This window comes from Pseudomonas sp. NFACC14, from assembly GCF_900106885.1.
In the GTDB taxonomy this organism is placed as follows: Bacteria; Pseudomonadota; Gammaproteobacteria; order Pseudomonadales; family Pseudomonadaceae; genus Aquipseudomonas; species Aquipseudomonas fluorescens_AA.
Genome location: NZ_FNOA01000036.1, coordinates 1 through 42,084, shown reverse-complemented (window position 1 = coordinate 42,084; position 42,084 = coordinate 1). Strand labels below are relative to the sequence as shown.

Genomic DNA, 42,084 nt, shown 5'->3' with positions numbered 1-42,084 from the left:
TTACGCATAACCAAAAACACCTCAGATTTGGGCGCCATCATAGCGCCCGATTGAAGTGTCCAAAATCATTAGGCCAGTTCAGCTTGCTCGCGATGGCGATCAATCAGTCAACCGTCCTATCAAGCCGACAACATCCGCCGCAACTCAACGCAATCGCGCGCATGCCAGTCCGTCAGCTCCGGCCATGGATTGTCCGGCAGGTTCACCAACACCGTCCGCGCCCCAGCCGCCCGGCCACAGTCCAGGTCGAAGCGGTAGTCCCCCACCATCACCAGTGTGTCCGGCGCCACGTTCCAGGCCTCGGCCAGTTTCAACAGGCCACCGGGATGTGGCTTGGGCGGTGCCTCGTCGCGGCCCAGCACATCCTCCACGGCGAAACAGTCCGCCAGGCCAATGGCCTCTAGGGTCACGTGGGCCAGTTCGCGGGCGTTGCGGGTCAGGATCCCCAGGCGATAGCCGCGCCCGGCCAGCTCTCGCACCAACTCGACCGCGCCAGGCGCAGGCTTGGAGCCCAGCGCCAGGTCCCGTTCGTGTTCCAGCAACCACGCATGCTTGGCCGCCGCTTCCTCAGCGGGCAACCCTGCCAGATGCGTGAGGATGTCGTCTTCGGCCGGGATCGCCAGGGCCACGCGGATTGCCGCGAAGTCATGCACGGCGATGGTCAGCGTGCCATCCATGTCGAACACCCAGTGACGAACCTCGGACAGGCTCATGCCCAGTCCTTGCGGTGGCGAATCAGGCCTTCCTGGGTGACCGAGGCCACCAGTTGCCCGGCGCGGTTGAACACGCTGCCCCGGGAGAACCCACGGGAATTGCCGGCCCACGGGCTGTCCATGGCGTAGAGCAACCAGTCATCGGCGCGCAGGTCGGCATGGAACCACAAGGCGTGATCGAGGCTGGCGACCTGCATATCCTTGTGCCACACCGATTTGCCATGGGGCAGCAGCGAAGTGGTCAGCAGGCCAAAGTCCGACGCGTAGGCCAGCAGATATTTGTGCAAGGCCGGCGAGTCCGCCAGGGCGCCATCGGCACGGAACCACACGTATTTCACCGGGTCGGCCGGTTGCGGGTTGTAAGGGTCTTTTTCGGTGACCGGACGCACCTCGATCGGCTTGGGGCACAGCAGTTTTTCGCGCATGTGCTCGGGCAGCAGGTGCGCGCGCTGCTGGGTCAGTTCCAGCTCGGACGGCAGGTTTTCCGGGCCGACGACTTGCGGCATGGTGCTCTGGTGTTCAAAGCCCTGTTCGTCGTACTGGAACGACGCACTGCAGGTGAAAATCGGGTTGCCCTTCTGGATCGCCGTCACCCGGCGGGTGCTGAAGCTACCCCCGTCGCGCACCCGGTCCACTTGGTAGACCACCGGCAGCGCGGCATCGCCCGGACGCAGGAAATAACCGTGCATCGAATGCACATGGCGCGCCTCTTCCACGGTCTGGCTGGCCGCCGACAACGACTGGCCCAGGACCTGGCCGCCGAACAACTGGCGAAACCCCAGATCCTGGCTGCGACCGCGAAACAGGTTCTCTTCGATCGGTTCCAGGGTCAGCAGGTCGACCAGATCTTCCAACACGTGGCTCATTCAGACTTTCCTCACACAGCGCAATGACCGCGCAGTCTACGCTGCGGCGGTGGATCGATTGTTGGCCCGGGCCATTTGGGCGGGCATTGTAAACGTCCGTGTCGGCTAACCGTGCAGGGTCTGCAACCACTGCTCACGATTGATGCGATAGAGCACATGGTGACGCAATGGATGACCGACGGCGAGTGTCGGGTGCTCGAAGTCGTCCGCCGGGTCGTGATGCATGCCAATGGCCTGCATGACCTTTTGCGAGGGCAGGTTATCGACGGCGGTGAACGCCACCACTTCGTCCAGCGTCAACTGGTCGAAGGCACAACGCAGGGCGGTCCACGCCGCTTCGCTGGCATACCCCAGGCCCCAGTGCTCCCGGGCCAGGCGCCAGCCGATTTCGATGGCCGGCGTGAACGGCGCGTCGAACCCGACCACACCGAGCCCGGTAAAGCCGATGAAGTCCCCGGTGTCCTTGCGCTCCAGCGCCCACAGACCAAAACCATGCTCGGCGAAATGCCCCCGCACGCGGCCGATCAGGGCGGCGCTTTCCAGGCGGCTCAGGCGCGCCGGGAAATAACGCATCACCTGCGGGTCGGCGCACATGGCGGCAAATTCCGGCAAGTCATCGTCGCGCCACTGCCGCAAGAGCAACCGTGCGCTTTCCAGTTCCAGTATCGGCTCCATCTTCACTCCCTTTCCATGCTCCAGAGTCTACATCGCTGGTAGGATCCGTCACTCAATCACTACTGAAAACACCATGCCACTGCCGCTGATCTATCACGAAGACTACAGCCCCGAATTCCCGGCTGAACACCGTTTCCCCATGGACAAGTTTCGCCTGCTGCGCGATCACCTGGTGGACAGTGGCCTGACCCGCGACGCGGACCTGTTGCGCCCGTCGCTGTGTCCACCGGACATCCTCGCCCTGGCCCACGACCGTGCCTATATCGAACGCTACATGGGCGGCGAGTTGTCCCGCGAAGACCAACGGCGACTTGGCCTGCCCTGGAGCGAGGCCCTGGCCCGCCGAACGGTGCGCGCCGTGGGCGGTTCGCTGCTGGCCGCCGAACAGGCCCTTGAACACGGACTGGCCTGTCACTTGGCCGGCGGCACCCATCACGCCCACTACGACCACCCGGCCGGGTTCTGCATTTTCAACGACCTGGCGGTGATCAGCCGCTATTTCCTGGCCAGCGGTCGGGTCTCGCGGGTGCTGATTTTCGATTGCGATGTGCATCAGGGCGACGGCACCGCCCGAATACTCCATGACACCCCGGACGCCGTGACAGCTTCCTTGCACTGCGAAAAGAATTTTCCCGCACGCAAGGCGCACAGCGATTGGGACATTCCCCTGCCGATGGGCATGGAGGACGCCGCCTACCTGAAGGTGGTGGACGACGCCCTCAACTACCTGCTGCCGCTCTACCAGCCGGACCTGGTGCTGTATGACGCCGGCGTCGACGTACACAAGGACGACGCCCTCGGTTACCTGAAACTGACCGACGAAGGCCTAGCCGCCCGGGACGAGAGCGTCATGCGCCATTGCCTGGGCCGCGACATCCCGGTGGTCGGCGTGATCGGCGGTGGCTACAGCAAGGACCGCCAGGCCCTGGCTCGCCGCCACGGGATCCTGCACCACAGCGCACAAAGGGTCTGGACGTCATCAGGTTGTCACTGAAACCTGGGCGTTACCCACAATGCCTGTGGAGCGGCCTGTGGATAACCTGAGCGAAACGACCTACAGGCCAGGTTGCCTATAGCCTGCAGGGGCTTGACTGTTTTTTGATCAGAGTTCTCAACAACACCTACCGACCCAATTGTGAACAAGCTTGCTCGCGATAGCGAAGGGTCAGCTACATCAATGCCGCTGACACACCGCTATCGCGAGCAAGCTCGCTCCCACAGGGATCTGTGCTGGTAGAATGCCCCGCCTACCCCAGCCTCCACAGTTCAAATCATGACCTCGACCGCCAAGCCGTCCCCCTCAAACATCGCCATCATCGGCGGCGGCCCCGCAGGCCTGATGGCGGCCGAGGTGTTGAGCCAGGCCGGCCTGCGAGTCGACCTGTACGACGGCATGCCATCGGTGGGCAGGAAATTCCTGCTGGCCGGCGTGGGCGGCATGAACATCACCCACTCCGAAGCCTTTCCGGCTTTCCTGTCCCGCTACGCCGAACGCGCGCCAGACCTCGCGCCGCTGTTGCGGGCATTCGGGGCGGATGAATTATGCACATGGATCCACGGGCTGGGCATCGACACCTTTGTCGGCAGCTCCGGGCGGGTATTTCCTACCGACATGAAGGCCGCACCGCTGTTGCGCGCCTGGCTCAAGCGCCTGCGCGATGCTGGCGTGGTGATCCACACGCGTCATCGCTGGCTCGGCTGGAACCCGGACGGCAGCTTGCGCATCGCCTCCCCGGAAGGCGATAAAACCCTGCACCCCAAGGCCACCTTGCTGGCGTTGGGCGGCGGCAGTTGGTCGCGCCTGGGCTCCGACGGCGCCTGGATGCTAGCGCTGGAACAACGCGGCGTAGCCCTGGCGCCACTGCAACCCAGCAACTGCGGGTTCGAGGTAGCGGCCTGGAGCGACCTGATGATCAGCAAATTCGCCGGGGCCCCGCTCAAGAACATTGCCATGGGCCTGAACGACGATGTACCGCGCCTCGGCGAATGCGTGCTCACCGCCACCGGCCTCGAAGGCAGCCTGGTCTATGCCCTGTCGGCAGCGATTCGCGAAGCGATCAACCAACATGGCAGCGCGACCATTCACCTGGACCTGCTGCCCGGCCGGCCTGTGGACAAAATCCGGCAAGCCCTGGGCAAGCCTCGCGGTTCACGCTCGATGGCCAGGCATTTACATGGCCAGCTGGGGCTGGATGGCGTCAAGGCCGCGCTGCTGCGCGAACTCACCCCTGCCGACGCCTTCGCCGACCCGGCGCGACTGGCCCAGGCGATCAAGGCCCTGCCCATCACCCTGGTCAAGCCCCGCCCGCTGGATGAAGCCATCAGCAGTGCAGGCGGCGTGGTGTTCAGCGGCCTCGACGAAAACCTTATGCTGAGATCCGTTCCAGGGGTTTTTGTTGCAGGAGAAATGATCGATTGGGAAGCACCTACCGGGGGATATCTTCTCACCGCGTGCTTCGCTACCGGCTATCGTGCGGGGCTGGGCGCGTTGGATTGGCTCAGGAAAGGCGCGCTGTCCTGAGCCGAACGCCCACCCGGCAGGCCCGATATCCCAGCCTAGCCGACTGAAACAGCCTCGAGCAGCGCGGTCATTGCCGTTCGGCTTTGCACCGCATCGAAGTTGTCCTTTATATATTGCGCCCCACTCTGCCCCATCTTGTTGCGCAGAGACTCGTTGCGCAGCAGTTCGGCAATGATGACCGAAAGTCGATGGCCATCGTTCGGTTGAAACACCAGCCCGGCTTTCGCGTCCTTGACTATCTCGGCAGCCTCCCCCTCGACACCGCACAACACTGGCCTGCCGCAAGCCATGTAATCGAGCAGCTTCGTAGGGATGGCGCCCCTGAACAACGGGATGTCCTTCAAGGTGACGAGGCATAGGTCGGCAGCGTTGATGAACCCCCGTCCCTCGTGCTTGGATACCGGCGGAAGAATCAGTACGTTGTCGATCTTCAGTTCTGCAATCCGCTGCTCGAGGTAGGGCCGTTTCATGCCGTCGCCGATCAACAGGAACAGCGTATTTTCATCCTGGCACTGCACGGCGGCGTCAATGACCACGTCCAGGTTATTGGCTTCGCCCATGGCGCCGAAGTACAGGATGATATTGCGTCCCTCCCAACCGAAGTTGCGACGAACCACGCGCCCGGCCTCGGCGTCCGGATAGAGCATTTGAGTGTCGACGCCACACGTAATGACTTCCAGCTTGCTCACAGGCCAGCCACGCGCATGGATATCGTTGCGGATTCCCTGGGTCAGGGTGACGATGCGTTTCGCCTTGTCATAGAGCAACCGCTCCATCCAGGACATGATGGAAATCAGCAACCGATTGCGCAGGATCCCCATCTGCACGGCGGACTCCGGCCACAGGTCCCGGACCTCGAACACCAACGGGATACCTCGCAGCTTGCAAACCACCCATACTGGAAGCATCGGGAAGATAGGGGGCGAAGAAGCCAGCACGACATCCGGTTTTTCGGCTCGCAGAAGACCAAGGGGCGCCGTCACGGAGAATGAAAGAAAACTGATCAAGCGCCCCAGGTAACTGCGATGCAGTTCACTGTAGGTGTAGGTACGAATGATCTTAACCAGGCCTTCTCTTTCCTTGAGAATCAGCCGCCTGTACCAAGGGAGTACCGGCTTATCACGCTGCATGTAACCGGTTTGCCCGGACACCACCGTCACGCTATGGCCCTCAGCCGCCAAATGCTGGGTGAGTTCGTACATCAGCGAATGCCCCGGAGACGAGTGCCCCTGATAGTACTGGTAAACCACTGCGACTTTCATTTGAACGCCTTATACAGTTCTTTCAGCCGTTCGCCTTCCTGCTGCCAACTAAGCTCCTGGCGAACCACCGAAAGCCGCTCGCGCCAGTGTTGCAGTCTTTGCTCATCGGCAAAAAAAGCGGTGACCCTATCGGCGATCGCTCGGGGCGTCGCAAGGTCGCCAACACAGCCAATCCGGTTCCCCTCCACCAGGCGACGAAGTTCGGGCAGGTCGCTGGCCAGAATCGGAAGTCCCGCCGCAATAAACTCGAATAATTTATTCGGCGTGCAGTAATAGTTATTCAAACAGATCGCCTGGTAGGGGATGACGCCCGCATCAGCCGCTGCCGTTATTCCAAGCAACTGCGATTGGGCAACCGCCGGATGCAGATGCACCCGCGATGTCAGTCCCTTGCGCTCAACCAGACGCTGCAGGGCCGAGGCGAGCTGACCGTCGCCAAGCAGGACCAGATGGATGCCGGCATTGGACAGTAACCCCATGGCTTCCACCAGTTCAGGCAAGTTGCGTCCGGCAGAAAAACCGCCTTGGAACAGCAGCACCCGGTGCTCGCGGGGAATGCCGAAGCGCTCGTGCAAATACCAGGAACGCTCGGTTTGTGCCTGGATACGCTCCGCATTGTGGATAACCGCCACTTCAGCCACACCATAACGCGCCTCAAGCTCGCGGGCGATGGAAGGGTTGACGGTAATCACCCGATCACAGGCCTGTATATGCCGACGCTCCACCTGGGCCCAACTGGAGCGCTGTCCACGAGAGAATTCTTGCTCGCTGTAGAGCTCATGGCTGTCGTAGACCAGATGAGCATCGAACTCTTCGGACAACGTGCGTCCCACCGCAAGCATTGGCAGATCGTGAGCCACCACCACCTCCGCTTTGTGTTGACGCCCGTCAGCCAGGAACAGGTTCAGGTAGAAACGCTCATGATCGACCAGGAAACGCCAGGCCAGGGACTTCATTGCACGCATCAGGCGACCGTTCATCGGTAAATGCCGACGCATGAGGCCATAGGCCTCAAGCACGCGATTCTCCTTGCGTGCAATCGATTCGGTCTGGGTACCGATGCGCCGTACACGCCGGTCATCCGTACCCACGAGTTCGTCCGCCGGCATGGCCAGGATCGTGACGTCCCAACCGTCCTCTTCCAGGCTGTCGGCCTGGAGCAGGATTCTCCGGTCAATCTGCCTGTCGTTACAGAGCATCAAGACCCGCGGGGCATGCTGCATGATTTCAGATACCACCCGGTTGCAGGTCTCCATCGATAAAGTTGCGGTGCCAGAGCTCCATGCACAGCAATCCCCAGACGACCCGACCGAACTCGCTTTCGCTGTTCAATGCCTTCTCGACGGACTGCACGTTGTACAACCCGCGCGCACGGGCTCGCTCGGACAACAGCGTATCGCGGACGAAATCGCGGGCGACTCCCTTGGTCCATTGCGTCAACGGTGTCGGGAAACCCATCTTGTCCTTGCGTTCGAAGATGCTCTGCGGCACCGCGTTGCGCACGGACTCCTTGAACAGATGCTTCATCCGTCCGCCGGCGAACTTGATGTTCGGTGGAATGGTGGCCATGAACTCCACGATACGGTGATCCAGCAGCGGCACACGCGACTCGATGGAAGCCGCCATGCTCGTGCGATCTTCTACATGGAGCAATGCCGGCAAGGAGCCCTTGAGGTCGAAGTAGGTCATCTGATTGACCAGGGAATGCAAGCCTTCGCGATTGAAGATTTGTTGATAGGACTCGAACGGCGAGTAGCCCTTGTCGAAGGCATCCGGGTTGAACAGATGAGACATACCTTCACTGCGATCGATCAGGCGGAAATAGCGCTGGTCGGTCGATGCGAACAAACCTTCGCGCCACAGCCCCTGCAGCATTGGCTGATAAGTCTTGAGCAACGACAGATTGGGGATGATCGATTCCAGCGAAACCGCATAGCGATGCTGGTTTGCCGTTTCATTGATCGCCCCGGACAAGCACTTCTCCAGGTAGGCTGCCATGTAGCGGGCATACCCGACGAACAGCTCGTCACCGCCCTGCCCCCCCAGTACGACCTTGACCTGCTCGCCAGCCAGGCGCGAAACGTAATACTGTGGAATCAGGCCTGGACCGGCGAGCGGCTCATCCATGAAGTGCATCAATTTGGGTAGCAGATCGGCCAGCTCACTGCCCGGGATGTACACCTCGTTATAGTCGGTACCGGCGAACGCCGATACGGCCTTGGCGTGCCCCGTCTCATCGAATTGCGGACCTTCATGGAAGGCCCCGGTGAAGGTCTTGAGTTGTTCACCCCCCAACATCCTTGAAGCCAGGCAGACGACTGCGCTGGAATCCAGGCCGCCGGACAAGTGCGCACCCAGCGGCACATCGGAGCGCAGGTGCATGCGCACCGAGTCCTCTATCAGAGCGGCGAGATTATCGACGAAATAACGCTCGTCATGGCGCTCGTCGATGTTGTATTGCAGATCCCAGTACTGGTAGGTCTTGATCTTGAGCTGACTGCCCTCATACCAGGCGCTGAGGTGATAACCCGGCTCGAGCTTCTGGACCCCTTTGAACAGTGTCTTTTCGTTCAGGCAAAACTGAAACGTCAGGTAATCCTGCAGACCGTCCGAATTCGACTCCGCCTTCAGGGAGCCGTCGGCGAAGAGTGCCTTGATCTCTGAGGCAAATCCGAGTTTCTGGCCATCGAAGTGGTAGTAGAACGGCTTGATGCCAATACGATCTCGAGCGCAGAAAAGTCGTTGTTCGAGGCGGTCCCAGATGGCAAAGGCAAACATGCCTATCAGGCGATCGACACAGCGCTCACCCCACTCGCGGAAGGCGTGCAGCAGCACTTCCGTATCCGAATAGTGGTGCAATGGATGGCCTCGACCGATGAGTTCGCGGCGCAATTCCAGGTAGTTGTAGATGGCTCCGTTGAAAACGATCGTGTAGCGATCGTCCTCGGTGGTCATCGGCTGCTTGCCGTGTTCCGGGTCAATAATTGCCAGGCGCCGATGGCCCAACGCTACAGGCCGAGCAGGATCAAGCCAGGTGCCCTCACCATCGGGGCCACGGTGACGAATGGCGTCCATCATCTTCATGACGGAGCCACGCATCGACTCTGGCGTTCCTGAAACCGCTACGATCCCTGCAATCCCACACATAAAAAACCATCCTGCCTTAAACAAACAATAACTGACGCGTCGTTCAAAATTCCGAAGAACTCAGCCCGTGACGCGTTGATAGATATTCAGCAACTTTTCACCTTCCACGTCCCAATTGATCGCTTCACGGGCTTTCTTCGCCCCGTCTTTCAGCGAAGCCATCTTCGCCGAATCGCCGAACAACTGGTTGACCGCACTTGCAATGGCCTCGGCAGAATTCAAATCCGCCAACAAGCCGTTGCCATAAGTACCGACGATATCGTGCAGGAATGGCAAGTCGTTACTGATGAAAGGCAACTCAGCGACCGCGAACTCGAACAGTTTGTTGGGGCTGCAGAAATAATTATTCTCGTCGACGCCATGGTAAGGGATGATTCCCAGGTCGGCGTCGCAGGTCAGCTCGTGCAGATCGTCGGATGGCACCCCACCATAAAAGAACACCCGGTGCCCGAGGTTTCGCTCGATGACCAGGTTCTTCAAGGTGTCCTCGAATGCACCGTACCCCACAAGCACCAGATAGGTATTGGCGGCAAAGTTGGCTGCCGCTTCGACAATGCGCTCGATTCCCCGATTATCGGAAATCCAGCCCTGGTACAGCAGAATGTTGTCATCGGGAGCAAGACCGAAGCGCTCACGCAGCAATGACGTCGACGCCACCGGTACCTTGGGCGCCGCGTTCATGATGACGTGCGGAGTCGTAACGGCATAACGTTCTGCCATCAGCTTGGCAATGTACGGGTTCACTGTAATCGCCGCGTCCACTTGCTTGATCAGCCGCGATTCTTTTTTCTTGTATTTCCTCTGGGTGGCCTCGGGTAGCTGTACCTGGGCGTAATACAGCTCATGGGCGTCGTAGATCAGCGGAACGTTTCGAAGCTTCGCCAGTTCGACGGCCGGCGCCAGCATGGGAAAGTCATGCACGTGCAGCACGTCAACCTGGTATTCCGTCATCCGGTCGAGAATGAACTGCTCGAAGCTGTTCAAGCGCGCCACACGATTGGCCCAGGCCCTGAACAAACGCCAGGCCCGATTATAGGTGGTCGAGCCTGGCAGCAAGTTATAGCGACGTGCCAGGGCTGAAAACCGCGAATCCCCCCAATCGAACATGAATCGCTCGATCTTTATACCGTTGTGCGAGTAGGACTCCCGTTGCGGACATTCGAAGCCCGCCAGCAACGTCACCTGGTGACCCTGCTCAACCAACGTCTGGGCTTCCTGCAGAATCCGCCGATCAATCATCAAATGATCGGCTGTCGTCATCAAAATATTCATGCGCCGTTGCAATCCCGATTCACTGACACTGGCTCAAGTCCAACTTGCTGGTCAAGTTGCCGGCATTGTAATTGGCAACGCCAATTTGCCCGCCCTGTTCGACACCATGGCCTTCAATACCGTTGTAATAGACTGTCGGCGAGTCAGCCTCTTCGAAGAAGTACATGCCGTACTTCAAGCCATCCCACGCTTTCCCGGTATTGTCCTTGAACGTGAACACCGGCTCCTTGCTCGCCGCTACCAGTTTGTCCGAAGCGTTGAAGCAATAGGCATCCCAACTATTCGGGGTTTCCACAAGGAGCACCGGCTTGTCATTGACATGGACTACGCCCAATGTGTAGATCCCAGTGTCCGGGCTCAGCACCACGGTGCTCGATCCCACACCGCCATCGGCTTTCAGTTCGGCCGCCTTGATCGTGTTGTTCCCATTGACTGCGGAGGTGTAGAGAATCCTGTCACGACCATTGTGCTTGAACACAACCGGGTCAAGGGCACTGTCGCTCAACAGTTTCTTCGGCGTTTCCCAACGCAAGCCGTTGGTACTGGTGGAACGATAGATCGCCGAATAAGAGGCCGAACCATCTTCGGTTACGGAAAAGAACAGCTCATAGCCGGTTACACCCTTTACCAGGTTCTTCCTGACAAAGGGGAAGGCGTACGCGCCTTTGAATGGCAACAGCTTTTCGTCGAAGATGTTGCCCTGCTTGATGTAGTCGGTGTCGTTCTGCGCGGTGGCCAACTTGATCCTCCAGCGATGATCGTCACCGTACCCGGAGTACAGCATGGCGTTGGCATCGCCGACTTTGAAGACCGAAGGGTATTCGACATGCAGGGAGTCTTCCGATGCCGGCTGGATACGAACGACCGGTTCACTGCCCCAATCAAAGACATCACCGAACAGTAAGTTGTTTTTCCATGCATACCCCAAGCCGGCTACTGCCACGACAGCAACCGAGGCAAGTATCACGGTACGGCTCTTAGAGTTACTCACTTGCACATCCTTAAAATAAACGACGAATAAAGGAGATTCGGTACAGCAACCAGGCTGCGGCAAAGGCACAGCAGGTTGTCAGTACGAATGTCAATGGCACTTCTATCAATGGCCTCATCAACGCAGGAGAGACCTTGGCGTATTGCGAACGGAACAACTCCATGAAAATCGGATGCAGGATGTAGACCAGCAGCGTCAGCGGAGCCAAGCGCTTGAGCCCAGGGATCCGGACTTTCTTCGCGACTTGCAGGCTCAAACCCCAGACACCGATGGACATGGCAAAAACCGTTGGGCTGAAGTAGCTGAAGAAGTACAACTTCCATGTGTAGGCACTGCCGAAACCATAGGCCAGCGCGAAGGTCCCGATGACCGTGACCAGGTACCCCACCAACGTAATCATCCCGTAGGGCAGGTTGGGTCGAAACTTGTACAGGTAATAACCCAGCAGGAAATAACTGATGTACGACCAGGAAAAACTACCGCCATTGGGCGTGTATGTCCGGGAAAACGTACTCCAGGCGAATGTCACCATGGTCAGGATACACGTGGCGATGACCGCATTGCGCAGGTCTTTCTCTTCCATATTGACCACGGCCTGCGACAGCGGCGGCGCTATCAGATAGAGCCCGATGATCAGGTAGAAAAAGTGCAAATGGTAATACGGTTGCCCCAAGACAATGGCTTTCAGGAAAGTGGTCCAGACAAAGGCCTGCTGGAAGTACTTCATCCATAAGGCGTAGATCACCGAAGAGATGAACAGCACGGCCAGCATGCGTGGCACACGGGAGGTCAGGATATGGCGATAGGTTGTCTTGATGTTACCGAGGATCAGCACTGCACTGAGCATCACGAACACCGGCACGCACCAGTGGGTCAACGAGCTGACGGCGTCGCCCACGAGCCAGGCCCACATGCTCAATTCACCCTGCATATAGATCGGCCGTGCGGAAACGTGCAACAACACCACGGCCAGGCACGCGACCACCCGCACAAAATCCAAGCTCGAATCATGCACCCGCACGGGCGAACCTGTTATGACTTGATTCATTGAACGAAAGCATCCCTGTTGAGTTATTTGTGAGTCAGCACGCTGATGGGTATCTAACGCTTGCGGTTTTCCATCGAGGCCGAATACACGCTCACGATCTCCTGGGCAATGCTGGCGCTGGAGAATTTCAATTCGGTCACCTTGCGAATGACCCGGCTGTTGAAGGCTTCACGTTGGCGGGCCATCGTCAACATCCCTTGGGTCAACTCCTCCACGCTCATCCCCACGACCTGACCCAACTGTGGATGTGAAACGATCTCGGCAGGGCCGCCGCAGCGAGTGGTGAGCACCGGCCGTCCACAGCTCATGGCTTCGATCGCCACCACGCCAAATGTCTCGCTTTCACTGGAAATCACCAGGAAATCGCATTCACGGTAGTAATCGACCAGTTGCGCGCGGCTGGCACGCCCGGAGAACTCCACCACATGCGCAATCCCCAGGCTGTCGACCAAGGCCCGGGCCTGGTCAAGACCTTCACCGCTGCCGGCCAGCCGCAGACGCAGGCGCGGCTCCAACTGGAACGCGGCGGCGAATGCCTCGAGCAATACAGGCACTCGCTTGACTGGAACGAAGTGGCCGACCCACAACAAATGGATCAACTCGTCACGCGTCACCGCTTGTTCGCCAAACATGTCGGTATCGACCAGGTTGGCGATCACTTGCGTATCGACACCTTCCTTGAGCTTGACCTGCTGGCGTATGTCCGAGAGCAGTGCCGAACTGACCGCGATTACTTTATCGGCCGCATTCAGGGCCTTTTGTGTCATGCGGCGCAAGTAGCGCGTACGGGTCAAGGTCGTGAAAGGCCCGGTGTGCTCGGTAATGACCAAGGGGATTTTCAGCTTGCTGGCCAGGCGGCGACCTGCGGTGCCATCGGTATAGGCGGTGTGAGCATGGATCAGCTCGAAATCGAAGTCTGTGCGCAGCCACTCGGCCTGGCGCAACAAACCATGGGAGTAGGTTGTGGCATGGGCCTGGAAAGGCAGCAATGAGCTCACGATGTACGGGAAGCGGATCAACGGAACGCCTTCATGCTCTTCCCAGCCACGGATCTCCTGGGCCCGGTAGATGTTCAGCGCACGCCTGATCGCCTTGGGGTTGATGGTATTGATCCAGAATGGCTCGCCACTGACCACTCTTGCATCGATCCCCTGTGCCCTCAGCGCCTTGACCTGCTCATGGACAAAAATCCCGCCGACCATGTTGTATTCGCGAGGATACATATGCGACAGCACCAGGACCTTGCGTGGCGGGTTCGCTTCCCTGTGCGCCCCTTCCCCCAGGCGAATATGCAATGCATCGACCAACATCTGGTATTCGGTTTTTTCCTCCACCAGGCCGTTGATGGTCATGCCCAGGCTCTTGACCTTGGCCTCCAGCGCTTCACGCTGGCTTTCCAGGCGCTCGGACAAGTCATTCAAATGCTGCGCAACACGGTGTTTTTCCGCCAATTCGTCAGAACGCGCCGAAACTTCCATGCTCAGACTTTCCAACTCCAGGCCCAAGGTGGTCTTTTCCAACTCCAGAACTTCAAGCCGTTCCACGGCGTTCTGGTATTCAAGTGCGACGATCTGAGCCTGATTGACTTGCGACTCAAGCGCTTCGAGCATCATGACCAGATCATGTTGCTTGAGTTCGAGTTCGCCGTTTTTTTCAATCCAATGTTCTTTTTGCAGCAGCGCTGAGTCGTACAGGCCCTGCAGGCTCTTCAATTGCTGATCGCGCGACTGAAGCTCACGCTCGAGGGCATCTCGCCGAGCCTCGAGTTCATTGGCAAGGTGACCCAGTTGTTCAAGCTTGAGCGTCAGTTGATGAATCTCGTACCGATAAGCTTCACCGTGGTGCCGCGTACCATCGAGTTCTGCCTGAAGGGTCGCTATTTGTGAGGAGAGCTGCTCGTTCTCGCTCGACAGCGCCTCGACACGAGCCTCGCCGTTGCTGATCAGTATTTCCTGGGCCGAGGCCCTTTCGCTGAGTTGGGTATAACGGTCTTCCAACTCGGCGCGCTTGTCCTCGAGTTCGTTCGCCAGGGTGTTGACCCTGGCCATCGCCTGGGTCTGCTCAGACAACGCGCGCTCTTTTTCCTGAAGCTTGTTCTCGAGGGCCGAGCGCGTAGTCTCCAATTGCTCGGTCAACGCTGAGAACTTGCTGGCCTCCTCGCGCATCTGAGCGACGCTAGGATCATCGCCCAGGCAACAGGCAATGATCTTACGCTGGTCGGCCTCTTCGAAAGTCATCTGCACCTGCAAGTCATCGCTGGGATGAAACATGCGCAGGATGCAGCCATGGGGACCGAACGGAACCGGGGCCAGATGATAGGCACCGGTATCATTGTCCCGAGGGCAATTGACGTAGTGCCCGCGAACGTGATCGTAGACCTCGACCGACCCCAGTTCACCTACGTCCACCTGTACCGACCGTGGGCGCCGGGGAACCGTGACGATACCGTAATCGGAATCGCTCTGGATGCGGTAGACGCTGCGGGGATAATTGAACGGATTATCCCGTAGCGCCAGGCGGGACAGTGCGAACGTCGATTCATTGAAGGACGCCGTACTGGCAGGCGTGGTCCAATGGCTTGTCGGCGCAGCACCACGCTCGAACAGTACCAGGATCTCACTGATGTCAGGCATCCTGCGCAAGCCTTCCGCCGACTGCATCGCCTGCAGGGCCTCGAAACGTCGCTGTACCATCAGTGCAGACGCCGGTCGCTCCACAGGTCCGCGGCGCATGGAGCAGTTGGGGCAAATGCCGTCCTCGAATGGGTAATCAAGGCCCGACAAGGCACGCGACGCTTCGACTATCTTGGGGTCTTCAAACGTCCACGATTCACCGGAAAACCGCACGTCCACTGCCGAAAATGCCGGGGCGAACAGCGAGATCGCGTCCTCCAGCGTGTAGCTGCGCTGATGCAAATGGGCGTGATAACGCGTGCCACACCCCGGGCAGGTGATTTCAGCCGCCTCGAGCAGTTCGCGGTAGGGAACAGCCACCAGGATATAGCGCGCCGACACCCGGGCAATCTCGGCCAGGGCCTCGGCATAGATGGAGTCGGGCAAATGCTCGATCACATCGCTGGAAAGCGTCAGGTCAAAGCTTCGGTCGCCAAACGGGATCGCACATAAATCGGCCACCAGGGCTGGCGCCTGCACACGCTTGACTGCGGCTTCGCTGATATCGCAGCCCACCACATCCCAGCGTGGCACCAGGCGGTTGGTCACGGTGCCGTTGCCGCAACCGGCGTCGAGAATGGTGTTCACCGAGTCGGGGATCAGTTCGATCAGATCCTCGGCGACGGCAACCTGCTCGGAGACTGCATTGCGGCTCCACAGGTCGGCCTGGGCAAAATAACTGATCTCGGAGCGCTTACTCATTCAACGGATTCCAGATTGACCCATTCCACCGGGTGCACGACCAACCCACGCTCCATACGCACATCCAGGGGTGCCGTCACACGGATGCGGTATTGACGATCATGGACATCCAGCGGATGTTCCCCACTCGATTGGCTTTCGGTCATGCCATCGAAAATGCCCACGGAGATCACATAATCCCCCACGCCAACCATCAACGGATCGAACTGCGCCTTGACCAGCCCCGTGCGACGGTCCCGCGTGGACGAAATGAACGGCGATACGACCTGCGCCACACAGCGCCCGTCCATGCCATAGATGCAAATGATGAAAGACATGCAGGGGATGTCGACTTTGGCGCCCCATTTCACATGGACGTAAAGTGGTTCGCCAAAGGAGAACACGCGCCGCGACTCCTGATGCCGATCGAGGAAATCGACGCCGTCGATCCAGGCACTGCCTTCGCCATATTCAAAATCAGACCGTTCGGCCACGGCCGGTGCATTGTCGGTCGCTGAAGGCACGAAGGAACTGAGGGCAAAACGCTGGCTGATCATCTGCCCATTCTCGGCAGCCGGCTCCAACGTGCCGATGGTGATGTACTCCAAACCGTCGAATATCTGGCAGTAGACCGTTTCGCCCACGCCAGTGCCCGTGTGCCGGATGGTCACGAAAAACTCGCTCAAGTCTCCCAGCCCCAACGGGACCTTGATGCTGACCGGGGCGTGCTTGTATTGCCCGCCACAGTCCTTGAACTCCCGATAGCTGATCCCTTCGGGGGTCCTTCTCGGAGCCCCCCAGTTCATGTAGCCATGGGAGGTCAACAGGTGCAGCCGCTGGTTACGGTCATCGTCCAGGGCCTCCCCCACCAACACGTTGTCGATCACTTCACCTTTCTGTTCGAGCGTCATCTCGAACACGGCCAGGGGAGTCGTCGGCGCATCGTCGGAGGCGGAGATGAAACGCAGTACCGACACCCGGTCAACCTCGGTGTCGGTCAGCAATTCACTGACGTCCCCACGGCTGAGCTTCAGGTTGATCGCCCTCAGGCGCAGCTCCTCCTGCTTGCGGATGGATGCCGCATAGGAGCGGCCGATCTCGATCGGATCACCATCGGCGACAATCCTGCCGCGCTCGACCCAGATGGCGCGGTCGCAGATCATCTGCACAGCCGACATGTCATGGGAAACGAACAACACGGTCGAGCCTTCTGCCGTCAAGGTGCGCATCCGCTTGGCGGATTTACCGGCAAAATACGAGTCACCGGCGCCAAGGATCTCATCGATGATAAGGATTTCCGGACGTATGGCAGTCGCTGCCGCAAAGGCCAGTCGCGAATACATGCCTGACGAATAAGTCTTTACCGGCTTATCGATGAACTCTTCGAGTTCAGCGAACTCCAGCACATCATCGAGCAACTTCCTGGCGCGAGCGCCCGTCACACCCTGATAGGCGAAGGACGACATGACGTTGGTACGACCGGTGAACTCGGGATGAAACCCGGTCCCCAGCTCCATCAACGCCTGGACTTTCCCACGGACCTTGACCGTGCCCTCAGTCGGCTGGATGAGCCCGGCAATCAGCTTGAGCATCGTACTCTTGCCGGCACCGTTACGCCCAACCAACCCCACGCGCTCCCCGGGCTTGATCGTCAACGACAGGTTGCGCACAGCCCAGAACTCATCGTAGGTCGACCGGGCAACGGGAAAACCCAGCGCCTCAACCATACGGTGGCGTGGCGAGCGGAAAATCCGGTACATCTTGGCGATGGAGGCTAGTTCAATGATCGGCTCAGACATAATCGGCAAATAATGGCTTCAATCGCGAAAAGACAAATCCACCCAGGAAGAAAGTGGAGAACGAAATGACGGTAAAAATAGCCAGCAATCCAGGCTTGATGACCCCGATGAACGCTGCATCCCGATACAGCATGATCAGGTAGTACAGCGGGTTGGGGTACATGAAGGGAATGAGTTCCTTGGGGATCATTTCCTGCGTATAGGCGATGGGCGATACCAGCATCAGGAACAGGATGAGCACAGCAACCATCTGACTCAGGTCTGGTACGAACACGTTGATCGCCGAGAGTATCCAGATCAGGCCGACCGTGAAGATGATCTGCAGCACCAGTATCAAGGGGATTGCCAGCTGTGTGGAGTGGACGATGCCGCGACTCCACAACACCATCAGCAACATCACCAGCCCCACCAGCATCGTCACGCTGCTGGCCAGGACCGTCTTGACGGGAATCAGGTCGATCGGGAACAAGGTGTTCTTGATCAGCCCCTTGTTGCCCAGCACCGATCCCACTCCGCTGCCCAGCGCCTCGGAAAAACCAAGGAAAGGCACCAATCCACAAAATATCAGCAGCACGTAGTCGAAGGTGCCGAACTCTGCGACCCGTACGCGATAAATCATCGTGTAGACCACGGCATACAAACCGAGGAACAGCAGTGGATAGAGGAAAATCCATGCGACACCGAAAATCGTGCCGATGAACCGGCTGCGTATATCGGTCAATGTGGTCGCCCACAGGACGTGAATGTGACGCCAGATGATTGAAATCGGGTTCATGGCCGGGTGTTTTCCAGGATAGCGACGATTCGTGCGGCGGCGGTACCGTCGCCGTAGACATCTACCTGGCCTTCAGGGATCGACCGGTTTTCCATCGCCGTGTTAATGGCATTCCGACTGGCGCCCACCAACTGGTTGAAGCCCAGCTCGACGGTTTCGACCCACTCCGTTTCATCGCGCAGGGTGATGCACGGTACCCTGTAGAAATACGCCTCTTTTTGCACCCCGCCCGAATCGGTCAGGATAACGTTGGCCGCCTGTTCAAGGGCAACCATGTCTAGGAATGGCAGCGGATCCACCACCCTGATGGCGTTCAGATAATGTTCCAGCCCGTGAGTCTTGAGCAGGTTGCGCGTGCGTGGATGCAACGGCAGGACGACGGGCATCTGCACGGCAACGTCAGCCAGACCGGCCATGATTTCCCCCAGGCGCTGGGGATCGTCGGTATTTTCAGCACGGTGGCATGTCGCCAGTGCAAAAGCCCCCTCCTTCAAGTCCAACTGCGCCAGGACCTGGCTCTGCGCCTTGGCGCGCTCGCGATAGAACAGCGCCACGTCGTACATGACATCACCGACGTTGTGCACCCCTTCGCTGAGCCCTTCCCTGGCCAGGTTATCGACGGCCAGGGCCGTGGGGCAAAGCAGCAGCGTCGAAACGCGGTCGGACAGGATACGGTTGACCTCTTCCGGCATGCGCATGTTGAACGAACGCAGCCCTGCCTCGACATGGGCGACGGGGATGTGCAGCTTCGCTGCCGCCAGCGCGCCCGCCAATGTGGAGTTGGTATCGCCGTAGATCAGTACCCAATCCGGCTTTTCCTCGAGGAGTATCTGCTCGATACCTTCGAGCATCCGCCCCGTCATCGCGCCATGGGTCCCCCCCGACACCTCAAGGTTGTACTTGGGCGCAGGGATCTCCAGTTCGTCGAAGAAAACCTGGGACATGTTCGGGTCGTAGTGTTGCCCTGTATGCACCATGACTTCCACCAGGCGCCCCGGATGCTTCAGAATTTCCCGGGAAACCGCCGCAGCCTTGATGAACTGTGGACGAGCGCCAACGATGGTTACGATCTTGCGGGTCATACGCGAAGGCTCTCTTTCAAAGTGTCGACAATAAGGCGCTGGGAAGGCTCATCGAGGTAAGGGTGCATGGGCAGGCTCATGACACGGGCGGCGATCGCATCGCCGACCGGCAGTTGCGCCTGCTCGTCCTTGACCGCAGGTTGGCGGTTCAGGGGGATCGGATAATGCACGGCCGTAGGGATGCCGGCACTTGCCAAGTGTTTCTGTACAGCATCACGCGATGCCACTTGCACCGTGTACTGGGCCCAAGCGCTCTGGCTTGCCGTCGCCACGAAAGGCGCGGCGATATCTGCCTGCTCCAGCAATAGGGCATAACGTTGCGCGACTTCCTGACGCTGACGCAGCTCAGTCTCGAACATATCCAGCTTGGGCAGCATTATCGCCGCCTGCAGCGTATCCAGCCGACTGTTCACGCCCACACGAACATGATGGTAGCGACGATCCTGGCCATGCCGGGCAATCTGCCGGAGTACCTTGGCCAGGTTTTCATCATTGGTGAACATCGCACCGCCATCGCCGTAGCAGCCCAATGGCTTGCTCGGGAAGAAACTGGTGCAGGCAATGGTGCTCAGGTTGCAGGAGCGCTTTCCTTTATAAAGCCCCCCGAAACTCTGCGCGGCATCCTCGATCACTGGTATGCCATGCCGTGCTGCGATGGCATTGATCGCATCGAAGTCAGCGCACTGGCCGTATAGCGAGACCGGGATAATCGCTTTCGTCTTCGGCGTAATGGCCGCTTCCAGCAACGCGGGGTCCAGGTTGTAGGTCTTGGCGTCGACATCGACGTAGACCGGCTTCGCCCCGAGCAGGGCAACGGTTTCCGCCGTGGCGATATAGGAAAACCCAGGGGTGATGACCTCATCGCCCGGGCCGATCCCGAGCGCCATCTGCGCGATTTGCAGGGCATCGGTCCCGTTGGCGACGCTAATACAGTACTTGGCCCCCGTAAAGGCTGCCAGGCGCTCTTCAAGCTCATTCACTTCAGGGCCAAGGATATATTGCCCATGGGCCAGGACGCGCTGGATAGCCGCGTCGATCTCCACCTTGATCAGCGCCTGCTGAGCCTTGAGGTCAATGAACTCGATCACTGCTTGTTCTCCTTTTTAAGCACATTCCCGCTGAGTACATACGTGGCACCGGAATGAACGCACGGCGCACAGCCTTCTCCGCTCAACGGCAGGTCCAACTGCTCGCCGAACTCACTCATCCAGCCAATCTGCCGGGCAGGGACACCGACCATCAGGGCATAGGCCGGCACATTGCGATTGACCACCGCACCGGCCCCTACGAAGGCGTAATCACCAATGGTCACACCGCAGACAATCGTGCAGTTGGCTCCGAGCGTCGCGCCCTTCCTGACCAGCGTGTCGCGGTATTCGCTTTTTCGCTCGATGAGCGAGCGGGGGTTATAAACGTTGGTGAACACCATGCTCGGGCCACAAAAAACGCCCTCTTCAAGGGTGACGTTATCGTAGACGGAAACATTGTTCTGGATCTTGCAGTGGTCGCCGATCACCACCTTGTTTCCGACAAAAACGTTCTGGCCAAGCGAAACGCCACGACCGATGCGTGCGCCGCCGCAGACGTGGACAAAATGCCAGATGCGGGATTCATCACCGATCTGGGCGCCATCATCGATGATCGCACTGGGATGCTGATAGTAGTTCAAGTTTGAGTCCTGATGTACGTCACGGTACGCATATACAAAAACAGCGGGTCACCGCAATGCCGGCAACCTGCCATTTATGATGCACCATGTTCCTTGGGCTTACTTCAGCCCTGCCACGAACGGGTGACCTTCGCCATCTGCGGCACGAGTCGGCGTCAAGGTGCGAATGGTTTCCACCGTTTCAACACAGTGCCGAGCATCTTCGATGCCATAGCCCTTGCCATCCAGTACCGCTTGGTAGCTGACTGTGTGCAGGTCGGTGAAGCCTTCGGAGAACTCGATCTCCTCGCCATCACACGTAATGGAACGGAACGTCGGCTTCTTGCCCTTTACAGACGCCGGCAGGTCATCGGCGTCGATGGAAAGGAACCAACGCACACGGGCGTTCTCATATTCCAGGTAACCGGCAGCCTTGAAATCGTTGGCATAGTGGACAACGTTTCGCTGCAATTTGCCGAAGATGAAATGCAGCATGTCGTAAAAGTGCACGCCAATGTTGGTGGCAACGCCGAAAGACTTGCGAGGATCACCTTTCCAGCTTTCCATGTACCACCTGCCCCGGCTGGTGATATAGGTCAGGTCGACCTCATGCTTGTGGGCACGCTTTTCGACCTGGACACGATTTTTCAGGTCGATGATTGCCTGGTGATGACGCAACTGGAGAATGTTCCAGAGACGCTTGCCCGTCTCCCGCTCGGTCAAGCTCAAGTCATCCAGCATGGCGGTGGTAGGCACCAACGGCTTTTCGCAGATCACGTCACAGCCAAGGCGCAGTCCCGCAGTGATATGCGGGTGGTGCAGGTAGTTGGGGGAGCAGATCGAAACGAAATCCAGCGCGGTGGCCGGGTCACGCTTGAGTCTCCAGGCGTAGTCATAGAAGCGCTCGAACTCGGTGAAGAACTCGCTTTGTGGTGACAGGCTATCGATGATCCCGACCGAATCATTAATGTCATAGGCACAGACCAGTTCATGGCCGGTGTCCTTGATGGCGCGCATATGGCGCGGGGCGATATAGCCGGCGGCGCCGATAAGAGCAAAACGTTTCATGGAAAGACCTCAGAAAAGGGGTATTTGCCTCGAAGCGGGACCTTCAGGAAGGGCAAGCGCAAGCCCCCGCTCCTGCTGGCCCCCCCTGTAGACAGGCTGTCAGGCCTTGATGATGTGCGCCGCAGGCGTACGGTACTTGCCACGGCTGTCGACGATCAGGCGAGCCGAGCCCTTGATCAGCTCGTAATCGAACTTCTCATGGTCTGTGGCAAGAATCACCGCGTCGAACGACGCAAGGTTGTCCGCCGTGAGCGACTCACTCGACAGCGTGAAATGGTGTTCACGCATCTTGGGGAATACCGGGACATGCGGGTCGCTGTACGCGACAACGGCGCCCTTGGCTTCGAGCAACTCCATGATTTCGACCGATGGGGATTCACGCATGTCATCGACATTCTTCTTGTAGGCAATCCCCAGGATCAGCACCCGGCTGCCTTTGAGTGCCTTGCCTTCATTGTTCAAGCCGTCCATCAACTTGCCGACCACATACTCCGGCATGGCCTGGTTGACTTCGCCGGAAAGCTCGATGAAGCGCGTATGGAGGCCGTACTCGCGAGCCTTCCACGTCAGGTAGAACGGATCGATCGGGATGCAATGGCCGCCCAGCCCGGGCCCAGGGTAATACGCGGTAAAGCCGAAGGGCTTGGTAGCCGCTGCATCAACCACTTCGAAGATGTCGATGCCCATGCGGTCGGCCACGACCTTCATCTCGTTAACCAGACCGATGTTCACCGCGCGATGGATATTTTCCAGCAGCTTGGTCATCTCGGCGGCCTTGGTCGAACTGACCGTCACGACCTGATCGATGGCCTGCTCGTAAAGTGCAATGCCAACCTGCAGACAATTGGGGGTATGACCACCGATGACCTTGGGAATGGTCCGGGTTTCGAAGTCGGGATTGCCCGGGTCTTCGCGCTCAGGGGAGTAGACCAGGAAAATGTCTTCGCCGGTGACAAGACCGCCCTCCTCGACACGAGGCAAGAGCTCTTCCTCGGTAGTTCCCGGGTAGGTGGTACTTTCCAGCGAAACCACCTGGCCGGCGCGCAGATAAGGCTTGATGGCGTCGGTGGTGTTGATCACGAAGCTCATGTCCGGCTCGCGATATTTGTTCAGCGGCGTCGGTACACACAGAATGAGCGCATCACATTCGCTGACCTTGCTGAAGTCGCTCGTTGCCAGGAAGCCCGTCGCCCGCGCATTGGCGATATGGCTGCTGGCAATGTGCTCAATGTAGCTTTGGCCCGCATTGAGCTTGGCCACCTTGTCGGTATCGATATCAATACCCAAGACACGGAAACCGATAGCGTTGTAGCGAAGCATCAACGGCAACCCGACGTAACCAAGGCCTACAATCCCGATTACCGCATCCTTACTCTTCAATTTCGCAATACTTGCTTCGACCACACCCATCAACCCAACCACTCCCAACGAAATGAAGAACTCCATATGTAAGACATGTTACCAAGACGTGGCAGCTTGCTCATAGGACAAATCCCCGTCTTTGCAAAAGATGGAAAAATTCCTACACCCTGGTCACACACGAACAGCGCCGCGGCCCGCCCCTCCAGACACCGGTGAGTGGCGGTCGAATCAACGCCCCCGGCGCGACGAACGGTACGAAGGGAATGTCATTTCTTGAGTACTTGCGCGGCTGGACGCAGGTTGCTCGCCGATTACTTTTTCTTACGCGGCCCGGTATTGAACACCGGCACCTTGCGCACCGGCTTGACCGAAGGCTCCACCGGCGCCGCATCGCCGCTGTCCACCCACTTGCCCAGGTTGCGCTTGCCGCCCCCCCCGGAGGCTTTCGGTTTCTTCGGCTTTTTCGGCTTCTTGATCACCTGGCCGCTGGCATCGGTGTCCGGCACGCGGTGCTCAGGCTCGAAGTCTTGTTCCATCTGGCGAGGCAACGTCTGACGGGTCAACATCTCGATAGCTGACAGCAAATTCACTTCATCGGCGCAGACCAGGGAAATCGCCTGTCCTGTAGCGCCCGCCCGGCCGGTGCGGCCGATACGGTGGATGTAGTCCTCGGCCACGATCGGCAGGTCGAAGTTCACCACCAACGGCAAATCCTCGATGTCCAAGCCACGGGCGGCGACATCGGTGGCGACCAGGATCTGCACTTCGCTGGCCTTGAAACGGTCCAGCGCACGCTGGCGGGTGGCCTGGGGTTTGTCACCGTGGATACCGTCGGCGTTGACCCCCAGGCCCTGGAGTTTTTCCACCAGCGCATCGACGCCGTTGCGGGTCTTGGCGAATACCAGCACCTGCTTCCACTTGTGCTTGCGCATCAGGTGCACGAACAATTCCGCCTTGCGCTTCTTGTCCACCGTCACCACCCATTGCTTGACGGTGTTGGCAGCCACGTTGCGCGGGCTCACTTCAATGCTTAGCGGATCGTTGAGCATCTGCCCGGCCAGCAAACGGATCGCATCGGAAAAGGTCGCCGAGAACAGCAGGGTCTGGCGCTTCTTCGGCAGGGCCTTGTAGATATTCGCCAGCTCCTCGGAGAAGCCCAGGTCGAGCATGCGGTCGGCTTCGTCCAGCACCAACGTCTGCAGTTGATTGAACTTCAGCGCATTCTGGCGGAACAGATCGAGCAAGCGACCCGGCGTGGCGACCAGCAGGTCGACGCCCTTGCGCAACTTCATCATCTGCGGGTTGATGCTGACACCGCCGTACACCGCGTAGGTGCTCAGCGGCAGGTTTTGCGCATACTGACGCACGCTTTCATGGACCTGCTCCGCCAACTCACGGGTCGGCACCAGGATCAGCGCCCGCACCGAGTTGGCCGCGACCTTCGGCCCTTCGGTGGTCAGCAACTGCAACAGCGGCACCGCAAAACCGGCGGTCTTGCCAGTACCGGTCTGGGCCGCGGCCATCAGGTCGCGACCGGCGAGCACTGCCGGCATGGCTTGGGCCTGAACCGGAGTCGGGGTCTGGTAGCCGAGCGTCTCGAGGGCGCGCAGCAAGGGTTCGATCAGGCCAAGGGTGGCGAAAGTCATGGAAATACCGTAGGAAAAATCAGCGCAAGATGTGCAATGCGCGGCAGTTTACCCTAAATCAGGAGACGGCCGGCGCAGGCTTGGGTTTGCGCCACTGCGGCAAACCGATCAACACCACCGCACTGATGATCACCAGCATCGCCAAGGCCTCCTCGATGCCGATGGTTTCACCGGCGAATACGATGCCCAGCAGCACCGCCACGGCCGGGTTGACGTAGGCATAGCTGGTGGCCGCCGCCGGACGCACATGCTTGAGCAGGTACATGTAGGCGTTGAAAGCGATGATCGAACCGAAGAAGGTCAGGTACGCCAGCGCGAACCAGCCTTCCAGCGGCGGCATGCTGTCCAGGTGTTCACCGCTGGCCACGCTGCCGATCAACAGCACCACACCGCCCACCAGCATTTCCACGGCGCTGGCCATCGCCCCGGCCGGCAACGGCAGGTGTTTGCTGAGCACCGAGCCGAAGGCCCAGGAGGCCGCCGCGAACACCAGCAACGTCGCCCCCAACGGGCTGGATTGCAGATTGGAACCGAGGTTGAGCATGGCGATGCCGATCAACCCCAGCACAATCCCCGCCCATTCCAGACGGGTATTACGCGCGCCCCAGAAATATCCGCACAGCAAGGTAAACAAAGGCACCGTCGCCACCGCCAACGCCGCGACCCCGGACGCCACACCTGTGTGCTCGGCCACACTGACCGCACCGTTACCGAAACTGAGCAACAGCACGCCAATGATGGCCCCGGCCTTCCATTGCGCCCAGGTCGGCGCCGGCGCCCCGCGCCAGCGCAGGAAGCCGTACATCAGCGAACCGGCCAGCACAAAACGAATCCCGGCCAGCAACAGCGGCGGCCAATGCTCCACACCGATACGAATCACCAGGTAGGTCGAACCCCAGATGACGTACAAGGCAAAGAAGGCAGCGATCAATGGCAGGGGAAAACGGCGAGGGCCAGGCATGTTCAGCTCGAAGTCAGGACAATGAGAGACGCTATTCTAGAAAGGCGACAGGCGGAAATTAAGCTACAAAACCTGTTTATCCAGGCCATACACTTTTCAAAACACGGCGATCAGCGCTATAAAGCGCGCTTTCGAAAGTCGCGCCGACAGGAAGCCAAACCGTGGATAAATACGACCGCATGTTGCTCAGCGCTCTGTTGGAAAACGGTCGTGCGTCCTACGCCGAACTGGCCCGCAAAGTGAACCTGTCAGCCCCCGCCGTGGCCGAACGGGTCAGCAAACTGGAAGCCAGCGGTGTCATCACCGGTTATCAAGCCAAAGTCGACATGGCGAAGATCGGTCTGCCGGTGCAGTGCGTCATCGAACTGCGAATGAACCAGCACGGCAACCAGAAGACCTACGACGAACTGTACAAGATCCCACAACTGACCGAATGCCACCGGGTCACCGGGGACCCGTGCGTGATCATGCAAGCGGCGGTTGGCTCGATGCCCGAGCTGGAAGAGCTGATCAACCGCATTGCCAAGTTCGGTTTCAGCAAGACGTCGATCGTGCTGTCCAGCGCCATTGAAAAGCGCGTGCCGTTGGGGCAGTTGGAAGGCAATGGGAGATGACACTGATCAACTGTGGGAGCGAGCTTGCTCGCGATGGTGGAGTGTCAGTCACAGAGCGGCTGACTGATCCGACACTATCGCGAGCAAGCTCGCTCCCACAGTTGTCCGGCGGTGTGTTTAGAAACCGCGATGGCGCTTGAGATGCTCGTTGATCTTCGCCGCCGGCACTTTCTGCAAACTGCACAGCAAATCATGGGACAACTCCCGCAACCCATGTTTTTGCCGCAGTTGCGAAGCCAGGTGCGCGGTGAGGTTGGCGGCCATTTCGGCGTCGGCCATGGCCCGGTGGGCCTGGCCGGTGTGGGGCAAGCCGGCGAACGCGTTGAGCGTGCCGAGCTTGTGGTTCGGCGCCGCCGGCATCAGGCGCCGGGCCAGCAACAGTGAGCAGGCAAAATTCTGCAAGCGGGTGCGTTTGATACGTCCCAGCTCGAAATCCCAGAACTTCTGGTCGAACGCGGCGTTGTGGGCCAACAGTGGCGTGATGCCGACGAACTCGTTGACCTCGTTCATGACCCTCTCCGCCGAGGGTGCGCTGCGCAGCATGGCGTTGCTGATGCCGGTCAGTTGCTCGATAAACGCAGGGACGCGCACACCGGCATTCATCAGGCTCTGGTAGCGGTCGACGATCCGGCCTTGTTCGAGCATCACCACCGCGATCTCAGTGGCCCGGCAACTGCTGCTCGGAGTGATCCCGGTGGTTTCAAAGTCGATGACTGCGATGCGTTCCAAACCTTTTGAACTCCGTGAAAATCAATTCTTGAGCAGCAACGCGCCTTCGATGGGCACATAGCGACTGGCGGCGCGGATCAGCGAGTTGGCGGTCAACCCCGGCACGCCATAAGCCACGGCTTGCACACCGTGCTTCTGGATGATGCGTTCGAGCAACATGTCGAAATCGCCATCGCCGGAGGCCAGTACCACTTCATCGACATGGTCGGCGGCGTCCATGATGTCCAGCGTGATGCCCACGTCCCAGTCGCCCTTGGCCGAGCCGTCGCTGCGCTGGATGTAGGGCTTGAGCTTCACGACGAAACCCAGGTTGCGCAGGATCTGCTGGAATTGTTGCTGCTTGCTGTCACCGCGATCGATCGCATAGGCGTAGGCCTCGACGATCTGCCCCTGTTTGCTGACATCGGCCCACAGCGCGGCGTAGTTGAAATGGCAACCGTAAGCCTGGCGCACGGTGTAATAGAGGTTCTGGACATCGGCGAACACTGCAATTTTTTTCACCGCGTTTCCTCTTGGATGCACACGTACGCAGCCCACCAGGGCCGAAAAGTCGCCCAGTATGCCAGCCCGAAGGATTGTTCCGCGAATAATCGGCGCGAGGCGCCAGGGCGCCCCGGACGAATGGCAGGTCAGACGAAGGAGTCGTCGTCGCCGAAGAAAGATGAATCGTCACTGTAGTCCGCGTCGCTGAACCCGCCCTGGTCGCTGCCGTAGGCGTCGTTGTCGGCCACGCGCGGGTCATCGCCCCAGCCGTTGCCTGCGGTGTCGTTGACCGGTTGCGCCGGTTCTTCCTTGATGACCTCGACGATCTCCTGCGGTTGCTGACTGCTGTGGAACAGGCTGCTGATGCCTTGGGCCAGCATCACGCCGCCCGCCACGCCCGCGGCGGTTTTCAGGGCGCCGCCGAGGAAGCTGCCCGCTGCCGGGGCCTGTTGCTGCGGTGCGCCATAATTGCCGGGCGGCGCGCCGAAGCCCTGTTGGGCAGGGGCATTGAAGGACGGTTGCGCCGGTTCGCGCCAACCGCCACCGCTGGCGGCCGGCGCGCTCGCCGGGCGCGAATCCCGCGGGCTGCCGCCGAAAATACTCGAGAGGAAACCACCGCCACCGCTGGGTGCCGGCGCTTGCTTGCGCGCTTGTTGCAGTTCAGCCTGCAATTGCTCGACCTGCTGGGCGAGTTGCCTGTTCTGCTCATCGAGGCGCTTGATCGCGGCCTCCTGCACCAGGATCGCCTGGGCCATGAAATAGCCCGCCGCTGGCTGGCTCGCCAGGTGTTCCTTGATCCGCGCCTCGGCCTGGGCGTCGCGCGGGGCTGAATCCTTTTCGGCCTGTTGCAGCCGTGAAAACAGTCCATCGATCAGGGTTTGTTCTTCGCTGTTCATGGCGACCTCATTCGATTGCCGGGTAGAAACCATTCCGATCCCGAAGACCGGTGCCCATCAGTAATGGGGTTCGCCGGAAAGCTTTCAATGGTCTTTACCTGATGTTTACGTTTGCTTGTGCGGGCGCCTGATCGGTTAAAGTGTCGGACCGCTTTTTCAACTGCGATACCGACTCATGAATCCGTTTGACGTGCTGCGCGACTCTTTGTATTTCTTCAAGCGCCATCTGGGCCGGATCGCCCAGTTGTGCCTGCCGCTGGTCATACTCGAGGCATTGCTGCAGCAAGGCGTGGACAGCGCCCTCGACCCCGACGGCTTTCCCGGCTACAGCGTGATCGTCGGGCTGCTGGTGTACCCCTTGTACACCGCCGCGCTGATCCTGTTTCTCGACGCCCGCAGCCGCGGTGAAGCACCACGCACCCGGGACCTGCTCGCAACGGCCCTCACGCTGTGGCCACGCTTTGCCTTGCTGACGGCCCTCAACACGTTGTTGATCCTGGTGGGACTGTCGTTGTACTTCCTGCCGGGCCTGTGGCTGATGGTGACCCTGGCCTTCGGCGAATACCTGTTGGTGCTCAGGGGCCTGCCTCCCCTGGCGGCGATGAAGGAAAGCCTGAACCTGTCCCGCGGCAACTTCTGGCGGATCCTGCTGTGCATTCTCGCGGTGATGGGCCCGCTGTGGCTGCTCAAGGGCGCCAGCGTCTCGGTGTATCCGTCGCCACAGAACCCCGCGGTCAGCTTGCTGATCGAAAGCGTCCACAGCTTCCTGCAACTGTTCACCACCGTGGTGCTGTTTCGCCTGTTCATGCTGATCGAAGCCAAGCCCGAGCGCCGCTGATCGCACTCGGCGATAGCCCTGGGCTTGGGCTTGAGAACCGCTCTCGGTTATGCTCGGGAGCACTTTTGCGTTTCGCCCATAAGCCGAGCCATGACCCGTCTACTGCGCCACACCTTGCTGGGCCTGCTGTTGATCCTCAGCCTGGCCGCCCTGTCGATCTACGGCCTGACCTGGCGGCCAGAGCCCCGGGAAAGCGTGCCGGTCAGTTGCACCGCCAATGCGGCAGCGCTGGCACCCGGCCAAGCCTTGAAGGTGATGACCTGGAACGTCCAGTTCCTCGCCGGCAAGCGCTACGTGTTCTGGCACGACCTGGCCCAGGGCGACGATGAAAGCCCGACCCTGGAAGACATGGCCTTCAGTCTCGACGAAGTGGCCCGGGTCATCCGCGACGAGCAACCGGACATCGTGTTGCTCCAGGAACTGGACAAGGGCGCCAAGGCCAGCGATTACCAGGACCAGCTCAAGCTGTTGCAGGAACGCCTCGCCGACCTCTATCCGTGCGGCACCAGCGCCTTCGACTGGAAAGCCGACTTCATCCCCGACCCGCACATCTTCGGCAGCGTCGGCCGGCAACTGGCGACCCTGAGCCGCTACCGCATCGACCATGCCGAACGGGTGCAACTGCCGGTGGCCGACACCAACGTCATCAGCCGTCAGTTCCAGCCGAAAAATGCCTTGTTGGTGAGCTATCTGTCGCTGAGCGACGGCAGCCAGCTGGCGGTGCTCAACACGCACCTGGAACGGGCCACTGAACCGGACGAAACCCTGCCCAGACAAATCACCGCCGTGACCCAGGCACTGGACAAATTCGAATCCGCAGGCACGCCCTGGCTGATCGGCGGCGACTTCAACCTGCTGCCCCTGGGCCAGTACCGACGCCTGCCGTCCGAGCAACGCACGCCCTATTCCGCCGACAGCCCGCTGCACCTGCTGTGGGACAAATACCCGATGATTCCCACCAACAACGAAGCCAGCGGCATCGACCGCGAGCACTGGCTGACCCATTACCCGAACGACCCCGGCCTCAACGGCCCGGATCGCACCGTCGACTACCTGTTCTACAGCCCGCGAATCAAACGGGTCGAAGCCCAGGTGCGCCAGGATGACACCTTGCGCATCTCCGACCATTTACCGGTGATTGCGCGTTTTTTGTTGCCAGCCATGCCTTGAAAGGAATCTCACCATGACGGTAATCGCCCTGATCAACCCCGAGAATGACCCACACTTGATCGCCGACTGCTTGATCAGCGCGGACGGTCCAGACAAGCGCCAGTCGATGTCCGTGTGGGTTCCTTCGCTGGGGCTGATACCCACTGATTGGCATGACGCTGACGGGCCGTTTCATATCGCGCGCATGGGTCGAAAAACCTACATCCTGCCGAACAACAGCGGCATGCTCGCCTTTGCAGGGGATTGCCGATCGGCTTATGAGTTCTGGGTGGCGCTTGCGAAGTCGATTGATATCAAGCTCTGCTATCAACCCGACGCCATGATCGATGCCAACACGATCGACCAGGTTCTGATGGGCATTGGCCGGACTGCGGGTGCATTCCACATGCTGGGCGTTCTGCTGGATGGAAAAGGTGGCAAGTGCGCCTATACCCACCGTCCCGAAGCCACGATGACCACCCAGAACTTTGGTACCTGCTACCTCGCCGGTTCCGGGACAAACTATCTAGAGAGCCAGATCGAAACGGAAGACGAACGCTTCGCCCCCCTGGATGAATGGCCTTGGACGCATATCTCGCCAACTGAAGAATTGGCCGAGTCCTTGTGTTCAAACATGCTGTATTACGAATCCGACATCAACAACGGGCGCAAACCCAACACCCCCATTCATGACCGGTTCGGCGGATTTTATGAATGGTATGGCATTAAATCTATCGGGATAAAACCCACGCCCCCCAGGATCGACTTGAACATCCTGGTCAAGGACGATGCCCTGTATCTGACCCGGCTGCATTTCTCCGAAAGCACCCACCCAGCGGTAGATGACCCGGACTTCAAAGGGTCGCAAATCATCTTGAAGGTCTTGACGTTCTGCCTGAGAACACAAGCATTTGACCCCCAACGACTTTTCGACAACCTGGCGTTCACCTTCGAACAGGTAGACGGGGTACTCATCGAGCGGTTCTTCAACCACTACGAGAGAGACGCAAGTTCACCACTGTCGGACCCGAGGATTTCAGGCATTGTCCCAGCGGACGTCTTGCAAAAGGACTTTGGAGAAGGCTTGCCGGTCAAGCGAGTTCGCCTGACCGTCTCGGTCAATGGCTATGCCGTGGTCAAGGGCGTGACCGAAAGCGACGAATCCCTCGCGCCGGCCAGAATCCAGTATGCCAACGGCCAGGTATCCGTGGCCTTTTCCGAAAAAATAGGCCTTTTGATTGCAGATATCGTCGCGAGGCATCTGCAGTAGCCATTGTGATACGGGGTGCTAGGCCTTACGCGGCTTGACCCGCGCGGTCGCCTCCGCCACCAGCGGATCGTCCGGCCAGTAATGCTTGGGATAGCGCCCTTTCAAATCCTTCTTCACCTCGGCGTAGGTGCTGCGCCAGAAGTTCGCCAGGTCCTGGGTCACCTGTACCGGCCGGCGTGCCGGTGACAGCAGGTGCAGCTTGACCACCTGACGGCCGCCGGCGATGCGCGGGGTGTCGGCCAGGCCGAAGAGCTCCTGCAGGCGCACCGCCAGGATCGGTGGATGTTCGCTGTAGTCCAGGCGGATCGACGAGCCCGAGGGCACACTCAAATGGTGGGGGGCCTGTTCGTCCAGGCGTTGCGGCAACGGCCAGGGCAACAGGTTGTGGACGATGCTCGACAGGTCCAGGTTGGCGAAATGGCTGAGACGCGAGACTCGCCCCAGATACGGCATCAACCAGTGTTCGAGGGTGTTCAGCAGCGCTGCGTCGCTGACGTCTGGCCATTCGCTCTCGCCCTTGGCCTCCAGGTCAAGGCCACGCAACAACGCCACCCGCGCCTGCCATTGCCGCAGCTCCGGAGTCCAGGGCAGCAATTCCAGGCCCTTGCGCCGCACCAGGTTCACCAGGGCCTGGCTACGGGCTGACTCATCCAGGCCGGTCAACGGTTCGCGGCTGAGCACCAGTTCGCCGACCTTGCGCTGGCGCTCGGCCCGCAGCACGCCTTCGCGTTCATCCCAATCCAGTTGATCCACCACACGGACCTGTTCGGCCAGCACCGAATCGAACAGCGCCGGGTCGAAATCCGTCGCCAGGTAGATCCGCTCTTCCCGCTGGCCCTGGCGGCTGCCCAGGTCGGCGATTACCAGCCACGCCTGTTTCATCAGGCTGTCGGCCTCGGCAAACAGCGCCGCCCGGCCGTTGGCCAGGCGATATTCCGCACCGCCGGGCCGGCGCTGTTGGGCGACGCGGTCGGGGTAGGCCAACGCCAGCAACGCGCCGAGCCAGCGCGGATGGTCGGGATCGGCCACGGCCTCTTCGGCCTTGCTCCGCAGATAGCCGCGATATTGCCGGGCCAATTGCCGCGCCCGCTGCACCCCGCCCTGAGCGCCGCGCGCCGGCCGTTCTTCGCCGGACAGCAAGGCCAGGCGACTGTGCAGGTCGGCGCCGGCACCGCGCAGAATGTCGCGCTCGCCCAGCAGCGCAGCGACGTTGCAGGCCATGTCCGCCAGCCCCAGCGCCTGGCCGCGCAACAGCAGATGCGCGATACGCGGATGGGCCGGCAGTTCGGCCATGGCCTGGCCGTGGCGGGTCAGTTGCTCGCCCTCCAGCGCGCCCAGGCGTTGTAGCAGGTCCTGGGCCTGGGCATACGCGGCGGCGGGCGGGACGTCGAGCCAGACCAATTGCTGCGGCGTCACACCCCAGCGCCCCAGTTGCAGGGCCAACCCGGCCAGGTCCGCCGACAGAATCTCCGCGCTACCGTAAGCGGCCAATTGTTCATGCTGGTCTTCGGACCACAACCGGTAGCACACCCCCGGTTCCAGGCGCCCGGCGCGACCGGCCCGCTGGGTGGCGCTGGCCCGGGAAATGCGCTGGGTGTCGAGCCGGGTCATGCCGCTGCCCGGGTCGAAACGCGGCACCCGGGCCAGTCCGGCGTCGATCACTACCCGTACGCCATTGATGGTCAGGCTGGTTTCGGCAATGTTGGTGGCCAGCACCACCTTGCGCTGGCCGGGTGGCGCGGGGTCGATGGCAGCGCGTTGAGCGGCGAGGTCCAGTTCGCCGTGCAGCGGGCAGAGCAAGACGTTGCCGTCTTCGCCCAAGGCCTCGGCCAGTTGCTGATGGACCCGGCGGATCTCCGCCTGCCCGGGCAAGAACACCAGGACACTGCCGGCTTCATCGTGCAGCGCTTCGAGCACGGTCTGCACCAGCCGTGGCTCGATGAACTCGCCGGGCTGGAACGGCCGCCCCCAGCGTACCGTCACCGGGAACATGCGGCCTTCGCTGCGCAGGATCGGCGCGTTGTCCAACAGCCCGGCCAGGCGTTCGCCTTCCAGGGTCGCGGACATCAGCAGGATCTTCAGCGGCTGCTCTTCGCGAAACAACTCCCGACCGTTGAGGCTCAAGGCCAAGGCCAGGTCGGCATCGAGGCTGCGTTCGTGGAACTCATCGAAAATCAGCAGCCCCACCCCTTCCAGCGCCGGATCGTCCTGCAAGCGGCGGGTGAGGACGCCTTCGGTGACCACTTCAATGCGGGTCCTGGGCCCGACCTTGCTGTCGAGACGAATCCGGTAGCCGACGGTTTCACCGACCTTTTCCCCCAGTTCGCTGGCCAGCCGCTCGGCCGCCGCCCGTGCCGCCAGGCGCCGGGGTTCGAGCATCAGGAGGGTCTGTCCGGCCAGCCAGGGCTCGTTCAGCAAGGCCAGGGGAACACGGGTGGTTTTACCGGCACCGGGCGGTGCTTCGAGCACGGCTTCGTGGCGTGATGCCAAGGCTTGACGCAGAGCGGGTAAAACTTCATCGATCGGCAAAGAAATCATGCTGGCTCCAAAACAGAGGGCCGAGTATAACGGCGAACTGTTTAGCGTGGTCTGGACTCCAACCAGCAACGCCTCTACTACCTGTTCAGGAGATTGCTATGCGTATTCCCTTTCGCGTGATCGGTGGCGTGCTGGTCGCCTCCCTGCTGACTCAAATCAGCGCCTGTGGCTCGATCTTCTACCCGGACCGTCGCGGCCAGATCGACGGCAAGATCGACCCGGCCATCGCCGCCCTCGATGCCGTCGGCCTGCTGTTCTACATCATCCCCGGCCTGATCGCCTTCGCGGTGGACTTTGCCACCGGCGCCATCTATTTCGAACCGGGCCGCAGCGTCCAGATCGAGCCAGAGAAACTCAAGCCGGCCATCAACCCAGACGGCACGGTCAATAACCAAAAACTGCAGGCGATCCTGGAGCGCGAACTGGGCCGCAGCTTCCCGCTGGACGATCCTCGACTGATCCAGCACAAAGGCAGCGCGCAGCAACTGGCCACCCTCGGCCTCAAACCGGCCGCATGACCGGCGCCACTGAAGGAACGACCGCGCCATGACCACCAGCACCGAACACGCTCGCCTGCTGCGCCTGGCCACCCGCGCCTCGGTGGCCGTGGCCCTCACACTGGTGATCGCCAAGGCCCTGGCCTGGTGGCTCAGCGGTTCGGTGAGCATGCTCGCCGGCCTGACCGACTCGGCCCTGGACGGCGTCACCTCGCTGCTCAACCTGCTGGCGGTGCATTACGCCCTGCGCCCCGCCGACGATGACCATCGCTACGGTCATGGCAAGGCCGAATCCCTGGCCGGCATGGCCCAGGCACTGTTCATCGGTGGCAGTGCCACATTGATTGCCTTGCAGGCCTTCGAACGCCTGAAGAACCCGGTGCCGGTGGAGGCGCCCTGGCTCAGCGTCGGTGTGATTGTGTTTTCCCTGGGGCTGACCCTGGCGCTGCTGGCGTTGCAGCATCGGGTCATCCGCGCCACCGGCTCCAACGCCGTGCGCGCCGATTCGCTGCACTATCGCTCCGACCTGCTGCTCAACGGCAGCATCCTGGTCGCGCTGGTACTGGCCGGGTTCGGTTGGTATCAACTCGACGCCTGGTTCGGCCTGGGGATCGCTGCGTACATCCTGTGGAGCGCCATCCAGATCGCCCGGGAAAGCTTCGCGGTGCTGATGGATGAAGAACTGCCGCCGGACGTCAGCCAACGCATGCTGGAGCTGGCCTGCGCGGTGCCCGGCGTGCTGGGCGCCCATGACCTGCGTACGCGGGTCTCGGGCAACCACTGGTTCGTGCAACTGCACCTGGAGTTGCCGGGGGACCTGACCCTGTCAGTGGCCCACGGCATCAGCGACCAGGCCGCCGATGCCATCCACCGCGCTTATCCGAAGGCCGAAGTGCTGGTGCATGCCGATCCGTCGGACGTGGTGAAGCGCGCCAGCGCGTGATGCCGAACACAGAACGTGGCGAGGGGATTTATCCCCGTTGGGCTGCGAAGCAGCCCTGAAACCTCACCACTCGGTTTGCCAGATCGAGTCGGTTGCTTTTGGGACTGCTGCGCAGTCCAGCGGGGATAAATCCCCTCGCCACAGAAAAAAGGTGTCCGACTGATTCGGTTGTGGCGACTCAGTACGTCACCTGATACCCACGACTGCTCAAGCAACTGCCCTGGGCCTGGCGATAGGTCTGCACCACTTCCGGTGCCGGCGGGTAGGTGTAGTTGCGCGGATCGAAGCCGCTCTGCTGCACCGCCCAGCGATAGCAGTCGTAGCCATCCTGATTGACCTGCTCGGGCGACTGGCCGTTGGCCGGATAGGCCACCACATCGAAACTGTTGCCTTGGGGTTGCGGCTGCGGGTTGGCGACCGGCGCATCGACCACAACATAATCCTGGGTATTGGCTTCGTAGATGTAATAGGCGCCGGCCGCGAGGAAGAACAGCGAACTGCCGATCCACACTTCCCGGGCGTAATCGGGCAGGTAACGGGTGCGGATGCCCCGCGGTGGCGCCACCACGACGTAACGCGGTCCTTGCGGGCGATACCAGTAGCCGCCGGAATAGAAATAGTCCTGGCCGCGATAAGGCACGCGGTAGTTGCGATCCGGGAAACGGTCGATCACATAACCCGGACGGTATTGCGGCCCAGGGCCCCAACCGTTGCCATGCCCATCCGGCCGACCGGGCCAATGCTGGCCGGGACGACCGTCATGGTCTGGTCGCGGACCTGGACCTGCATTCGGATAGCCATCGTTGCGCCGAGGGATATCGCGGTAATACCCCGGTTGCGGGTCGCGGGTCTGGGTCACGCTGTCGGGCCGGCCCTGGATGGGCAAGTTGTTGCCGGGCGACGGCTGCGGCGGACGACCGTGAGCGTTAGGGTCCTGCGGTGGACGATCGTAGCGTTGTCCGCCCGGGTTCTGCGGCGTGACCTCGAACTGACGACTGTTGTCGCCCCGAATGATTTCGTTGCTCTGCGGCCGCGGCTGGCCCGAGTAACCCTGGCCGTTGCCGCCGCGCCCGTCCTGGCCGCGACCGCCGTCCGGGCCGCCACGGTTTTGCTGATCGTCGGCCACTCCTTGCGCACTGACACTTGCCCACAACAGACCAACACCTGCCAAACGCCAGATGCGCGACTTCATGAAATTCCTCACAACGGTTCAGGGCCTGATGATAAGACTGGGAAAGCCCAGGCCGGTTCTGCGACAGATTATCAGCCACGGGGTTTATTTCGCAGGCATTTGCCGCTCTGCCCCCAAGATTTAAGATACCCACCGACTTCGTCGGCGACAGGGACTGTTCTATTCGCCGAAAACACCAACCGGCGTGCGCCACAGCGAGTTATTCAAGGGAGTGAAGGTATGTCGGTTTCATCCGGACGAGAACGAGCATCGGTCATACAGGCCTTCGCGTTGGAGATCAGGTTTGTTGCTTTAGCGCTGCTACTCACTGCCTTGTGGGGTTGCGGGCATGCGCCGTTGGTACACGAGGACGACAAACGGCTGAGCCGGTTGTTGTGTGAAGTGGGGGAACAACGGGTGACCCTGAGCCCACGTTTCTCCTACGACTTGCCAGGACCCTTGCGGCGCACGCCGTGCGGCACGATCAAAAGCGGTTTCAACTATGACAAGGTCCGCGACATTCAGTCGGCGAGTGCTGCCGGCGGCTTTCGCTCCGATGACCTCGTCGTGCTGGCCTCATCGCGCTGGATAACCGTCGAAAGCCTGCTGGATGGCAAGAACGAAGGAACGCTCTATTCTCCCGAGCAGTTCCTGCAATACAAACTCGCCCTGATGGACCTCACCCCAAGCAAGGCACGTCCCGAAGGAATCGATTGGGTCACCCGGCAAGGCATGCAATGCCTGCGTTTCTACGACATATGGCACAGCCCAACGGGGGAATGGGAAGAGGACGTCACCTACTGGTGCTGGGAAAACCAGAGCGGCCTGAAACAACCATTCTCGGTCAGTGCCGGCCAACGCTTACCCGAAGGCACCAAGGGCTACGACCTGGATCAAGCCTTTATCCTGCCCTTCTTCCAGAGCCTGAAAATCAATCGCCTGTCCGATACGGCCCTGGCCGAGGCCGACGCAAAAATCAAAGCGGCCTGCGCCCACGTCAAGTCCCGCTATGACCAGCAGCTGAACTGGGGCGATGACTACCCAGACAAACGCCTGACCCGCCAACGCCTGCGCTCCTGCGGTTACGACGCGCCCTAGCCAAAGCAGAGTCTGCGCCCAATAAAAAGGGGAGACCCGTCGGCCTCCCCTTGAGAATTTCGTCCGTGCTCGACGCTTATGACGTCGGCTCACCTCACGCCGTCTTCTGGACGGTGTGCAGCTCGGGGGTCTGCCAGTACCGGTGGGTACTGCGACCGCAGCCGGCCTGATTGGGCGGGCCGCACTGGACTGTTTGTCCGAGCAGTGATCTTGGTGGTAAGCATAAGCCTGGGGTGCCGACAGATGATTGCGAAGATTGCGGAAATAAACATCACTTGCGCAATTTTTAACCCCGGATAGATAATCCTCCGCAATTATCAAGATAAAGGCCCGACCGATGAGCAAACTCGACCGTTACGACCTGAGCATTCTTGCGGAATTGCAGCGCGATGCGCGCATCTCCAACCAGGAACTGGCCGAACGCATCGGCCTGTCGCCCTCCCCCTGCTCGCGGCGGGTCAAGCAGTTGGAGGATGACGGCTACATCACCCGCCAGGTCGCCCTGCTCGACCGCAAGCTACTGGGCCTGAGCCTGACGGCTTATGTGCTGATCGGCATGGACCGCCACACACCCGAGCGTTTCGAGAACTTCGAGGCCGCCATCCGCAACCTGCCGCAGGTGCTGGAATGCAGCCTGGTCACTGGCATGGACGCGGACTATCAGCTCAAGGTCGTGGTGCCGGACATGGACCATTATCAGAAACTGCTGTTGGGGCACCTGACCCGGATCGATGGCGTCACCAGCGTGCGCTCCAGCTTTGTGCTCAACCAGGTGCTCAACAGCACCGAGTTGCCGTTGACTCACCTGCGCAGCTGAATATCGCCATGAACCCTGTGGAAGCAAAGCTTGCTCGCGATGGCGGTGGATCAGCCAAATCATTGTCAGCCGTAATGCCGCCATCGCGAGCAAGCTCGGCTCCCACAGGGTCCGGGGCAGTCACGCCACCGAGAAGGCGATGAATAGCTGCGACACACCGCCGCAGGCCAATCCCCCGCCCGCCGCCCATGCCTTATACTCGCCGCGCCTTTTCAATCCCGCCCACGCCGGAGTGTCCTGATGGATCCTGCTGTTTTCGAAGAGTGGATGATGACCGGCCTGGTCAGCATCCTGATCATTTTCATGGGCTTCATCGTCTGGGACCTGGCGAAGAAATCCAAGGCCGGGCGTTTTGGCTCGTTCATCCTGTTTTTCGTGCTGGGGCTTGGCGTGGCAGCATTCGTGATCAAGAGCGTGGTGATCGGCCTGATCGAGTCTGGGGCGTTATAAGCGCGCCGGCACTTCCTTCCACTGGCCCTGATCGAGCCCTTCGATCGTCCAGTCGCCGATCCTGACCCGCACCAGGCGCAGTGTCGGCAAGCCTACCGCAGCGGTCATGCGCCGTACCTGGCGGTTGCGCCCTTCGCGAATCACCAGTTCCAACCAACTCGTGGGCACACTTTTACGAAAGCGCACCGGCGGGTTGCGCGGCCACAAGTGCGGTTCGTCCAATGGGCGCGCCTCGGCCGGCAACGTCATGCCGTCGTTCAGTTCCACACCCTCGCGCAAACGCTGCAACTGTTCGGCACTCGGCTCTCCCTCTACTTGCACCCAATAGGTCTTGGCCAGCTTGTGCTTGGGGTCGGCGATACGCGCCTGCAATTGCCCATCGTTGGTCAGCAACAGCAAACCTTCGCTGTCGCGATCCAGCCGCCCGGCCGGGTAGATGCCCGGTACGTCGATAAAATCCTTGAGCGTCGCCCGCCCCTCGCCGTCGCTGAATTGCGTCAGTACGTCGAAGGGTTTGTTGAACAGGATCAGCTTGGGCTCGGTCGGGGGAGCCTTGGCCACACGACGCGGCGCAACGGCGGGAAGCTTCGCGCCAGGGCGGCGGGAAGCAGGGCGTGGAGGACGGGGCATGGCGAATACAACATCTAACGGTCGGGGCCAACCATGCTAGTGGCCCGACCGTTAAATGACCACCCTCCGATCAGCGGAACGGCGGCTCGTCGAAACTGCGCAGTTTGCGCGAATGCAACGAGTTGAGTTCGGTGCGCAACAGGTCCAGCGCCTCGATGCCGATCTTCAGGTGCTGGTTGACCGCTCGCTCATAGAACGCGTTGGCCGAGCCCGGCAGCTTGATCTCGCTGTGCAGCGGTTTGTCCGAGACACACAGCAACGTGCCATAGGGCACCCGCAGACGATAACCCTGGGCGGCGATGGTGCCGCTTTCCATGTCCACCGCCACGGCGCGAGACAGGTTGATCAGCGGACGCTCCTGGGCCCAGCGCAGTTCCCAGTTGCGATCGTCGTACGTGAGCACGGTGCCGGTGCGCAGGCGCTTTTTCAGCTCATCGCCCTTCTCGCCGGTGATGTTCGCCGCCGCCTGCTGAAGCGCCATCTGCACTTCGGCCAGGGCTGGAATCGGAATGTTCGGCGGCACTACCCGGTCGAGAATGCCATCGCGACGCATGTAGGCGTGGGCCAACACGTAGTCACCGATGGTCTGGGACTGCCGCAGCCCGCCGCAGTGGCCGATCATCAGCCAGCAATGCGGGCGCAGCACGGCCAGGTGGTCGGTGATGTTCTTGGCGTTGGACGGGCCGACACCGATGTTCACCAGCGTCACGCCATGGCCGTCGTTGGTCTGCAGGTGATAAGCCGGCATCTGGTAACGGTGCCAGACCACGCCGGCAGCGATGGCCGACGCTTCGCCATGGTCCATGTTCTTGTCGATGATCACGTTGCCCGGCAGGACCATGCGCACAAAGCGCGGGTCGCTGCGCAACTGCTCCAGGCCATGGACGATGAACTGGTCGACATAGCGGTGGTAGTTGGTCAGCAGGATCCACGGCTGCACATGGCGCCAGTCGCTGCCGGTGTAGTGCACCAGCCGGCGCAGGGAAAAGTCCACCCGCGCGGCATCGAACAGCGCCAGGGGCAGCGGGTCGGTGTTTTCCCAGTCGTAGAGGCCGTCGGCGATGCCATCGGTGGCGGCCGACAGGTCGGTGCTGGGGAATACCCGCGCCAGTACGGCGGCGGTCACGCCGGAACCGGCCAGTTCGTCGCCCTGCTCCACCACGTACGGGTACGGGATGTTCTGCTCGCTGACGCCCACCTCCACGGTGACGGTAAAGTCGTGCATCAGCGGGACCAGTTGTTCCAGCAGGTATTTACGGAACGCGGCGGGATGGGTGACGGTGACGCTGTAGGTGCCCGGCAACTGGACCTTGGCATAGGCCCGCGTGGTTTGCGGGACTTCACCGTGGCAGTGATAGGTCAGGCGCAAGGCGGGGTAGCGAAACAATGCACGCTGTTCGGCATCCGGCTCGATGCGGTCCTTGAGATAACGCATCAGCGCCTGGTTCAGCGCGGTGGTCGCACGCTCGTGCAGGGCCGCCAGACGATCCACGGCTTGTTCGGCGGTTTGAACGACAATAAACGCTTCGGTCACGATCAGCTTCCTGTGTTCTGACTTGCAGGCCTTCATCTTGCCTGCATCGCCGCCCGACGGGAACAGTGGCGTATTGGCGCGCTCGATCATTCACCCACAATTGATCTTCAGTGGCCCCAGAACTTTCATTTCACCGCAGCCCTTGTGGGAGCGAGCTTGCTCGCGATAGCGGTGCGTCAGTCACCATAGAGGCTGGATGTACCGACGCCATCGCGAGCAAGCTCGCTCCCACCAGGTT

The 42,084-nt window shown here is 60.4% G+C and carries 37 protein-coding genes; 11 read left to right on the top strand and 26 right to left on the bottom strand.

The features are described 5' to 3' along the window. Positions 1-119: 119 nt before the first annotated feature. The 3 genes from BLU85_RS29090 to BLU85_RS29080 form a co-directional block, all read right to left on the bottom strand. On the bottom strand, positions 120-713 hold the full coding sequence (locus BLU85_RS29090) for an HAD family hydrolase (RefSeq protein WP_092205280.1): 594 nt from the start codon (positions 711-713) through the stop codon (positions 120-122). After that, positions 710-1,579 (bottom strand): acyl-CoA thioesterase II, encoded by an 870-nt coding sequence (tesB, locus tag BLU85_RS29085; protein ID WP_072411434.1) that lies wholly within the window; start codon positions 1,577-1,579, stop codon positions 710-712. The genes BLU85_RS29090 and tesB overlap by 4 nt, the downstream gene beginning before the upstream one ends. Positions 1,580-1,684: 105 nt before the next feature. After that, entirely contained in the window at positions 1,685-2,254 is a 570-nt protein-coding gene (locus tag BLU85_RS29080; protein ID WP_092205279.1) for a GNAT family N-acetyltransferase, read from the bottom strand. Between the two features lie 73 nt (positions 2,255-2,327). On the opposite strand from BLU85_RS29080, the gene BLU85_RS29075 reads away from it, so the two are divergent. Both BLU85_RS29075 and BLU85_RS29070 read left to right on the top strand, forming a co-directional pair. Then, positions 2,328-3,248 carry a histone deacetylase family protein gene (locus tag BLU85_RS29075; RefSeq protein ID WP_092205278.1) on the top strand — a complete coding sequence of 307 codons (921 nt, stop codon included), beginning with the start codon at positions 2,328-2,330 and terminating at the stop codon, positions 3,246-3,248. Positions 3,249-3,527: 279 nt separating this feature from the next. Next, complete coding sequence (locus tag BLU85_RS29070) at positions 3,528-4,775, top strand: TIGR03862 family flavoprotein (RefSeq protein ID WP_092205277.1); 1,248 nt, start codon at positions 3,528-3,530, stop codon at positions 4,773-4,775. A gap of 35 nt (positions 4,776-4,810) precedes the next feature. Here the strand turns inward: BLU85_RS29070 and BLU85_RS29065 are convergent, their stop codons facing one another. The 16 genes from BLU85_RS29065 to yedA all read right to left on the bottom strand — a co-directional run bounded on the left by BLU85_RS29065 (position 4,811) and on the right by yedA (position 26,189). Next, the gene (locus BLU85_RS29065) at positions 4,811-6,037 is read right to left on the bottom strand and encodes a glycosyltransferase family 4 protein (protein WP_092205276.1); all 1,227 of its coding nucleotides are present in this window, start codon (positions 6,035-6,037) and stop codon (positions 4,811-4,813) included. Continuing rightward, a complete protein-coding gene (locus tag BLU85_RS29060; RefSeq protein WP_170847674.1) occupies positions 6,034-7,260 on the bottom strand; it encodes a glycosyltransferase family 4 protein in 1,227 nt (408 codons plus the stop codon). The genes BLU85_RS29065 and BLU85_RS29060 overlap by 4 nt, the downstream gene beginning before the upstream one ends. A 4-nt stretch (positions 7,261-7,264) precedes the next feature. Further along, entirely contained in the window at positions 7,265-9,184 is a 1,920-nt protein-coding gene (gene asnB, locus BLU85_RS29055; RefSeq protein ID WP_092205274.1) for an asparagine synthase (glutamine-hydrolyzing), read from the bottom strand. Positions 9,185-9,244: 60 nt separating this feature from the next. Continuing rightward, a complete protein-coding gene (locus BLU85_RS29050; RefSeq protein WP_170847673.1) occupies positions 9,245-10,444 on the bottom strand; it encodes a glycosyltransferase in 1,200 nt (399 codons plus the stop codon). Between the two features lie 31 nt (positions 10,445-10,475). Beyond that, the gene (locus BLU85_RS29045; RefSeq protein ID WP_139208058.1) at positions 10,476-11,447 is read right to left on the bottom strand and encodes a glycoside hydrolase family protein; all 972 of its coding nucleotides are present in this window, start codon (positions 11,445-11,447) and stop codon (positions 10,476-10,478) included. A gap of 10 nt (positions 11,448-11,457) precedes the next feature. Then, positions 11,458-12,495 carry an acyltransferase gene (locus BLU85_RS29040; RefSeq protein ID WP_092205271.1) on the bottom strand — a complete coding sequence of 346 codons (1,038 nt, stop codon included), beginning with the start codon at positions 12,493-12,495 and terminating at the stop codon, positions 11,458-11,460. 53 nt (positions 12,496-12,548) lie between these two features. Next, positions 12,549-15,869, bottom strand: a complete 3,321-nt coding sequence (locus BLU85_RS29035) for a glycosyltransferase (protein WP_092205270.1) — start codon at positions 15,867-15,869, stop codon at positions 12,549-12,551. Continuing rightward, complete coding sequence (locus BLU85_RS29030) at positions 15,866-17,647, bottom strand: ABC transporter ATP-binding protein (protein WP_092205269.1); 1,782 nt, start codon at positions 17,645-17,647, stop codon at positions 15,866-15,868. Before BLU85_RS29030 ends, BLU85_RS29035 begins: the two co-directional genes overlap by 4 nt. Next, positions 17,640-18,422: an ABC transporter permease gene (locus BLU85_RS29025; RefSeq protein WP_038859231.1), complete on the bottom strand. Its 783-nt coding sequence runs from the start codon at positions 18,420-18,422 to the stop codon at positions 17,640-17,642. Before BLU85_RS29025 ends, BLU85_RS29030 begins: the two co-directional genes overlap by 8 nt. After that, positions 18,419-19,504 (bottom strand): non-hydrolyzing UDP-N-acetylglucosamine 2-epimerase, encoded by a 1,086-nt coding sequence (wecB, locus tag BLU85_RS29020; RefSeq protein ID WP_092205268.1) that lies wholly within the window; start codon positions 19,502-19,504, stop codon positions 18,419-18,421. Before wecB ends, BLU85_RS29025 begins: the two co-directional genes overlap by 4 nt. Continuing rightward, positions 19,501-20,592, bottom strand: coding sequence for a DegT/DnrJ/EryC1/StrS family aminotransferase (locus BLU85_RS29015; RefSeq protein ID WP_092205267.1), 1,092 nt, complete (start codon positions 20,590-20,592; stop codon positions 19,501-19,503). Before BLU85_RS29015 ends, wecB begins: the two co-directional genes overlap by 4 nt. Further along, a complete protein-coding gene (wbpD, locus tag BLU85_RS29010; RefSeq protein ID WP_092205266.1) occupies positions 20,589-21,173 on the bottom strand; it encodes a UDP-2-acetamido-3-amino-2,3-dideoxy-D-glucuronate N-acetyltransferase in 585 nt (194 codons plus the stop codon). The genes BLU85_RS29015 and wbpD overlap by 4 nt, the downstream gene beginning before the upstream one ends. Before the next feature lie 99 nt (positions 21,174-21,272). Then, positions 21,273-22,220: a Gfo/Idh/MocA family protein gene (locus BLU85_RS29005; protein ID WP_092205265.1), complete on the bottom strand. Its 948-nt coding sequence runs from the start codon at positions 22,218-22,220 to the stop codon at positions 21,273-21,275. A gap of 99 nt (positions 22,221-22,319) precedes the next feature. Then, on the bottom strand, positions 22,320-23,630 hold the full coding sequence (wbpA, locus tag BLU85_RS29000) for a UDP-N-acetyl-D-glucosamine 6-dehydrogenase (protein WP_092205281.1): 1,311 nt from the start codon (positions 23,628-23,630) through the stop codon (positions 22,320-22,322). Between the two features lie 263 nt (positions 23,631-23,893). After that, positions 23,894-25,228 (bottom strand): RNA helicase RhlE1, encoded by a 1,335-nt coding sequence (locus tag BLU85_RS28995; RefSeq protein WP_092205264.1) that lies wholly within the window; start codon positions 25,226-25,228, stop codon positions 23,894-23,896. Between the two features lie 58 nt (positions 25,229-25,286). Beyond that, complete coding sequence (yedA, locus tag BLU85_RS28990) at positions 25,287-26,189, bottom strand: drug/metabolite exporter YedA (protein ID WP_060740508.1); 903 nt, start codon at positions 26,187-26,189, stop codon at positions 25,287-25,289. 161 nt (positions 26,190-26,350) lie between these two features. On the opposite strand from yedA, the gene BLU85_RS28985 reads away from it, so the two are divergent. Continuing rightward, positions 26,351-26,803 carry an Lrp/AsnC family transcriptional regulator gene (locus BLU85_RS28985; RefSeq protein ID WP_092205263.1) on the top strand — a complete coding sequence of 151 codons (453 nt, stop codon included), beginning with the start codon at positions 26,351-26,353 and terminating at the stop codon, positions 26,801-26,803. 117 nt (positions 26,804-26,920) lie between these two features. Here the strand turns inward: BLU85_RS28985 and BLU85_RS28980 are convergent, their stop codons facing one another. From BLU85_RS28980 to BLU85_RS28970, 3 genes are all read right to left on the bottom strand, one after another. Further along, positions 26,921-27,532, bottom strand: coding sequence for a 3'-5' exonuclease (locus BLU85_RS28980; protein WP_092205262.1), 612 nt, complete (start codon positions 27,530-27,532; stop codon positions 26,921-26,923). 21 nt (positions 27,533-27,553) lie between these two features. Continuing rightward, positions 27,554-28,033, bottom strand: coding sequence for a LabA-like NYN domain-containing protein (locus BLU85_RS28975; protein ID WP_053182045.1), 480 nt, complete (start codon positions 28,031-28,033; stop codon positions 27,554-27,556). Positions 28,034-28,161: 128 nt separating this feature from the next. After that, complete coding sequence (locus BLU85_RS28970) at positions 28,162-28,911, bottom strand: DUF2076 domain-containing protein (protein WP_092205261.1); 750 nt, start codon at positions 28,909-28,911, stop codon at positions 28,162-28,164. Positions 28,912-29,086: 175 nt separating this feature from the next. Here BLU85_RS28970 and BLU85_RS28965 point away from each other — a divergent pair, with 175 nt between their 5' ends. From BLU85_RS28965 to BLU85_RS28955, 3 genes are all read left to right on the top strand, one after another. Beyond that, the gene (locus BLU85_RS28965) at positions 29,087-29,749 is read left to right on the top strand and encodes a YciC family protein (RefSeq protein WP_092205260.1); all 663 of its coding nucleotides are present in this window, start codon (positions 29,087-29,089) and stop codon (positions 29,747-29,749) included. A 90-nt stretch (positions 29,750-29,839) separates the two neighbouring features. Beyond that, a complete protein-coding gene (locus tag BLU85_RS28960) occupies positions 29,840-30,919 on the top strand; it encodes an endonuclease/exonuclease/phosphatase family protein (protein WP_060740504.1) in 1,080 nt (359 codons plus the stop codon). Between the two features lie 13 nt (positions 30,920-30,932). Then, a complete protein-coding gene (locus BLU85_RS28955) occupies positions 30,933-32,168 on the top strand; it encodes a hypothetical protein (RefSeq protein ID WP_092205259.1) in 1,236 nt (411 codons plus the stop codon). An 18-nt stretch (positions 32,169-32,186) separates the two neighbouring features. Here the strand turns inward: BLU85_RS28955 and hrpB are convergent, their stop codons facing one another. Next, complete coding sequence (hrpB, locus tag BLU85_RS28950; RefSeq protein ID WP_092205258.1) at positions 32,187-34,706, bottom strand: ATP-dependent helicase HrpB; 2,520 nt, start codon at positions 34,704-34,706, stop codon at positions 32,187-32,189. A gap of 98 nt (positions 34,707-34,804) precedes the next feature. Between hrpB and BLU85_RS28945 the strand changes: the two genes are divergently transcribed. Continuing rightward, positions 34,805-35,224, top strand: a complete 420-nt coding sequence (locus BLU85_RS28945; protein ID WP_060740501.1) for a hypothetical protein — start codon at positions 34,805-34,807, stop codon at positions 35,222-35,224. Between the two features lie 28 nt (positions 35,225-35,252). Beyond that, entirely contained in the window at positions 35,253-36,146 is an 894-nt protein-coding gene (locus tag BLU85_RS28940; RefSeq protein ID WP_092205257.1) for a cation diffusion facilitator family transporter, read from the top strand. Between the two features lie 178 nt (positions 36,147-36,324). On the opposite strand, the gene BLU85_RS28935 is transcribed toward BLU85_RS28940, so the two are convergent. Beyond that, on the bottom strand, positions 36,325-37,338 hold the full coding sequence (locus BLU85_RS28935; RefSeq protein WP_092205256.1) for a DUF6515 family protein: 1,014 nt from the start codon (positions 37,336-37,338) through the stop codon (positions 36,325-36,327). Between the two features lie 219 nt (positions 37,339-37,557). On the opposite strand from BLU85_RS28935, the gene BLU85_RS28930 reads away from it, so the two are divergent. The 3 genes from BLU85_RS28930 to BLU85_RS28920 all read left to right on the top strand — a co-directional run bounded on the left by BLU85_RS28930 (position 37,558) and on the right by BLU85_RS28920 (position 39,682). Next, entirely contained in the window at positions 37,558-38,415 is an 858-nt protein-coding gene (locus BLU85_RS28930) for a hypothetical protein (protein ID WP_256572909.1), read from the top strand. 337 nt (positions 38,416-38,752) lie between these two features. Further along, entirely contained in the window at positions 38,753-39,232 is a 480-nt protein-coding gene (locus BLU85_RS28925) for an Lrp/AsnC family transcriptional regulator (RefSeq protein ID WP_003185723.1), read from the top strand. 240 nt (positions 39,233-39,472) lie between these two features. Beyond that, positions 39,473-39,682: a DUF2788 domain-containing protein gene (locus BLU85_RS28920; RefSeq protein WP_003185724.1), complete on the top strand. Its 210-nt coding sequence runs from the start codon at positions 39,473-39,475 to the stop codon at positions 39,680-39,682. Here BLU85_RS28920 and BLU85_RS28915 read toward each other — a convergent pair. Beyond that, a complete protein-coding gene (locus tag BLU85_RS28915) occupies positions 39,677-40,243 on the bottom strand; it encodes a pseudouridine synthase (RefSeq protein ID WP_170847672.1) in 567 nt (188 codons plus the stop codon). The genes BLU85_RS28920 and BLU85_RS28915 overlap by 6 nt on opposite strands. Positions 40,244-40,382: 139 nt before the next feature. After that, on the bottom strand, positions 40,383-41,882 hold the full coding sequence (gene amn / locus BLU85_RS28910; protein ID WP_162491255.1) for an AMP nucleosidase: 1,500 nt from the start codon (positions 41,880-41,882) through the stop codon (positions 40,383-40,385). Positions 41,883-42,084: the final 202 nt, after the last annotated feature.

What these genes read in the sequence shown, in the direction of transcription:
- BLU85_RS29090 (WP_092205280.1), bottom strand. Translation starts at nt 713, where the DNA reads ATGAGCCTGTCCGAGGTTCGTCACTGGGTGTTCGACATGGATGGCACG.
- tesB (WP_072411434.1), bottom strand. Translation starts at nt 1,579, where the DNA reads ATGAGCCACGTGTTGGAAGATCTGGTCGACCTGCTGACCCTGGAACCG.
- BLU85_RS29080 (WP_092205279.1), bottom strand. Translation starts at nt 2,254, where the DNA reads ATGGAGCCGATACTGGAACTGGAAAGCGCACGGTTGCTCTTGCGGCAG.
- BLU85_RS29075 (WP_092205278.1), top strand. Translation starts at nt 2,328, where the DNA reads ATGCCACTGCCGCTGATCTATCACGAAGACTACAGCCCCGAATTCCCG.
- BLU85_RS29070 (WP_092205277.1), top strand. Translation starts at nt 3,528, where the DNA reads ATGACCTCGACCGCCAAGCCGTCCCCCTCAAACATCGCCATCATCGGC.
- BLU85_RS29065 (WP_092205276.1), bottom strand. Translation starts at nt 6,037, where the DNA reads ATGAAAGTCGCAGTGGTTTACCAGTACTATCAGGGGCACTCGTCTCCG.
- BLU85_RS29060 (WP_170847674.1), bottom strand. Translation starts at nt 7,260, where the DNA reads ATGCAGCATGCCCCGCGGGTCTTGATGCTCTGTAACGACAGGCAGATT.
- asnB (WP_092205274.1), bottom strand. Translation starts at nt 9,184, where the DNA reads ATGTGTGGGATTGCAGGGATCGTAGCGGTTTCAGGAACGCCAGAGTCG.
- BLU85_RS29050 (WP_170847673.1), bottom strand. Translation starts at nt 10,444, where the DNA reads ATGACGACAGCCGATCATTTGATGATTGATCGGCGGATTCTGCAGGAA.
- BLU85_RS29040 (WP_092205271.1), bottom strand. Translation starts at nt 12,495, where the DNA reads ATGAATCAAGTCATAACAGGTTCGCCCGTGCGGGTGCATGATTCGAGC.
- BLU85_RS29035 (WP_092205270.1), bottom strand. Translation starts at nt 15,869, where the DNA reads ATGAGTAAGCGCTCCGAGATCAGTTATTTTGCCCAGGCCGACCTGTGG.
- BLU85_RS29030 (WP_092205269.1), bottom strand. Translation starts at nt 17,647, where the DNA reads ATGTCTGAGCCGATCATTGAACTAGCCTCCATCGCCAAGATGTACCGG.
- BLU85_RS29025 (WP_038859231.1), bottom strand. Translation starts at nt 18,422, where the DNA reads ATGAACCCGATTTCAATCATCTGGCGTCACATTCACGTCCTGTGGGCG.
- wecB (WP_092205268.1), bottom strand. Translation starts at nt 19,504, where the DNA reads ATGACCCGCAAGATCGTAACCATCGTTGGCGCTCGTCCACAGTTCATC.
- BLU85_RS29005 (WP_092205265.1), bottom strand. Translation starts at nt 22,220, where the DNA reads ATGAAACGTTTTGCTCTTATCGGCGCCGCCGGCTATATCGCCCCGCGC.
- wbpA (WP_092205281.1), bottom strand. Translation starts at nt 23,630, where the DNA reads ATGGGTGTGGTCGAAGCAAGTATTGCGAAATTGAAGAGTAAGGATGCG.
- BLU85_RS28995 (WP_092205264.1), bottom strand. Translation starts at nt 25,228, where the DNA reads ATGACTTTCGCCACCCTTGGCCTGATCGAACCCTTGCTGCGCGCCCTC.
- yedA (WP_060740508.1), bottom strand. Translation starts at nt 26,189, where the DNA reads ATGCCTGGCCCTCGCCGTTTTCCCCTGCCATTGATCGCTGCCTTCTTT.
- BLU85_RS28970 (WP_092205261.1), bottom strand. Translation starts at nt 28,911, where the DNA reads ATGAACAGCGAAGAACAAACCCTGATCGATGGACTGTTTTCACGGCTG.
- BLU85_RS28965 (WP_092205260.1), top strand. Translation starts at nt 29,087, where the DNA reads ATGAATCCGTTTGACGTGCTGCGCGACTCTTTGTATTTCTTCAAGCGC.
- BLU85_RS28960 (WP_060740504.1), top strand. Translation starts at nt 29,840, where the DNA reads ATGACCCGTCTACTGCGCCACACCTTGCTGGGCCTGCTGTTGATCCTC.
- BLU85_RS28955 (WP_092205259.1), top strand. Translation starts at nt 30,933, where the DNA reads ATGACGGTAATCGCCCTGATCAACCCCGAGAATGACCCACACTTGATC.
- hrpB (WP_092205258.1), bottom strand. Translation starts at nt 34,706, where the DNA reads ATGATTTCTTTGCCGATCGATGAAGTTTTACCCGCTCTGCGTCAAGCC.
- BLU85_RS28945 (WP_060740501.1), top strand. Translation starts at nt 34,805, where the DNA reads ATGCGTATTCCCTTTCGCGTGATCGGTGGCGTGCTGGTCGCCTCCCTG.
- BLU85_RS28940 (WP_092205257.1), top strand. Translation starts at nt 35,253, where the DNA reads ATGACCACCAGCACCGAACACGCTCGCCTGCTGCGCCTGGCCACCCGC.
- BLU85_RS28935 (WP_092205256.1), bottom strand. Translation starts at nt 37,338, where the DNA reads ATGAAGTCGCGCATCTGGCGTTTGGCAGGTGTTGGTCTGTTGTGGGCA.
- BLU85_RS28930 (WP_256572909.1), top strand. Translation starts at nt 37,558, where the DNA reads ATGTCGGTTTCATCCGGACGAGAACGAGCATCGGTCATACAGGCCTTC.
- BLU85_RS28925 (WP_003185723.1), top strand. Translation starts at nt 38,753, where the DNA reads ATGAGCAAACTCGACCGTTACGACCTGAGCATTCTTGCGGAATTGCAG.
- BLU85_RS28920 (WP_003185724.1), top strand. Translation starts at nt 39,473, where the DNA reads ATGGATCCTGCTGTTTTCGAAGAGTGGATGATGACCGGCCTGGTCAGC.
- amn (WP_162491255.1), bottom strand. Translation starts at nt 41,882, where the DNA reads ATGAAGGCCTGCAAGTCAGAACACAGGAAGCTGATCGTGACCGAAGCG.